This is a genomic window from Planococcus kocurii (assembly GCF_001465835.2).
Lineage (GTDB): Bacteria > Bacillota > Bacilli > Bacillales_A > Planococcaceae > Planococcus > Planococcus kocurii.
Genome location: NZ_CP013661.2, coordinates 1404909 through 1462579, shown reverse-complemented (window position 1 = coordinate 1462579; position 57671 = coordinate 1404909). Strand labels below are relative to the sequence as shown.

54 protein-coding genes and 1 riboswitch (2 of these 55 cut by a window edge) are annotated in these 57671 nt (G+C 40.6%); of the genes, 38 read left to right on the top strand and 16 right to left on the bottom strand.

Translation table 11 applies throughout. The annotated features are described in order from the left end of the window. A protein-coding gene (gene katA / locus AUO94_RS07160) for a catalase KatA (RefSeq protein ID WP_058386576.1) crosses the window boundary here: on the bottom strand, window positions 1-1401 show its 5' portion. 66 nt of this gene lie to the left of the window's left edge; the window shows 1401 of its 1467 coding nt (coding positions 1-1401); it begins with the start codon at window positions 1399-1401; its stop codon lies beyond the left edge, outside the window. A 175-nt stretch (window positions 1402-1576) separates the two neighbouring features. Beyond that, on the bottom strand, window positions 1577-2590 hold the full coding sequence (locus tag AUO94_RS07155) for a C40 family peptidase (RefSeq protein WP_058386575.1): 1014 nt from the start codon (window positions 2588-2590) through the stop codon (window positions 1577-1579). A gap of 432 nt (window positions 2591-3022) precedes the next feature. On the opposite strand from AUO94_RS07155, the gene AUO94_RS07150 reads away from it, so the two are divergent. From AUO94_RS07150 to AUO94_RS07110, 9 genes are all read left to right on the top strand, one after another. After that, window positions 3023-4579: a fatty acid--CoA ligase gene (locus AUO94_RS07150; RefSeq protein ID WP_058386574.1), complete on the top strand. Its 1557-nt coding sequence runs from the start codon at window positions 3023-3025 to the stop codon at window positions 4577-4579. 50 nt (window positions 4580-4629) lie between these two features. Beyond that, window positions 4630-5019: a hotdog fold thioesterase gene (locus tag AUO94_RS07145; protein WP_418054999.1), complete on the top strand. Its 390-nt coding sequence runs from the start codon at window positions 4630-4632 to the stop codon at window positions 5017-5019. A 132-nt stretch (window positions 5020-5151) separates the two neighbouring features. Beyond that, complete coding sequence (locus AUO94_RS07140; RefSeq protein ID WP_058386572.1) at window positions 5152-6114, top strand: hypothetical protein; 963 nt, start codon at window positions 5152-5154, stop codon at window positions 6112-6114. Window positions 6115-6300: 186 nt separating this feature from the next. Beyond that, window positions 6301-7965 carry a formate--tetrahydrofolate ligase gene (locus tag AUO94_RS07135; protein ID WP_058386571.1) on the top strand — a complete coding sequence of 555 codons (1665 nt, stop codon included), beginning with the start codon at window positions 6301-6303 and terminating at the stop codon, window positions 7963-7965. A 134-nt stretch (window positions 7966-8099) separates the two neighbouring features. Further along, window positions 8100-8321: a hypothetical protein gene (locus tag AUO94_RS07130; RefSeq protein ID WP_058386570.1), complete on the top strand. Its 222-nt coding sequence runs from the start codon at window positions 8100-8102 to the stop codon at window positions 8319-8321. Between the two features lie 29 nt (window positions 8322-8350). Further along, window positions 8351-9652, top strand: coding sequence for a DUF4139 domain-containing protein (locus AUO94_RS07125; RefSeq protein WP_058386569.1), 1302 nt, complete (start codon window positions 8351-8353; stop codon window positions 9650-9652). Between the two features lie 222 nt (window positions 9653-9874). Continuing rightward, a complete protein-coding gene (locus AUO94_RS07120; RefSeq protein ID WP_058386568.1) occupies window positions 9875-10489 on the top strand; it encodes a PH domain-containing protein in 615 nt (204 codons plus the stop codon). A 197-nt stretch (window positions 10490-10686) separates the two neighbouring features. After that, window positions 10687-10788, top strand: a riboswitch (purine riboswitch). A gap of 147 nt (window positions 10789-10935) precedes the next feature. Next, window positions 10936-11523, top strand: coding sequence for a xanthine phosphoribosyltransferase (locus AUO94_RS07115; RefSeq protein ID WP_058386567.1), 588 nt, complete (start codon window positions 10936-10938; stop codon window positions 11521-11523). Beyond that, window positions 11520-12836 (top strand): nucleobase:cation symporter-2 family protein, encoded by a 1317-nt coding sequence (locus tag AUO94_RS07110; protein ID WP_156423934.1) that lies wholly within the window; start codon window positions 11520-11522, stop codon window positions 12834-12836. Before AUO94_RS07115 ends, AUO94_RS07110 begins: the two co-directional genes overlap by 4 nt. A gap of 44 nt (window positions 12837-12880) precedes the next feature. On the opposite strand, the gene AUO94_RS07105 is transcribed toward AUO94_RS07110, so the two are convergent. Beyond that, window positions 12881-13876: an alpha/beta hydrolase gene (locus AUO94_RS07105; protein WP_156423933.1), complete on the bottom strand. Its 996-nt coding sequence runs from the start codon at window positions 13874-13876 to the stop codon at window positions 12881-12883. A 267-nt stretch (window positions 13877-14143) separates the two neighbouring features. Here AUO94_RS07105 and AUO94_RS07100 point away from each other — a divergent pair, with 267 nt between their 5' ends. After that, window positions 14144-14905 carry a hypothetical protein gene (locus AUO94_RS07100; RefSeq protein ID WP_058386566.1) on the top strand — a complete coding sequence of 254 codons (762 nt, stop codon included), beginning with the start codon at window positions 14144-14146 and terminating at the stop codon, window positions 14903-14905. An 86-nt stretch (window positions 14906-14991) separates the two neighbouring features. Further along, window positions 14992-15939, top strand: a complete 948-nt coding sequence (locus AUO94_RS07095) for a ring-cleaving dioxygenase (RefSeq protein WP_058386565.1) — start codon at window positions 14992-14994, stop codon at window positions 15937-15939. A 75-nt stretch (window positions 15940-16014) separates the two neighbouring features. On the opposite strand, the gene AUO94_RS07090 is transcribed toward AUO94_RS07095, so the two are convergent. Beyond that, window positions 16015-16923 (bottom strand): proline dehydrogenase family protein, encoded by a 909-nt coding sequence (locus AUO94_RS07090; protein ID WP_058386564.1) that lies wholly within the window; start codon window positions 16921-16923, stop codon window positions 16015-16017. A 382-nt stretch (window positions 16924-17305) separates the two neighbouring features. Between AUO94_RS07090 and AUO94_RS07085 the strand changes: the two genes are divergently transcribed. Then, complete coding sequence (locus tag AUO94_RS07085; protein ID WP_058386563.1) at window positions 17306-18718, top strand: hypothetical protein; 1413 nt, start codon at window positions 17306-17308, stop codon at window positions 18716-18718. A 132-nt stretch (window positions 18719-18850) separates the two neighbouring features. Then, window positions 18851-20170 carry an acetamidase/formamidase family protein gene (locus tag AUO94_RS07080; RefSeq protein ID WP_058386562.1) on the top strand — a complete coding sequence of 440 codons (1320 nt, stop codon included), beginning with the start codon at window positions 18851-18853 and terminating at the stop codon, window positions 20168-20170. Between the two features lie 226 nt (window positions 20171-20396). Here AUO94_RS07080 and AUO94_RS07075 read toward each other — a convergent pair whose 3' ends face one another. After that, window positions 20397-20957 (bottom strand): shikimate kinase, encoded by a 561-nt coding sequence (locus AUO94_RS07075; protein WP_058386561.1) that lies wholly within the window; start codon window positions 20955-20957, stop codon window positions 20397-20399. A gap of 152 nt (window positions 20958-21109) precedes the next feature. Between AUO94_RS07075 and AUO94_RS07070 the strand changes: the two genes are divergently transcribed. Beyond that, entirely contained in the window at window positions 21110-22150 is a 1041-nt protein-coding gene (locus AUO94_RS07070; protein ID WP_058386560.1) for a lactonase family protein, read from the top strand. A gap of 35 nt (window positions 22151-22185) precedes the next feature. Here AUO94_RS07070 and AUO94_RS07065 read toward each other — a convergent pair whose 3' ends face one another. Beyond that, window positions 22186-22515: a hypothetical protein gene (locus tag AUO94_RS07065; protein ID WP_058386559.1), complete on the bottom strand. Its 330-nt coding sequence runs from the start codon at window positions 22513-22515 to the stop codon at window positions 22186-22188. Between the two features lie 3 nt (window positions 22516-22518). Continuing rightward, window positions 22519-23097, bottom strand: a complete 579-nt coding sequence (locus AUO94_RS07060; RefSeq protein ID WP_058386980.1) for an SCO family protein — start codon at window positions 23095-23097, stop codon at window positions 22519-22521. Between the two features lie 231 nt (window positions 23098-23328). Here AUO94_RS07060 and glgB point away from each other — a divergent pair, with 231 nt between their 5' ends. The 8 genes from glgB to AUO94_RS07020 all read left to right on the top strand — a co-directional run bounded on the left by glgB (window position 23329) and on the right by AUO94_RS07020 (window position 33498). Then, window positions 23329-25197 carry a 1,4-alpha-glucan branching protein GlgB gene (gene glgB / locus AUO94_RS07055; protein ID WP_058386558.1) on the top strand — a complete coding sequence of 623 codons (1869 nt, stop codon included), beginning with the start codon at window positions 23329-23331 and terminating at the stop codon, window positions 25195-25197. Then, on the top strand, window positions 25187-26335 hold the full coding sequence (locus AUO94_RS07050; protein ID WP_058386557.1) for a glucose-1-phosphate adenylyltransferase: 1149 nt from the start codon (window positions 25187-25189) through the stop codon (window positions 26333-26335). The genes glgB and AUO94_RS07050 overlap by 11 nt, the downstream gene beginning before the upstream one ends. Further along, the gene (locus AUO94_RS07045) at window positions 26332-27351 is read left to right on the top strand and encodes a GlgC family sugar phosphate nucleotidyltransferase (RefSeq protein ID WP_058386556.1); all 1020 of its coding nucleotides are present in this window, start codon (window positions 26332-26334) and stop codon (window positions 27349-27351) included. Before AUO94_RS07050 ends, AUO94_RS07045 begins: the two co-directional genes overlap by 4 nt. After that, on the top strand, window positions 27351-28778 hold the full coding sequence (gene glgA / locus AUO94_RS07040; protein WP_058386555.1) for a glycogen synthase GlgA: 1428 nt from the start codon (window positions 27351-27353) through the stop codon (window positions 28776-28778). Before AUO94_RS07045 ends, glgA begins: the two co-directional genes overlap by 1 nt. A gap of 15 nt (window positions 28779-28793) precedes the next feature. Next, complete coding sequence (locus AUO94_RS07035; protein WP_058386979.1) at window positions 28794-31181, top strand: glycogen/starch/alpha-glucan phosphorylase; 2388 nt, start codon at window positions 28794-28796, stop codon at window positions 31179-31181. A 19-nt stretch (window positions 31182-31200) separates the two neighbouring features. Then, complete coding sequence (locus AUO94_RS07030) at window positions 31201-32010, top strand: SDR family oxidoreductase (RefSeq protein ID WP_058386554.1); 810 nt, start codon at window positions 31201-31203, stop codon at window positions 32008-32010. Between the two features lie 92 nt (window positions 32011-32102). Further along, on the top strand, window positions 32103-33233 hold the full coding sequence (locus tag AUO94_RS07025) for an MBL fold metallo-hydrolase (protein WP_058386553.1): 1131 nt from the start codon (window positions 32103-32105) through the stop codon (window positions 33231-33233). A 4-nt stretch (window positions 33234-33237) separates the two neighbouring features. After that, window positions 33238-33498 (top strand): DUF3006 domain-containing protein, encoded by a 261-nt coding sequence (locus AUO94_RS07020; protein WP_058386552.1) that lies wholly within the window; start codon window positions 33238-33240, stop codon window positions 33496-33498. Window positions 33499-33998: 500 nt separating this feature from the next. Here the strand turns inward: AUO94_RS07020 and AUO94_RS07015 are convergent, their stop codons facing one another. From AUO94_RS07015 to AUO94_RS07005, 3 genes are all read right to left on the bottom strand, one after another. Further along, window positions 33999-34298, bottom strand: coding sequence for a DUF3219 family protein (locus tag AUO94_RS07015; RefSeq protein ID WP_058386551.1), 300 nt, complete (start codon window positions 34296-34298; stop codon window positions 33999-34001). An 18-nt stretch (window positions 34299-34316) separates the two neighbouring features. Continuing rightward, window positions 34317-35372, bottom strand: coding sequence for a YkvI family membrane protein (locus AUO94_RS07010; RefSeq protein WP_058386550.1), 1056 nt, complete (start codon window positions 35370-35372; stop codon window positions 34317-34319). Window positions 35373-35599: 227 nt separating this feature from the next. Then, window positions 35600-35929 carry a YflT domain-containing protein gene (locus AUO94_RS07005; protein ID WP_058386549.1) on the bottom strand — a complete coding sequence of 110 codons (330 nt, stop codon included), beginning with the start codon at window positions 35927-35929 and terminating at the stop codon, window positions 35600-35602. A 122-nt stretch (window positions 35930-36051) separates the two neighbouring features. On the opposite strand from AUO94_RS07005, the gene AUO94_RS07000 reads away from it, so the two are divergent. From AUO94_RS07000 to AUO94_RS06980, 5 genes are all read left to right on the top strand, one after another. Then, window positions 36052-36786, top strand: a complete 735-nt coding sequence (locus AUO94_RS07000) for an MBL fold metallo-hydrolase (protein ID WP_058386548.1) — start codon at window positions 36052-36054, stop codon at window positions 36784-36786. Window positions 36787-36884: 98 nt separating this feature from the next. After that, complete coding sequence (locus AUO94_RS06995) at window positions 36885-37907, top strand: LLM class flavin-dependent oxidoreductase (protein ID WP_058386547.1); 1023 nt, start codon at window positions 36885-36887, stop codon at window positions 37905-37907. A 114-nt stretch (window positions 37908-38021) separates the two neighbouring features. Further along, entirely contained in the window at window positions 38022-38663 is a 642-nt protein-coding gene (locus tag AUO94_RS06990) for an NAD(P)-dependent oxidoreductase (RefSeq protein WP_058386546.1), read from the top strand. 166 nt (window positions 38664-38829) lie between these two features. Next, the gene (locus AUO94_RS06985) at window positions 38830-39099 is read left to right on the top strand and encodes a hypothetical protein (protein WP_058386545.1); all 270 of its coding nucleotides are present in this window, start codon (window positions 38830-38832) and stop codon (window positions 39097-39099) included. Window positions 39100-39136: 37 nt separating this feature from the next. Further along, window positions 39137-40465: a purine/pyrimidine permease gene (locus tag AUO94_RS06980; RefSeq protein ID WP_237150189.1), complete on the top strand. Its 1329-nt coding sequence runs from the start codon at window positions 39137-39139 to the stop codon at window positions 40463-40465. A gap of 439 nt (window positions 40466-40904) precedes the next feature. Here AUO94_RS06980 and pepF read toward each other — a convergent pair whose 3' ends face one another. After that, a complete protein-coding gene (gene pepF / locus AUO94_RS06970; protein WP_058386542.1) occupies window positions 40905-42716 on the bottom strand; it encodes an oligoendopeptidase F in 1812 nt (603 codons plus the stop codon). Between the two features lie 709 nt (window positions 42717-43425). Here pepF and AUO94_RS06965 point away from each other — a divergent pair. Both AUO94_RS06965 and AUO94_RS06960 read left to right on the top strand, forming a co-directional pair. Further along, complete coding sequence (locus tag AUO94_RS06965; RefSeq protein WP_058386978.1) at window positions 43426-43887, top strand: PaaI family thioesterase; 462 nt, start codon at window positions 43426-43428, stop codon at window positions 43885-43887. A 33-nt stretch (window positions 43888-43920) separates the two neighbouring features. Continuing rightward, window positions 43921-44124 carry a hypothetical protein gene (locus AUO94_RS06960; protein ID WP_058386541.1) on the top strand — a complete coding sequence of 68 codons (204 nt, stop codon included), beginning with the start codon at window positions 43921-43923 and terminating at the stop codon, window positions 44122-44124. Window positions 44125-44152: 28 nt separating this feature from the next. Here AUO94_RS06960 and AUO94_RS06955 read toward each other — a convergent pair whose 3' ends face one another. Beyond that, entirely contained in the window at window positions 44153-44449 is a 297-nt protein-coding gene (locus tag AUO94_RS06955; RefSeq protein ID WP_058386540.1) for a hypothetical protein, read from the bottom strand. Between the two features lie 129 nt (window positions 44450-44578). Here AUO94_RS06955 and AUO94_RS06950 point away from each other — a divergent pair, with 129 nt between their 5' ends. Further along, window positions 44579-45256, top strand: a complete 678-nt coding sequence (locus tag AUO94_RS06950) for a hypothetical protein (RefSeq protein WP_058386539.1) — start codon at window positions 44579-44581, stop codon at window positions 45254-45256. 117 nt (window positions 45257-45373) lie between these two features. Here the strand turns inward: AUO94_RS06950 and AUO94_RS06945 are convergent, their stop codons facing one another. Beyond that, window positions 45374-45646, bottom strand: coding sequence for a GNAT family N-acetyltransferase (locus AUO94_RS06945; RefSeq protein ID WP_058386538.1), 273 nt, complete (start codon window positions 45644-45646; stop codon window positions 45374-45376). Window positions 45647-45788: 142 nt separating this feature from the next. Here AUO94_RS06945 and AUO94_RS06940 point away from each other — a divergent pair, with 142 nt between their 5' ends. Beyond that, window positions 45789-46697, top strand: a complete 909-nt coding sequence (locus AUO94_RS06940) for a catalase family peroxidase (RefSeq protein ID WP_058386537.1) — start codon at window positions 45789-45791, stop codon at window positions 46695-46697. Window positions 46698-46737: 40 nt separating this feature from the next. Here AUO94_RS06940 and AUO94_RS06935 read toward each other — a convergent pair whose 3' ends face one another. The 3 genes from AUO94_RS06935 to AUO94_RS06925 all read right to left on the bottom strand — a co-directional run bounded on the left by AUO94_RS06935 (window position 46738) and on the right by AUO94_RS06925 (window position 50354). Continuing rightward, window positions 46738-48111 carry a Glu/Leu/Phe/Val family dehydrogenase gene (locus AUO94_RS06935; protein WP_058386536.1) on the bottom strand — a complete coding sequence of 458 codons (1374 nt, stop codon included), beginning with the start codon at window positions 48109-48111 and terminating at the stop codon, window positions 46738-46740. 106 nt (window positions 48112-48217) lie between these two features. Next, window positions 48218-49708, bottom strand: a complete 1491-nt coding sequence (locus AUO94_RS06930; RefSeq protein ID WP_058386535.1) for a glycine betaine uptake BCCT transporter — start codon at window positions 49706-49708, stop codon at window positions 48218-48220. Window positions 49709-49793: 85 nt separating this feature from the next. Then, window positions 49794-50354 carry an SLOG family protein gene (locus AUO94_RS06925; RefSeq protein ID WP_058386534.1) on the bottom strand — a complete coding sequence of 187 codons (561 nt, stop codon included), beginning with the start codon at window positions 50352-50354 and terminating at the stop codon, window positions 49794-49796. Window positions 50355-50555: 201 nt separating this feature from the next. Between AUO94_RS06925 and AUO94_RS06920 the strand changes: the two genes are divergently transcribed. The 7 genes from AUO94_RS06920 to AUO94_RS06890 form a co-directional block, all read left to right on the top strand. Next, entirely contained in the window at window positions 50556-51506 is a 951-nt protein-coding gene (locus AUO94_RS06920) for a threonine ammonia-lyase (protein ID WP_058386533.1), read from the top strand. A gap of 459 nt (window positions 51507-51965) precedes the next feature. After that, on the top strand, window positions 51966-52739 hold the full coding sequence (locus AUO94_RS06915; RefSeq protein WP_058386532.1) for an SDR family oxidoreductase: 774 nt from the start codon (window positions 51966-51968) through the stop codon (window positions 52737-52739). 31 nt (window positions 52740-52770) lie between these two features. Further along, window positions 52771-53328 (top strand): TetR/AcrR family transcriptional regulator, encoded by a 558-nt coding sequence (locus AUO94_RS06910; RefSeq protein WP_058386531.1) that lies wholly within the window; start codon window positions 52771-52773, stop codon window positions 53326-53328. Window positions 53329-53349: 21 nt separating this feature from the next. Next, complete coding sequence (locus AUO94_RS06905; RefSeq protein WP_058386530.1) at window positions 53350-53772, top strand: acyl-CoA thioesterase; 423 nt, start codon at window positions 53350-53352, stop codon at window positions 53770-53772. Further along, on the top strand, window positions 53762-55528 hold the full coding sequence (locus AUO94_RS06900; RefSeq protein ID WP_058386529.1) for an acyl-CoA dehydrogenase family protein: 1767 nt from the start codon (window positions 53762-53764) through the stop codon (window positions 55526-55528). The genes AUO94_RS06905 and AUO94_RS06900 overlap by 11 nt, the downstream gene beginning before the upstream one ends. A gap of 12 nt (window positions 55529-55540) precedes the next feature. Continuing rightward, complete coding sequence (locus tag AUO94_RS06895) at window positions 55541-56515, top strand: quinone oxidoreductase family protein (RefSeq protein WP_058386528.1); 975 nt, start codon at window positions 55541-55543, stop codon at window positions 56513-56515. A gap of 361 nt (window positions 56516-56876) precedes the next feature. Next, window positions 56877-57671, top strand: partial view of a ketopantoate reductase family protein gene (locus AUO94_RS06890; protein ID WP_058386527.1) — the 5' portion only. It continues 129 nt past the right edge of the window; only the first 795 of its 924 coding nucleotides appear in the window; the start codon lies at window positions 56877-56879; its stop codon lies off the right edge, out of view.

Genomic DNA, 57671 nt, shown 5'->3' with positions numbered 1-57671 from the left:
AGCATCTGCTTTATACAAATGGCTGATTTGACGAAGTTTAATGTCTTCTTTGTCAACAGCATTTAAGCCGCCGACGAAAGTTGCAACAAGACGTTGTTGTTCTTCAGCACTTTGCAAGCGGTAAAGATCGCCTGGCTGTGTGTAATAATCCTCTTTGTAATAAGGCACCGAATCAGTTACCCCAGATACTTCAAGTGGAGCTGGTTTAGCAGCTGCAGTTTCAGTAGGACCCCCATAACTATTCGGCTCATAGTAGACAGAACCACCACCGTTGTTGCCAAAGTTCATTTGGCCGTCGCGTTGGTAATTATTCACTTGGTTTTTCGCTGCATTAATTGGCAGCATTTGGTGATTAGCGCCTACACGGTAGCGATGTGCATCGTGGTATGCGAACAAACGGCCTTGAAGCATTTTGTCTGGAGATACGTCGATACCCGGAACCAAAGTGCCTGGAGAGAAAGTAGCTTGCTCAACTTCAGCAAAATAATTTTCGGGGTTGCGGTTAAGTACCATGCGGCCAACTTCCATTAGTGGATAGTCTTTATGAGACCATGTTTTAGTCACATCGAATGGATCAAAGCGGTATGTGTTGGCATCTTCTAAAGGCATAACTTGTACATACATTTTCCAAGCAGGGAAGTCGCCTTCTTCAATTGAATTGAAAAGGTCTTCTGTATGGAAATCAGGATTTTCGCCAGCGATTTTGTCAGCAACTTCTTGTGTGATGTTTTGAATGCCTTGTTCAGTTAACATATGGTATTTGACCCAAACCGACTCACCTTCAGCGTTGGTCCATTTGAATGTATGGCTTCCAAAACCGTGCATATGACGAAGTGTAGCGGGAATTCCGCGGTCACCCATCAAATAAGTTACTTGGTGCAATGATTCTGGTGACAATGACCAAAAGTCCCACACTGCGTTAGGGTTTTTCAAGTGAGTACGTGGATCGCGCTTTTGTGTGTGGATAAAGTCTGGAAATTTAATCGCGTCTTGGATAAAGAAGATTGGCGTATTATTACCGACTAAATCATAGTTTCCTTCTTCTGTGTAGAACTTTAAAGAAAAGCCGCGTGGGTCGCGAACTGTATCCGCTGAGCCTAGTTCACCAGCAACAGTTGAAAAGCGTGCAAACATCTCTGTTTTCTTACCAACTTCCGATAAAAAAGCCGCTTTCGTATATGTTGAAACGTCTTGAGTTACTTCGAAATAACCGTGTGCGCCTGTTCCTTTTGCATGAACTACACGCTCAGGAATACGTTCTCTGTTGAAATGTGCAAGCTTTTCAAGAAGATGAACGTCCTGCAAAAGAATGGGACCGCGTTGTCCGGCGGTTTGAGAATTTTGGTTGTCTCCTACTGGAGCCCCCCAGCTAGTTGTTAAACCTGTTTTGTTCGTAGTCATAAATCGAACACCTCATTTTCTATTTTAATATAAACACTATACTTCTAATCATATCACCCTTTAAATTAAAATCAATACTAAATGATAATAACTATAATTAAGGAGTTTCTATTCTAATGAGCCGTTGAATGTGTGCAAAAAAACAGTACCGGTTGGACCGGTACTGTTTCTATTTTTATTTCGTAACATTTAGGCGTTGGAAGCTATCGAAGTGTGAACCCCAGTAGCTGTCATTGAGACTTGTCACTTGAACACGATCGCCACCTGCGTGAATAAAGCTATTGTTCCCAATAAAAATACCCATATGTGAAATTCCGGCCCGATACGTATTTTTAAAGAAGACTAAATCGCCAATTTGTGGAGAACTCACAGGAGAAGAAATTGCGTCAAAGCCTGTTGTACTAGTTCTCGGAACGTTGAATCCTGCCTGATTGTATGCGTAATAAATAAAGCCGCTACAATCAAATCCACCTGGTGCAGCTCCTCCCCATTTATAAGGGGTACCTAATGAAGAGTTGGCTATAGCAATAACTGTAGAAATGGCTCCAGAACTAGGTGCAGTAGTAGTTGGTTTCGAAACAGTGACCAGTTGACCAGTGGCTGAACTGCCATCAATTATCAAAACTTGGCCCAGACGAATCGAACTTGTTTTTAAGCTGTTAGAACTCATTAATTGCGAAACGGAAACACCGTGCCGCTTTGCAATAGTTGTTAATGTGTCTCCACTCGTTACGCGGTATGTATTGGGTTTAGTAACTGTTGGTGTATTAGCTTGTGCCTTGCCGCTGACTGTTAGCTTTTGGCCGGGACGTATATTGCTATCAGGTAGCTGATTCAATTTTTGAATAGAGCTCACGTTGGTACTGTGAATTCGAGCTATCTGTGACAAAGTGTCCCCGGCTTTGACTGTATATATACTAGTAGAGATTACTGGTGCTTTAGTTCCGGTATTTTTTGGTGGAGCGGTAGCCGAAGTAGCTGCGACTTTGATGGTCTGATTTGGATGAATCGAAGTAGATGGTAGCTTATTCCACGATAACAGCTGATCAACTGAAACCTTATTACTAGAAGCGATCTTCCATAATGTGTCTCCTGGTTTAACGGTATATGTGCTTGCTTCTGTGTTGGAAGCCCCAATCGCCATCGATAATGCAGTAGCAGCAACTAAAGTAAAAATAACTCTTCTCATTCTCAAGCCCCTTTTTCTAATCTTATTTATTTAGTCTATTGTTTTTGTAATTTTCTTAATTCTATATAATTAATTCAATATAGGCAATAAGAATCAATATTACATTTGTGTTACAAAAATAAAAGTAATGATAATTTGACTTTAAATCTTTAAATAAGGAATGTTTAGTTGAAGAATTACAGGCAGACGGAGGTCCTACACAAAATAATATCGGTCAGTTTTAATAAAAGTTAATAGCTCTTGTTAAATGATTGTTTATTGCAAAAAAACATATTAAATTAATCGTTTGCAATAGCGACAGGTGATATAAACATCGTCCAGTTAATGCCTTGATTTAAGATAGATTTAGAGTTGTTGCAATATTGGTTTTTTTCTGACATCATATAGTTAATTTGATAGAACAAATGGTTTCATCAAAAGGAGGAGCACAAAATGTATGCAACACTTGGCAGAGTATTCGATCAGACAGTAAGCATGTATCCAAATAAAGAAGCGCTGGTAGATATGAGAAGAGAGAAAAGATGGACCTATTCACAGTGGAGTGATGAAGTTCATCGTTTAGCAAATGCGCTAATTGCTGCAGGTGTCTGTAAAGGGGATCGTGTTTCAAGTTTTCTTTTCAATAATAGTGAATTGCCTACTGCTTTATTTGCTTGTGCAAAAATAGGAGCCGTTTTCAACCCCATTAATTTTCGTTTGAAGCCCGAAGAGTTAGCCTATATTCTAAATGACGCGACACCAGAAATTGTTCTTTTTGAAGAAGCTTTAAAAGATACAGTTGAGAAAATAGCTTCCCAGTTTCCGAGTATTCAATTTTGGTTTATAGACGATACGGTTCCTACTTACGCAATAAGTTATCGGGAACAAGTCAATGCGGCGTCTGCAACAGATCCGCTTGTAGAAGTAGATGAAATGGATATTTACGCGATTATGTATACAAGTGGCACAACAGGACGACCAAAAGGAGTAATTCACTACCACCGCAACATGGCGGAACAAAGTATGACGTGCATTGCAATGTTAAAGTATACGAAGAATGATGTGGGGTTAGTCGTCGCACCCATGTTTCATTGTGCAGAATTACATTGCTGCGTTATTCCACGCGTTCAGGCCGGCGCTTCAAGTATTATCATGCATCAATTTAATCCGCAGACGGCAATCGAGACCATTGAAAACGAAAGAGTTACGGTTATGTTTGCTGTGCCGACAATGTGGAGCATGATGACCGAATTAGAAGGAGCCGCATCTAAAGTGAAAACTTTGCAGCGCGGGCTGTATGGAGCAGCTCCGATGGCGCCTGTACTCGTAAAGCGAGTTAAAGAAGTACTGGGAATTGCATTGATCCAAGCTTATGGTCAAACGGAAATGGGACCAGCGATTACCTTTCTTGCTGAAGATGAACAGTTGACAAAAGCAGGCTCAGCTGGAAAACCGGCTTTTAACCACGAAATTCGAATCGTTCGGACACAAGAACAAGGTTCTTCTGAACCCGATGACAAATTAGCAGCATTTGAGGTGGGAGAGATTATTGTTCGTGGACCGAGCATGATGGGTGGTTATTTCCATCGTCCGCAGGCAACGGCCCGTGTGCTATATAAAGGGTGGTACCATACGAGTGATTTAGGGTATATGGATGAAGATGGCTATTTGTTTGTGTCCGATCGAGTTGACGACATGATTATTAGCGGTGGAGAAAATATTTATCCGCGTGAAGTGGAAGATGCTCTTCATGAACACGACATGGTTCAAGATGTTGCGGTTTTAGGGATTCCCGATGAAAAATGGGGCGAAGCAGTGATGGCATTTATTGTTGCAAAAGACACATCACTCACTGAAGAGAAATTGGAAGAGTATTGCCTCGATAACAACAACCTTGCACGCTTTAAGCGGCCCAGATCTTACCAGTTTGTCGATGAACTGCCACGAAATGCCAGCGGTAAAATACAGAAATTTCTGTTGCGTGAACTTTATGCCAAAGACGATAAATAGGGATAACAATAACTAGGGGATATACAGACAAGGAGAATGTTAACGTGCAAATGAAATCAATGAAAGAAACTATTTTAGGTGCATTAGGAATTGAAGTAACCGAGGTTACTCCAGAAAAAGTCATAGCGACGATGCCTGTCCATGCAGCGACTCATCAACCTTTTGGGCTATTGCATGGAGGTGCATCCGTAGTATTGGCTGAAACGGTTGCGAGTATGGGAACGTGGAATTTAATCGATCAGGAAACGGAAATCGCTGTAGGGTTAGAAATCAATGCCAACCATCTGCGCGGTAAGCAGGACGGAATAGTAACCGCCATCGGTACGCCACTCCATAAAGGACGCACAACTATGGTTTGGGATATTAAAATCGTTGATGAAGATGAAAAATTGATTTGTATTTCGAGATGTACTGTAGCAATTGCTAAAATGAAAAAGTAGTGAATAAGGACGTATAGCAAAACTCTTGCCTCTATTTCTAGAGGCAAGGGTTTTGCTATGTCTATTGTGAGTTTTTCGCGGAAAGGCATGTTAGTATGGACAGTAACAAACTGTAAAGAGAGAGTGGTTACTATGTTTAATTCTTTAGTAGAACTAATGGAAGCAAAAAACTTGAAAGATAAACGCTCGATTCCATGGAGTCAAATTTGCCAAGAAGAATCCTTGTCAGAGAACTTTATTAAAGAAAATTTAGATCAAGTTAACTGGCAGCTGATTTCACGCTATCAAGAATTATCCGAGAGTTTCATACAGAAGTATAGAAGTCGCTTGTTTTGGGAAGATATTATTAAAGCGCAAAAACTGTCGGAACGTTTTATCGAAAATTATGGGACTAAAAAGAAATGGCAGCCGATTAATGTAGAACAACTCAGCAAAAAACAGCAAAAGCTAGTTGAAAAAGAAGGGAAACCGTTTGATGCTGGAGACTACTGGAAGTTTGTCTCCATGAAGCAACAATTGGCGAATTCCAAGGGCTTGTCGCCGGCGTTTATGGAGAGGCATCAGAACAAATTAGCGTGGCATGAACTGAGCCGCTATCAGTACTTGCCGATGCCGTTAATTCATCGACATGCAAATCAAGTAGATTGGCTACTCGTTACACGTCACCAAGTCTTATCGGAACGTTTTATTGAAAAGTACAGCAACGATGTGGAATGGGAAACCATTTCGTTCCACCAACGCTTGTCGGAACGCTTTATCAACCGGCATTACGCAAAGATGAGTTTTATCTCAGCCGAAGAAAAACGTTCTGAAGCTTTTCTTTATAGTCATTTCGATAAATTAGACGCGGCATCAATCGTGGAACATCAAGATGTGGGTGAAGTGAAAAAATACAAGCCGTTTGATGTCTATGTATTGACTAAAGACGATCAGAGAAAATACATTCTGAAATTTCATGATCTAACAGAAGGCTTGGAAACAATCCAAAAAGCTGATGAAGAAGAGCTATATGATCAGCTAGAGGAAAATAGTTTATTGGCAATAATGGAGGAAGACTTTCCGGAACTGGCCATTATCGGAGATTTGCGATTTTGATGCAAGATTTACTTTTTAAAAAAAGTCAACATTTTAACTGTCTGTAAATCTTAGAGACTAAAGGATTCTTCTCTGTTTACCGGTACATATCAACCGCTTTTCTGAAAGATAGAAAAGCGGTTATTTTTTGTTTTATTGAAAAACAGGTTATACTAAATAAAAAAATTGAAAGTTGGGATTTTATTCATGGCGTTTACTGATTTATCGATTGCGAGCAAAGCGACTATACTGCCGATTTTGGAAATTGCCGAACAAGCGGGCATTTCTAAAGAAGCCTTGGAATTATACGGGAATTTTAAAGCGAAAATCAATGTAGATCAGTTGCCACCTGTTGAAAAATTAGGGAAAGTCGTACTAGTAACGGCAATTAGTCCGACACCTGCTGGAGAAGGGAAGTCTACTGTAACGGTAGGTTTGGCGGATGCTTTTAAACAATTGGATGAATCAGTGGCAGTAGCTCTCCGTGAACCATCTTTAGGTCCGGTCATGGGTGTAAAAGGTGGTGCAACGGGTGGTGGCTTTGCACAAGTGCTACCGATGGAAGATATAAACTTGCATTTTACGGGAGATATCCATGCCATCACGTCAGCCAATAATTCATTAGCTGCGTTTCTTGATAATCACTTACACCAAGGCAATACCCTCAATATTGATCCGCGTCGCATTACGTGGAAGAGAGCATTGGACATCAATGACCGCGCGCTACGCCAAGTAACGATTGGTCTTGGTGGACCTGGACAAGGCGTGCCACGTCAAGATGGCTTTGACATCACTGTAGCCTCAGAAATTATGGCGGTTTTGTGTTTAGCGACTTCGCTAGAGAATTTGAAAGAGCGACTCGCACAAATGGTGATTGGGTATACTTACGATAGAGAGCCGGTAACTGTCAGAGACCTTGAAGTTGAAGGAGCGTTAACTTTATTGTTGAAAGATGCCTTTAAACCCAACTTGGTTCAGACAATTGAAGGGACGCCCGCTATTATACATGGCGGACCATTCGCCAATATTGCACATGGCTGCAACTCGCTCATTGCAACGAACACAGCTAGAAGAATAGCGGACATCGTAGTGACAGAAGCAGGGTTTGGTGCAGATTTAGGTGCTGAGAAATTCATGCACATTAAATCCAGAAAAGGTGGATTTCATCCGGATGCGGTTGTAATTGTAGCAACTGTTCGTGCGCTTAAAATGCACGGTGGTGTGACAAAGGATCTGTTGTCAGAAGAAAATGCAGATGCCGTCAAGCGCGGTATGGTCAATTTGGCGAAGCATGTAGACACAATCCGTCAATTCGGAATTGAACCCGTCGTAGCACTCAATCGCTTTGCTGGAGATGGCGAATCAGAGTTAGCTGTCGTGTTAGACTGGGCAAAAATCGAAGGCGTTGCCATTGCACTGACGGAAGTATGGGAAAAGGGCGGGCAAGGTGGAATTACTTTAGCCAGGCTAGTCAAACAAGAATTGCAGCGTCCAACAGACTTTCATTATCTTTATAAAGAAGAAGATCTATTTGAAGACAAACTTCGTGCGATTGTTCAAAAGGTTTACGGAGGCGCAGGCATTCAGTTGTCTGATGTTGCGCAAAAGCAGTTAGTTGAATTGAAAAAATTCGGCTGGGATTCATTGCCGATTTGTATGGCAAAAACGCAATACTCATTATCAGATCAACCTAAATTATTAGGTCGTCCTGAAGGCTTTACGATTACTATACGAGAAATTATGCCGAAACTGGGCGCAGGATTTTTAGTGTGCCTAACAGGCGACATTATGACAATGCCAGGTTTACCAAAAAAACCTGCTGCTTTGAAGATGGATGTAACAAATGATGGCAAAGCGACTGGTTTATTTTAAGAACAAAGACTCGAGTGAAAGCTCTGAGTCTTTTTTGATGGAGAAAAATTCAATCATTAAAAATGAAAAGCCAATCATCGAGAGAGGTGGTAGAATACAAGGAAAGTGAAGAGTAAAAAACGGGAGGAACCAACATGGACTGCCAAATTACTGTTACCGATTTTGTGGAACGAGAAACAGCGATTTATGTCAAAATAGATGTCTATGATCACCAAAAAAACCAGTGGTACCAAGAAGAGTTGAGATTTTTAGGAGAATTGCTGTATGGAGAACTCGTGCATCCGAAAAAATCTCCTCTGACAGAACAATGTCGATTGGGAACCATTGCTTATGTAAGAGCGTATTTTAACCGCTAGACAAGTTGGATTTGGAAGGGGAGATTTGGATGAAATTTCAATCAACACGCCAACAAGTGACGTCTTCAGGTTTGACTGTTTATAACGATGGATTTGGAATGGTCAAAGAAAAGCGGATGGTTCCAGAAAACAAAGCAGTGACTGACATTCAATTTTTGGATGTCGCTTCAGAGATTGAAGCAGATTCCGTATTGATCGAAGGGCTCCAAGTACTAGAAAAAACGTATAGTACCAACTTCATTAGCAAAGAAAAACTCTTAGACTGGTATATCGGTCAGGTTATTACTGTAAACAATGCAGAATTGGGTGAAGCGATAAAAGTTCGTTTATTGAGCACGTCAGGTAACATTATTGTGGAACAACTCGATACCGGAGAAATCACTATTGATCCGATTGGACAGTTGATCCTACCTTCGCTGCCGGAGGGGCTTTTGATGAGACCGACGTTAGTATGTAAGATCGTGGCAGTTGAAACGGCTACTGAAGTGGGGATTTCTTATTTAACAAAAGGATTAAAATGGCAAGCAAACTACGTCGCGGAAATCCGTGGATCTTATTTAAATCTCACGAGTTGGATTCAACTTTCTAATGATAGTGGGATCGATTTTTTCGAAAGCCGACTCAAGTTGACTTCAGGAAACGTAAATCGATACAAAGAGGCACACCCGTTGCATGCACAAGCGCGGCTATTTGCAGCTACAGAGGAACAGGAGTCTTTTTTTGAAGAGCACACTTTCGAGGATTACCACATGTATAGTATGGCCCGCCCCGTGACCATTTTACAGGATCAAACAAAGCAAATCAGATTGATGAAAATACAAGGAGTAGATTTCCGAAAGGTCTATAAAGTTGAATCGGGTAGTCAGCAGGCAGAAGTTCGTGTGGAGTTTTACAATAACGTGGACAACAAGCTAGGTGTTCCGCTACCTAAAGGAATAGTTAAAGTATATGAGCAAGACAGTAATGACGAAATGGAGTTCATCGGAGAAGATGCCATGACCCACAAAACGAATCAGCAAAAAGTATCGTTAGCTATCGGAAAAGCTTTTGATATCAGTAGTGAAAGCCGGGAGAAAAAACGCAGCAGAAGTGGACATTTTGACTACGTGACTTATGTGTACGAGTTGCAAAATAAAAAATCGGAATCTGTACGAATCGAAGTGACTCATCAGGTTTTCGAACAGATCTGGCAGATGGAATCGTCTAGTCATGATTACGAATTAAAGCAGTCCAATAAACTGGAATTTCGTGTACATCTAGCTGCAGGTAAAAAAGTAGAGGTAGAGTTCACTTATAAAGTGGACAGAAGAACTGAAGAACAAATTCAATAAATGTGAACGATAGTAAATAGAACCAGTGATTCCATTGTGCTCTATAGTTTGATGATTTCTTACGCAATGTGGTAAAACTATTCCTTTAGTTCGACCGATATAGAACCTTTTTTTCAAGAAACCAGCTAAAAGAAGAGCTGGATAATTATGTCGCTCTGCTCGTTTTTTTGATAAAATCAACTCGAACGACTATTACTTTACAGGCAAAGGGGAACGAGTAAAATGTTTAAAAAAATGGCTTCAGAAGCACTTGGCTTATCGGACATAGGAAAAATAATTGACCCGCAAGATTTCGATAAAACGGATTCTGACGACTACGTGATGCACGAAGACGGAGAGAAAATCTATTTTCTAATTAAGACCAAGGCGGATGAATATTGCTTTACAAATCTCGCAATCATTCACGTTGATGGTGAAAGTGCAATGTCGTCTAAACGAACATTAAGACGTTTCCCTTATTCTCAGCACACCATTTCAAATGTTGTTCTCGAAACTGCTGGGAAAATCGACTTGGATATTGAACTTGCCTTTGCTGTAGGAACGCTGCCTTTTAAAATTGATGTTCAAAAACAACAGGCAAATCGGTTAACGGACCTTTACAAATCGTTATTGAGAATTGCTGAAAGCACACACGAAAACGAAATTATTATCAATATGGCAAATGACAGCTTGAACAAGGCCGTTACCATTTTACAAAACTCGCGAGTGGGTGAAGTTGCGTTAGGAGACGAATATTCGAAGCTTACTGATTTTGGTTTTACGTGGATGACTTCCGTTCGCAACCAATACCACGTGAAAGATTTCGGAGATGTGTTTGAGAAGTATATTAATAATTAATAGAGAAAAGATGGCTGCTAACTCAACAGCCATCTTTTTCTAGTTATAAAAGTGAAGTATCCCAAAAAATCCAGAAATGATTTACTAGGAACTAGATAACTATTTATCAACACTAGATACTGTTTTTATCTGAAAAAATGGAATACTTTTTTAAATCGAGGCTCGCTTGAAAAGCTACAGTAGCGTGCTATAATAAGACCATTCAAATACGATTCACTCATATAACAGCGAGAATATGGCTCGCAAGTTTCTACCAGTTTACCTTAAATAAACTGACTATGAGAAGCAACGAAACAGAAGGATTGGGCCTTTTTAGGTGTCTATTCTTGTTGTTTCCTTTCGAATTCAAGCTCGAAGGACATTGCTCCACTCATGATATGGATGGATGCACGTTCTGAGGGCTTTTTTTCATGCCTTCAGCCGTGACAGAAAGGGAGCTGACGGTTATGAAAAAATTGCAGGACAAAATCTTATCGGACGGCAAAGTCTTGTCGGAATCGGTATTAAAAGTAGATTCATTTTTAAATCATCAAATTGATCCACCATTAATGCAAGCAATTGGAGAAGAATTTGCATTGCGTTTTAAAAATGATGGCATCACAAAAATTTTAACGTTGGAGTCTTCGGGTATTGCACCTGCGATGATGACGGGGTTAGTTTTAGGCGTACCTGCCGTATTTGCAAGAAAGCGTAAATCGCTAACATTGGTTGATCATATGTACACAGCTAGTGTCCACTCATTCACTAAAAATGAAACTAACGATATTTCTGTATCAAAAGATTTTATTCAACAAGATGATGTAGTCCTAGTAATGGATGATTTTCTTGCTAATGGTCAAGCAGCTCTTGGATTATTAGATATCGTTGAACAATCAGGTGCTAAACTTGCAGGCATCGGTATCGTTATTGAAAAAGGGTTCCAGCCCGGAGGCAAATTGCTTCGTGAACGTGGCATCCGCGTGGAAACATTGGCGAATATTGAGTCTTTGGAGAATGGGACAGTGTCATTTTTCGGGGAGGCTAACACGCAATGAAGAAGATGCTGGGCGAAACGGCTTTAGGATTTCAGCATGTATTAGCGATGTATGCAGGAGCGGTATTAGTTCCGCTAATCGTTGGAGAAGCACTTGGACTGACGCCAGAACAGCTAACGTATTTGGTTGCCATTGATATTTTACTTTGTGGGGTAGCGACGATTCTTCAAATTGTCAGCAACCGTTTCTTCGGTATCGGACTTCCGGTAGTGCTCGGCTGTACGTTTACAGCAGTTGGACCAATGATTGCTATTGGGGGACAATATGGCATATCCGCTATTTATGGTGCTATTCTTGTTTCTGGATTATTTGTCGTTTTGATCAGTGGATTTTTTGGAAGTCTTGTTCGTTTCTTCCCACCAGTCGTTACGGGTACGGTCGTTACCATAATCGGAATTACGTTAATTCCGGTTGCAATCAACAATATGGGCGGCGGACAAGGTGCCAGTGATTTCGGTTCACTAACCAATATTGCTTTGTCTTTTGGAACGCTGTTGTTTATCGTTTTTCTATTTAGATTCTCTAGCGGTTTTATGAAAGCTATCGCGATTCTTTTAGGATTGGTCGTTGGGACAATTGCTGCTACCTTGCTTGGGAAAGTGGATTTCTCCCCTATTGCCAATGCCTCGTACTTCCATATGGTCGAGCCTTTTTACTTTGGAATGCCGACATTTGAATTACCTGCTATTTTAACAATGATTTTAGTGGCGATGGTGTCACTAGTCGAATCGACAGGCGTTTACTTTGCGCTTGGAGACATTACAAAAAAGAACATTAAAGAAAAAGATTTAGCAAAAGGGTATCGTGCAGAGGGATTAGCCATTGTTCTTGGTGGTATTTTTAACTCGTTCCCGTACACTGCTTTTTCACAAAATGTCGGTCTGATTCAAATGTCTGGTGTTAAATCACGAAAAATTATCTTCATTGCAGCTATTATGTTGGTGACGCTTGGATTTGTTCCGAAAATTGCTGCTGTGACAACGATCATTCCTCCATCAGTTCTCGGAGGAGCGATGATTGCGATGTTTGGTATGGTTATTGCACAAGGTATTAAAATGTTGAGCACTGTTGTTACGGATTCTCAAGATAATTCTATGATTATAGCCTGTTCTGTTGGAATTGGTCTTGGCGTGACAGTAGTTCCTGAATTATTCATACAACTGCCTTCAAGCGTTCAAATTTTGACTAGCAATGGCATCGTTGCCGGCAGTGTTACCGCTATTGTCTTAAATATTCTTTTCAATATGCTGCCTTCTAAAAATCGTCAACGTGCAGCAGCAACTGTGAAAGATAATGCAATAAACCAAGGGTGAATTTAAAAAATGAGCAAGTCGCGAGTTCGCGACTTGCTCATTTTTTATTCACCCTGAACAGAAAGAAATTGAATCGTTTTTTGCAGTGTTTCTTGAGCATCTTCCATACTTAAATCGTATTGATATTCATGCTTCAGGTTTTTTTGAGTACCTTCGAAAAAGACAGAGTTTACTGGAATATCATGAGATTGCAAAACGTCAACGAGTTCGGTTGACTGAGATACAAAAGGATCTGCATCGCCAACTGTAATGAACACAGGCGGGAAATTAGAACTGACATGTTGAACGGTGGAAAGTTCATCAATTTTTGAGAACGATTCAAAAGGCTCCACACCTGTATAAGCTGCTAAATACTTATCAATGTTTGGAAAAGCGGTCGCTCTCACTGTATCTAAGTTGTACAAGCCGCATAGCAACACGGCTCCTTGAAGCTGGCTATTAGAAATAGCCGGCTGAATGGTCATCTTTTCAGCCAATTCAGTATTGGAAATAAGCGCAGCAACTTGGCTAGCAATCTGAGCCCCTGCTGAGTCACCCCCGATAAAGACTCGGTTCATATTACCACCGTATTCAGCAGCATGAAGTTGCATATAAGCAAGCGCTTGATTTGCTTGCACTACAGGCCCGGGATAAAGCGATTCAGGAGCTAGCGCATAATCAATGTTCGCCACGACGTAGCCCGCATCTGCAAGAGCCATGGCATAATCCTGGCGACTGTCTTTAGAGCCACCAATGTACCCTCCGCCATGTATCCATAAAATGACTGGCATTGATGCAGGTGCATTTTCGGGATAATAAATATCCAACAAGCTATTTTCAGAAGAATTATAGGATAAGTTTTTAACACGAGTGACTCGTTCGGTGATTTCATGAATAGTAGGTGGAGAGCTAAATGCAGCAGAACCTGTAATTTGTATGGACGCTAAAGCATCAGGTGGAGCAGTGACTTCTTCAAAAATGACCATAACAAATAAAAGAGTAATAAATAAAGTAGAAACAATCCATTTTTTTAGCGTTAAGCGTTCCATTTTTACTCTCACGATAGCTCTCCTTTAAACTGAATTTTCACTGAATGGCCTATATTGAATAGCTATCTATTTGGGTATAGATTAAATAAGTCCTATGCGTCAATTCCAATTATGTCCAACTTCTCTATATAATAGCTATGCTAACAGAAAAAAGATAGCGACCAAAGAATTAAGTTCATCAAAATGAAATGTATTTGTCATCATGTTTATGCCAGAACGCAACATAAGGCGGGTAGATTAAGAGGTGAGGCTTTTAAAGCTTCCGAAAGGAGTGGGCGAATGTTTGGATTAGCTGATTTAATTGCATTAATTATTTCTGCATTTATTATATTGCCCGTCGTTGTCTTTTTGAGAGAATCAGGTTATTTGCTGATGAGCTTGATTTTGGGAGTGAAAAACCCGAGGATGACAATTGGTTCAGGACCAAGAATTTTCAAAATAGGGATGTTCGACGTACGAAAATATTATCATTTGTATAGTTGGTATTCGTACGATTCACTAAAACGTGAAGGCAAGTTTGCCTATATAGCACTTTATACAGGTCCTATTTTAGTCAATGTAATAGTAGCGGTGTCATTAAACGCCATGATAGCGAATGGCCTGTTTGAAGAGCAAGCAACGTTTTGGAATCGGTTTGTCTTTTATGCGTTTTACTACGTATTATTTGATGCCGTACCAATGAAAACGGCTAATGGTATGCCGAACAACGGTCTGATTATTTATGAAATGCTGCGTTATGGTAAAAGAACGGATTACAATGACGAACCTTTTCTGCCTTCTACTTCAGAAGTAGAAGAGCAATACAAAGAGGATTCAGAGAAAATTGAAGAAGTTAAAGAACACTTAAAAGATCAAGTAGAAGAAGAACAGGAAAATTCGAATATTACCAAATCTGAAGAAAAAGAAATGAAACAAGAAATCGAAGAAGACAAACAAGAAGACAAAGAAGCGTTGAAGAAAGTCAAAAAGCAAAAGAAAGAACAAATAAAAGAATTTAAAGACAACATGCCGGAGCAAGATACTGAAAAAGAAACCGAATAAGTGACAGGTCACTAGCTATCTTTAATTCGAGATAGTGAAATGGTAAGATGAGTAGATAGAGTTACTAACTAAAGGAGTGCTACGGAATGACAAAAAAATCAATGGGAATTCATCACATTACCGCTATTGTGGGAGATCCTCAGGAAAATGTGGATTTTTATGCGGGTGTATTAGGCTTGCGTTTAGTAAAAAAAACAGTGAATTTTGATGATCCTGATACGTACCATCTGTATTTCGGTGATAAAACCGCCAAACCAGGTACCATCATCACCTTTTTTCCATGGGGCAATGCGTACAAAGGGAAAATCGGAGATGGACAAGTCGGCGTTACTACTTACGCAGTACCGACTGGAGCTTTAGCTTTCTGGGAAAAAAGACTGCAAAAATTCGAGATTCCATTTTCAAAAACAACACGCTTTGAAGAGCGTTATTTAGCATTTGATGATCCACATGGCCTTCATTTAGAACTGGTGGAAAGACAATCCGGGCAACTGAATAATTGGGAAACTCAAGAAGTGACAGAAGATGTGGCTATTAAAGGTTTTGGAGGTGCAACTTTATATACAGCTAATGCTGAAAAAACAGCTGAATTGTTAGAAACCGTTTTAGGACTCGAAAAAATAGGAGAAGAACACGATTTATTGCGTTTCCGTGCAGCAAATGATCTCGGTAATATCATTGATGTGAAATTATCTCCAGTAGGTACAGGACAAATGGGCGTTGGAACTGTCCACCACATTGCTTGGCGTGCAAAAGACGATGCAGATCAACTAGACTGGAAAGAGCAGATAGAAACTTATGGGCTGGGCGTAACACCTGTTCAAGATCGACAGTATTTTAACGCGATCTATTTCCGCGAATACGGGGACATTTTGTTTGAAATCGCTACGGACCCACCAGGATTTGCGATAGACGAACCCCAAGAATCCCTTGGCGAAGCGTTAATGCTGCCCGAGCAGTACGAAACACATCGAAAAAATATTCAGCGTAATCTGCCGCCTATTAGAGTAAGAAATCTAAAATCAAAAAAGTAAAAACATGTGAGCACCTAAAAGTAGAAGCTAGATAACAAGAAGCACCTTCGGAAAATTCGAAGGTGCTTCTTGTTGTTATTTAGAAATCATACTTTTTAAGGCCAAATTAATGTTTTGAGGTCTTTCGGCTAACCTTCTCATATAGTACGCATACCAGTCTTTACCAAAAGGAACGTAAGTGGTGAAAGAAAATCCTTCTTTTGCCAAATCTTTTTGCATTTCTGAGCGGAATCCGTATAACATCTGGAACTCAAAGCGGTCTAGAGAAATATTTTTTTCTTTTACAAATGCTTTTACCTGTTCAATGATATGGTGGTCATGAGTCGCAATGGACGTATATCCAGGAGCTTGAAGATGGATTTTGATAAGTTTTAAATAATTTTCATCAATCTCTTTCTTTTCTTGGTAGGAAACTTCTGCGCTTTCTTTGTAAGCACCTTTTACGAGACGAAGTCGTACATTTTGCAAGTTTTCCACATCTTTTTCGGAACGGAACAGATAGGCTTGAATAACGGTACCTACATTTTCGTATTCCTGGAGCAGCGTTTTGAGAATATCAAGCGTTTGTTGCAAGTGATCATAATCTTCCATATCTAAGTTGATAAAAATATCATAACTAGCTGCAGCTGCTACAATTTCCTGAATATTTTTTAGGCAAAAGGCCGTGTCAATGTCCAAACCGATTTGTGTTAATTTAACAGACATATGTGCATTAACGCCATAAATCTGTATGGCTTCAAGTGTTTTTAATATGGCTTCTTTCGCTTTTGTGGCTTCTTCTTCTGTGTGGACAAATTCACCTAAGCTATCGATTGTGGCACTAATTCCATTGGCATTCAGTTCCTTTACAGACTGCATCATGCTCTTGATATCAGTCCCAGCGACGACTTTTCCTGCGCCTAATTTCAATCCCCATTTTTTAGCGGCACTATTTAACGCTTGGTTTTTGGACAACCCGATAAAGAAATTTTTTGTTACACCCACTTTAATTCCTCCTATACTGTTAAAACACTTCGTCGATAGCCAAGCTTTAGAACAGGAAATCCCCTGCTCAATGAAATACAGTCTAATTTCCGGAGGAAGTTGCTGTATAATCCATTATTACCTCAGAGCATATCACATATTAACTGAAAACAAAAAATCTTAGCGTAGATAGATGCTGTAGACAGTCACGCTTTTGTTTAGTTGGTTGATTAAAAAAATTAGCATGTCAATGCTCCCATGATGAGTAGAGAATACATCCGTCTGCCGCAGGGACGTGCATTAAGGAATAGGCAGGCTTAACAATGCACTAGGTTTTAACTGTGAAGCTGTAAAATAAGTGTAGAATGGAAAAAGTAGTTGTTAAAAGTGAGGAGGATTTATCATGAATCGAAAAGCAGCTGTGAGTTTTATGATTTCAAGTTCAGTATATGCCTTGCTGCATTTTATCACTTACTTTTACGAAAGTGCCTGGTTAACGTTAATACTTTCTGTTTTAGGAGTATTCATGTTATTGTCAGCTGCGTTCTTATTACCTCTCAAGAAAATTCAGTTGCAACTGTTTCTAGTGATTGCAGCTTTAGCTGTACTGTTTTTCACGAGTGATTCTTTCTTAGACGATTTAATTTTGGGATTGCAGCAAATGAGAAATTTGATTGGGTTGTTGCTGATCGTGCCAATGATTAGCTGGGTTTTGAAGGAAGAGCCTTACATAGAAGAAATTATGAGTTATGCTCACAACTTTTTAAATAAGAGCCAGAAGTTCTATTTTGGATTAATGGCAATGACTCAAGTGATTTCGCATTTTCTGTTATTTGGTGTCGTACCGATGATGTACCACTTTATTGATCGTTTTTTAAAAGATCATAAAGGAGAGGCATGGGAAAATTTCAAAGGAACAGCTATTTTACGTGGCTTTGGACTTTCTACAATGTGGGTTATCAGTATTCCAAGTTTCATTTTTGCGGTAGAAGCATTAGAAGCAACTCTTTGGAAATCGATGGTGCTCGGCTTTATTTTTGCTTTGGCCGGGACCGTCTTATCAGTAATTTTTTCGTATTATCAAGAACAGAAATACGGGATGGATTTTTCTTTTGTTTTGAAACAAGAAATTGAAAAAGCCATGCGAAATTCACGCAATCAAGGAAAATGGAATAAAGACGTAGCGGAGTTTGTCTTTTTATTTGTGTCTCTTTTTGGAACGATTTTCTTTGTACACGAAACGACGGGATTGGAATTTTTGCTGACCATACCACTGGTCATTTTAGTGTGGACTTTCCTTTATTTTGGATGTAAAAAGAGATTGTCTAACTTTGTTGTGGAAATTCGGTATTATTTTTCCGTAGGTATTGCGAAACAAGCCCAGCAATTTAGCATTTTAGTAGCTGCTGGATTATTGATTTATGCGCTAAATCAATCGAATGTTGGTGACTACGTTATTAACGGGATGAATTTTTTAACAGGAATCATTCCACTGTTAAATATATTGTTCTTAATTCCATTCATTGTGATCCTGCTAGGTTTTATTGGATTGGGGCCGTTGCCAGTAATCGTTTTGGTGACAGGGGTTCTGGAGGCTGTGCAATTTCCGTACCCACCTGAATTGGTTGTATTAGCCGTTACTTCTGGAAGTGTCATTTCTATCATTTTGTCACCTTTTGTTATGCCTGTAATTATATTAAGTAGCGTAAATGGCTTAAGTGGAATTCGCAATGGCTTGCAATTTAATTTGAAATTTGCAATTGCTTTTTACATGATGGTCCAATTGTTTATCCAAACAGCTATCTATCTATACTGAAATTTTCAATACACATAGGAGTCTCTAAAGACTTTTATGTGTATTTTTTATTCAGAAGACCTAAAATTGTAAGGCAGAGGAACATGGCGTATAATTTGAAATAACTGAATATTAAAACTTGGGGGTAGGGAAATGAATAAAAAAATACTTGCTAAAAAAACAGCGGTCGAGACTTTACTAGTTAACCGGTATATTGATGGCGTGTTAGATCCCGGAAAAGAAATGTTGGGTCCTATAAAAGATGGAGGTCATATTATTGCCCACACAGCTCCAGGTTGTTGGGGGCCGATGATTACGCCTTGTATTCGAGGGGGGCATGAAGTGACGCTGCCCGTCTATGTCGAAGGTGCAGAACCGGGAGATGGCATCGTTATTAAAATTAAATCAGTCGAAGTAACATCCCATGCCACTTCCTCAGGAAATGACAGTCCTGTTGAAGGTCGTTTTCTTGGAGACCCTTTTATCGCGGTAAAATGCCCAGGCTGTGGAACGATGTATCCAGATACCATTATTAGAGGTGTTGGACAAGAAGCTATTCGCTGCGCTAAGTGCGATGCGGATGTGACACCATTTGTTTTTACTAACGGCTATACGATGTTTTTTGGAGAAAAGGGCGACGTAGGAATCACGCTATCCAAAGAAGCAGCCGAAACAATTGCGGAAAATGGCCGGGGTTACATGAAAACGCCTGAGAACTCTGTACAAAATCCAATTGTCACTTTTGCACCGCACGATTTAGTTGGAACCATTGCACGCATGCGGCCGTTTTTAGGTCAACTCGGAACAACGCCTTCTCGTCCGACACCGGACTCACATAATGCAGGAGATTTTGGTTCTTTTCTTGTCGGAGCTCCGCACGAATACGCAAGTACACAGGAAGAATTGGAAACTCATCGGACAGATGGTCATATGGACATCAGCCGTGTTCGGGCTGGAGCCGTATTGATTTGTCCAGTGAAAGTACCAGGTGGTGGGATTTATCTAGGGGATATGCATGCCATGCAAGGGGACGGAGAAATTGCTGGACATACATCGGACGTTGCCGGTATTGTTCATCTTGAAGTTCATGTCGTTAAAGGATTAAATAATGCGGGACCTATTCTCTTGCCGAATGTCGAAGACCTACCTTATACGGCTAAACCTTTTACAGAACAAGAAAGACAGACGGCTCAACAGCTTGCAAAAAAATGGAATATTGACAAGCTAGAAGAGTCGCTGCCGGTTTCTTTTGTCGGTACAGGACCAACTTTGAATGATGCTACAGAAAATGGACTGCAACGCGCAGCCGATCTGTTTAACGTTACAGTTCCAGAAATCATGAACCGAGCTACCATAACGGGGTCAATTGAAATTGGTCGACACCCAGGAGTCGTAACAATCACGTTCCTCGCACCCGAACATTATTTAGAAAAAGCAGGGTTGTTAAACACAGTAAAAGCACAGTACTCCTAGAAAAGCGGAAGTGCCTGTAGAGCTCTGACAGGTATAAGACGGTCTGACGAAGCGGCGCTTTTTGCCGCACAGTCAGAAAGGCTTATATCCCGAAGAGCTAGGCACTGGAGTCTGGACAAAGAAAAGCGGAAGTGCCTGTAGAGCTCTGACAGGTATAAGACGGTCTGACGAAGCGGCGCTTTTTGCCATATGAAAAACCGCCAAGTCTATATGGCGGCTTCTGGTATTATTTCGGTTGGGGCGCATTAATTTCCCATGATAACTTCAAAGCATCTGCCAAGTAATCAGCGGCTTCTTCTGCCTCAAAATGATCTACTTGAAATTTAGAATGATTTAATGAGTAAATACGTTGCCGTTCTAGAAATAGCATTTCGATATCTTCAAGAGAACGTCCCTGTAACAAAGGACGGTTGTCAGCGAGAATATGAATACGTTCTTTCCATGATTCCCAGGAAATATCGAGAAATAGAACGATGCAATTGGCCATACAAATATCCTGAATCTCCTTTTGCAAAAAGGCACCGCCACCAACGGAAATGATATTGAGAGGGCGCTGGCTATACTTTACAATCAACTCTTTCTCTTTAGCCCGGAAGGCCTGTTCGCCATGGATTTCGAATATTTTCGGAATTGGCATTGTATAAAACTTCTCGATTTCCTCATCGATATCAACAAAGCTACGATAGAGTTTTTGAGCTAACAGTTTGCCAACAGTGGTTTTTCCCACTCCCATAAATCCGATGCAGACAATACTTTTTTCGCGAATGGACAAACCGAAATTTCTCATGAGCAACCTTCTTTCTCTTTTAATAGCTTAGTCGGGTTCATAGCTTACTTTACCTTATCTGTATAGAAAATTCATAAGAATTGTCAATTAACTAATTTGAATCAGAAAATCAATTTCGAGTTTTATGACATCTAGCTTCAAGGAGGAATTTCATGACATCTACCTATTTGCTGACAGGTTCGTATGCATCAGAAAAAGAACAGGGCATTAAGCTCTGGGAACTTGAAGGCATGACCGGCGAATTGACGGAACTGATGGGTATAGGAGGGATTGAACGCCCTTCTTTTATTGCTGTTCATCCAACGGGTACAAGTTTTGTCGCTACGAGTGAAGTCGGGGACGGCCAACTAGTTAGTTACTGGGTCCATCCAACTACAAAAAAAATAGTCGAAATCAATCGCCAATCTTCGAATGGTGATCATCCAGCTCACGTGACAATTGATGAAACGGGTCAATGGCTATTATCCGTTACTTATTCAGGAGCTACAGTTAATGTCCATCCGCTTTATGCAGACGGAGCAATTGGAGATTTGGCAGCTTCTGTAAAGCATGAAGGAGGAGGGCCTAACAAAAATCGGCAAGACGCCGCTCATCCTCATTCAATTATTCAAATCCCAGGAAAAAATCTGTTCTTGGTATCGGACTTGGGCACCGACACAATCTCTACTTATAAACTAGATGCCGGAACCGGTGCCTTAACGTTTAAATATGCTGTACAAACAGAGGCGGGAGCAGGACCTCGTCATTTAAGTTTCCATCCCTCAAAAGCTTTTGTCTATTCAGTAAACGAAATAAATTCCACGTTGATGGTCTACAAAGTCAGTCAAGAAGGCAAACTGGATTTTTTACAGCTATTGCCTTTAGTGCCAGATAGCTATGAGGGAGAAAATACCAGTGCAGAAATTGCAGTTTCAAGCGATGGCTGTTTTGTCTATGCGTCAAACCGTGGTTACGATAGTATTGCCTCTTTTGCTATCCAGGAAAATGGAACGTTAGAAACGCTCGGATTGACAGAGTCCGGAGGAGAAGGACCGAGACATTTTGCTTTGATTCCAGGAAATGAGTGGCTAGTAGTAGCGAATGAAAACTCCCACACACTTGCTACGCTGAAAATGAGTTGTTCAGGCATGCCTTGTATCGTTGAGAATATTGTCCAAACGACAGCGCCTGTATGTGTAAAAGTGATCAAATAAGAAAAAAAGACGGAGAGTGTCTCCGTCTTTTTTTCTTACCAATCTTTTGATTTTTTTTCGACAATGTCCAGTTCTTTCAAAAGTCGTATAAAACCACTGTCTCGATTGCCTTCAAATGCTTTTTCTGTACACGAAGAGTGCGGAGGATAATTTAGTTCAAGAGCCTTCTCCAGAGTTTCTTCTTCTAAAAAGTTGGTGGCGTCCGCCTCTTCAAAGCAAGAAGGTGCAATATATGTTCTAAACGAATGTTCCAAGATCACACGAGTTTCTGGCGCTGGCACGTTTTCTCTCGGGATAAAGAAAAGCAGTAGCAATAGCAGGGCAACGAGAAACAACACGCTCATCCATATTTTTTTCTGCTGCATTTATTATTCCTCCGTTAATAGAATTTTTGCATCCGCTAAAATATCCTCTACCGGTGGATTCAACCCATCATACGCCTTCATAATGATTCCTTCTTTATTGACTAAGTAAAAAGAAGTGCCATGAAGAACTTGATCATCATTTTCAGGTTTTCTGGCTAAAGTTCGGAAATTATCCATAGCAAAGTCATCAATTTCTTGGGAGGTATAACCGGTCAGCAGATTCCAACTAGCTAAATCAGCTCCGTAATTTTCTGCATAAGATTTCAAGACTTCAGGCTTGTCAAACGAAGGGTCTACACTGAAAGAAACCGTTTCAACAGCCAATCCTTCTTCTTTTAACTGTTCTTGCAAGTCTGTCATGTTGGCCATCATTGGCAGGCAAACGGTTGTGCAGTTAGTAAAAACAAAATCAGCAAGCCAGACGTCACCTTCTAAGTCAGCTAAGCCGAAATCTTCGTTGTTGTGATTAGTAAAAGTAAAATCTTCTATTTCCCACTCAAGTGGATCTTCAACGCCTTGGTTGCAGGCAGCCAGAAAAATGCTGAAGAAAACTGCTAGTAATAGTCCTCTATATTTTCTCAAAAATGTCAGCCTCTCTTTCAATAACAGATATCCTCCTAAGCGTAGTGGAAATTATGCTGTCAAACAAGGGCACAAAGGAAAAGAAATGTGTAGACATTTCGAACAGATATCCTTCTGAATTCCTATATTTATCTAAATTTTTGAATAATTTTGTATCTTGACAAGGTATTTACGAGTCTTACGTAGAATTAAAAAGAGACATGGAACCATTGAACTATTGGAGGTGCAAAAATGAATGATCTTCAAAGCCATCTTACTCCAGACAAGTTGGAAGCTTTCCATGCAGGTCTGATGAAAGACGCTTATCTTTATTTTGGAGCGCATACCGCTACAAATGAAACAACATTTACTCTATGGGTTCCAGGTGTGACTAAAGTAGTGGTAGCCTGTACACATCCTGAAAGTCTCGTGGAAGAATTTTTTCAAATGGAACAGCACGTTCTTGATGAAACCATTTGGCAAGTGAGAATTCCCCGGAGATTAACTGGATACGCTTATGAGTATATCTTTGAAACACTAACTGGAGAAGTAGTAAGGAAATCTGATCCGTACGCTCAAATGAGCGAAATGAGACCAGAAACCAAATCTATAGTAGCAGCTTCTTCTAAACACACTTGGTCAAAAACTGTATTGCATCAAAAGAAAGTTTTAAATAATAAGCACGGTGAAAAACCGATAGCAATTTACGAATTGCATATTGGGACATGGAAACGTAATGCACAAGGGGGTTTTTTAAATTATCGTGAATTGGCAGATGAGTTGATTCCATATGTTTTGGAGATGGGTTTTACGCATATAGAAATTCTGCCCATCACAGAACATCCGTTAGATGAATCTTGGGGTTATCAGACGACTGGTTATTTTGCGCCAACGAGCCGATACGGAACTGCTGATGATTTGAAGTATTTTATTGCTAAATGCGCAGAAAAAAAAGTTGGCTTAATTTTAGATTGGGTACCGGGTCATTTCTGCGTCGATGAACATGCACTGGCAAACTTTAACGGTGGCTATTTATATGAATACGAGCAGGAGGACCGGCGTGCCAACCCAGACTGGGGAACGTTGAATTTCGATATTCGAAAGGGAGAAGTCGCTAGCTTTTTACTATCGAGCAGTCACTATTGGCTAAGCGAATTTAAGTTTGATGGTTTTCGTATGGACGCTCTAATTTGTTTGCTATTTGTACCAAACCGTGAAGAGGCTATACCTAACGAAGAAGGTGCGGCTTTTCTAAAGAAGTTGACAAACAGTTTAAAAGAGCATCATCCAGAAGTTTTGTTAATTGCAGAAGACGCGTGGAACTATCCAAAAGTGACACACGATACAGCAGAAGGAGGAGTCGGCTTTCATTATAAATGGAATTTTGGCTGGATGCGTGACACGCTGGATTATATGGAAACTCAGCCATCAAAGCGTTCTGAGGTGCATAAAAAAATGAACTTCTCTCTCGTGTATCAGTATGAAGAGCGTTATCTTCTTGCACTTTCCCACGATGAAGTAGTAAATGGCCAAGGTTCTTTGCTGAACAAACTTCCAGGGACCTTGAGTGATCGTTTTGCTCAACTCAGACTACTCCTCAGTTTTTGGATTGCTCACCCAGGGAAAAAATTGCTTTTCATGGGTCAAGAGTTTGGTCATTTTGAAGAATGGAATTTCACATCAGAATTGGATTGGCATTCCTTAGGAACCGAAGAACATGAAGAAATGGCTAATTTTACAAAAGAATTACTGTCTTTTTATAAAACTGAAAAAGCTTTTTTTGAATTAGATGATCATCCGGACGGTTTTACTTGGATCGATGCGGACAACCACCAACAAAGTGTAGCTGCCTTTATTCGTAGGGGCCATTTGCCGCAGGATGAGTGTATTGTGGTGTGTAATTTTTCAGACCAACATTATACGGATTTTGAATTGGAGGTTCCTGAAAACAATACCTATGAAAAAGTTTTTACGTCAGAAAGCAAACCTTCAGAAATAGCGGTTGGTGCGACAAATCATGCAGGTGAGGGCTTGATGTATGCCATTTCAATCGATTTGCCAGCATTTACATTGATTGTCTGGAAACTAAAGAGAATGGGAGGGAATCAACATGAACGATAAAGTCGTTGCAATGTTGTTAGCCGGCGGACAAGGGAGCAGATTAAAATCATTAACGTATACAATAGCAAAACCCGCATTGCCGTTTGGCGGAAAATACCGAATCATCGATTTCCCGTTGTCCAATTGCACCAATTCAGGAATCAATACCGTTGGCGTGCTGACACAATACCAGCCGCATGTCCTTCATGAATATATCGGACTGGGAACTCCGTGGGATTTAGATCGACGTCACGGGGGAGTCACGATGCTACCACCTTATACCGAAATAGAAGGGGTTAAATGGTATGCAGGTACAGCCAGTGCCATTTATCAAAATATCAATTACCTTACATCATGTGATCCCGAGTATGTTTTGATTCTATCAGGAGATCATATTTATAAAATGGATTACGAAGTACTAATCGACTATCACAAAGAACGTGAAGCGGATGTCACCATTTCGGTGCTAGAAGTTCCGTGGGAAGAAGCAAGCAGGTTTGGTGTTATTAACGTCGATGACAGCATGATCATTAAAGAATTTGATGAAAAACCAGAAAATCCAAAAAGTAATTTAGCTTCTATGGGTGTCTATGTATTTAAATGGAAAAAGCTAAAAGAATATTTAGAAATAGACAATTTAAATAAAGAGTCTTCTCATGATTTTGGTATGGATATCCTACCGGCTATGCTAGAAAAAGGCGAAAAAATGATTGCTTATCCATTTAAAGGATACTGGAAAGACGTCGGAACGGTTGAAAGTCTATGGGAAGCCAATATGGACTTGCTTGATTTGAACTCTGGCTTAAATCTTCATGACTCTGCTTGGCGTATTTTTTCTTCAAATCCACAATTACCACCACAGGTGATTAATAAAACAGGTAATGTTCAAAGCTCTATGGTTAACGAAGGCTGCGTAATTTCTGGAGACGTTTCAAAGTCGGTTGTTTTTCAGAAGGTAACGATTGAAGAAGGAGCTGCCGTTTCTGAAAGTGTCATCATGAGTGGCTCCACGATAAAAAAAGGTGCCAAGCTTCATCGGGTAATTGTACCGCCGAATTTAGAGGTGCCGGAAGGATTTGAAATCCATGATCAGCAGGATGAAGTGGTTCTTCTGATTCAAGAGCAATTGGATGAATGGAAGGAGCGTGAGGGAAAATGAACTTACTCGCTGTAGTAGACGCCTCTGTTAATAAAGAAGGATTACAAGATTTGACGATGCAACGAACTGTTTCTTCAGTACCCTTTGCGGGGCGTTACCGATTAATTGATTTTCCATTATCGAATCTCGTCAATTCGGGAGTCAATACGGTTGGCGTATTTCCATCGAATCCCTTTTCTTCTCTGCTAGATCATATTGGTGGAGGGAAAAGTTGGGACTTAGACCGAAGAAAAAACGGCTTGTTTTTTCTGCCGGTTACGCAGCGAAATGGTGGATTATCAACCGTTGGCCCATTTGCAGCATTAGAAGAGCATATGCAATTTTTTACAAAAAGTATTCAACCTTACGTTGTCGTCATTAATAGCTTTGTTGTTACTCAATTAGACTTTAAAGACATGCTGAAGCAGCATATCAAATCAGGTGCTGATCTTACAGAAGCGGTTAGTAGCGGAGTTTCTTTGAAAACCTATATTCTGTCTAAAGAGTTGTTAATTGAACTGATTCAAACGCACCGTGATAAAAAAGTAGTAAGTGTCGAAGATGTCGTCAATTTAAAGAAAAGTCCTTATACGTTTAATGACTATGAATACAGCGGATATTTTGCAATTATTGATTCGATTCAAAGTTATTTCCAAGCGTCGTTGGCTTTGTTAGATGAAGAAAATAGGAAGCAGTTATTCCTACCAGATCGTCCAATTTATACAAAAGTCAAAGATGAGCCTCCAACGCGCTATATCCACGGGGCCCATGTTAAGCGAGCTTTGGTAGCCAATGGCGGCACCATTATGGGGAGTGTGATGGATAGTATCATTAGTCGGGGAGTTTGCATTAAGAAAAATACACAATTAGAAAAATGCGTGATTATGCAGAAATGTGTAATCGAAGAAAATTGTGATTTGTCGTATGTAATTGCAGACAAAGAAGTTCATATCGGTGAAGGAGTCGTTTTACGTGGAACTGCAGAACAGCCGATTGTTTTACGTAAAGGAGCAATCGTCACGAAGGAGGATTTATGATGAAAGTCATTATGGCAGCAGCAGAATGTGCACCTTTTGCAAAAGCTGGAGGATTAGCAGATGTAATCGGAGCCTTACCGAAAGAACTTAGCAGATTAGGCCATGATATTACGGTCATTATACCAAAATATAGCTTGATCTCAGAACAGTACGCATCGAAATTTATCTTGAAAGAATCTATCGAAGTGCATTTTAAAGGACGGCAACTTCCTTTTAGACTTTTTGAATACAAACAAGCCGGAGTAACCTACTTGTTTGTAGAAAATGATGATTATTTTAAAAGAGAACAAATTTACGGACAAAAAGATGACTCTGAACGATACGCTTTTTTCAACCGATCCGTGCTAGAAATTGTCCAACTTCAAGAGCAGCAAGCAGATGTAATTCATGTGCACGACTGGCATACGGCTATGATCCCGTTCCTCCTAAAGGAGGATCAGCGATATGCTTCGATTCAAGCAATTAAGACCGTTTTGACCATTCACAACCTGCAATTTCAAGGTAAATTTTCAAAAGAAAAGTTTCTGGAGAATTTTGAAATGAATGAGCGTTACTATGACGAGGGAATTGTAGAATGGCGCGGTAGCTTCAACTCTTTAAAAACAGGCATTTCCTACGTGGATAAAATAACGACTGTGAGTCCGACTTATCGAGACGAAATTTTGACAGATTTCTATGGAGAGAAACTAAATAGTCTTCTACAAGAAAAGCAACAAGATTTAGTCGGTATTTTAAATGGCATTGATACAGAAGTCTATAATCCAGCGACGGATCTTGCCATCGTACGGGAATTTGATGCAATGAGCATGGAAGGAAAGCAAGTCAATAAGCGTGAAATCCAATCAAAGGCAGGTCTTCCTGAACGTGGAGATGTTCCGTTACTAACAATGATTTCGAGGCTAGCAGGACAAAAGGGAGTTGACGTCTTGCAAGAAGTATTGCCTAATTTGTTGGAAAAAGAAGATGTTCAGTTTGCTTTATTGGGTTCAGGAGAGGAAAAGTACGAGCAGTTTTTCCAGAAGTTAGCAGCTGATTTTCCAGATAAGGTTTATATTCATATTGGCTTTGATGAGGCCTTTGCACATCTACTATACGCAGGAGCGGATATTTTCCTCATGCCTTCTCATTTCGAGCCTTGTGGTTTGAGTCAATTGATCTCAATGCAATACGGAACAGTCCCTGTAGCCAATAGAACAGGCGGATTGAAAGACACAGTCATTGAATACGATGAAAATTTAAAGACCGGTAATGGATTCTTGAGCGATTTTTCACAGGACAAGCCCTTTGATCTTGCCCTCCAACGATGTTTAGATTTTTACCAACAGCCTAAGCATTGGGAAACAATCAAGAAAAATGGCATGGAAGGCAATTATTCATGGTCGCGTTCTGCGACAGAATACGCCAAACTTTATGAAAAGCTAATCTAAAGGGGCGTGCCAATGATGTTTTCTTCTAAAGAAGAGTTCAAAAAAAGCTTTATCACACGAATCGAATCTAAAGATATGAGAAAAACGACGGAGCTAGCTTATGAGATACTGTGGGAAATGACTTGTGAGTGGATCAAAGAGAGTTGGGATCGAACAAACGGGCTGTATAAAGAAAATGATGAAAAACAATTGTACTATTTCTCTATCGAATTTCTGATTGGTCGTGTTTTAGGACAAAACCTTATGAATATAAATGCTTACCACATCGTTAAAGAAGGTCTTGATGAACTGGGCTTTCAACTTTCTGAAGTAGAAGAACTTGAAGTAGAGCCGGGTCTTGGTAATGGCGGGTTAGGAAGATTGGCAGCTTGTTTTATGGATTCGCTGGCTTCTCTTCAATTACCGGGACATGGCTATGGGCTGCGCTATAAAGGGGGGCTATTCACTCAGCATTTCGTCAATGGCTATCAGACAGAACAACCTACGGAATGGATACAAGAAGAGCACAACGCAGATGCTCGTCGTGAAGACCTAGCAATAGACATTCCTTATTATGGAGACGTTCAATTAGTCATGGGGATAGACGGACTAAAGATGAAGGTAGAAAATTCGGAATGGGTCAAAGCAGTACCTTATGATATGCCGATTGTCGGAGCAAATGGGGGGACAGTTAATACACTTCGGTTGTGGCAGGCAGAAGTTTCAAATCTCCCGTTTCCCGGAGATAAAGATTACTTGGTTTATGAACAAGAAACCGCCAAGATCACCGACCGACTTTATCCTGATGATTCTCTAGAATCTGGCAAAATCCTCCGTTTGAAGCAACAATACTTTCTCTGTAGTGCATCACTCCAAGATATCTTGAACAATCGCAGCTTTTCTATGGAGAAACTTCCAGAAAATGTCGCCATTCAAATCAATGATACACATCCAGCTTTGGCCGTTCCAGAATTGATGCGCTTATTGATTGATGATCATCACCTCACTTGGGAACAAGCTTGGGATATTACGACGCGCACTATTTCCTATACAAATCATACGATTTTGGAAGAAGCGATGGAAAAATGGGACAGTCGGCTGATTCAATCTTTACTGCCAAGAGTCTATACGATTATCGAAGAAATCGACAAGCGTTTCAAAGAAAGTCTAGAGACACAAACTATAGACGAAGAAACATTTCGAAAGCTGTCAATTATTGAAAATGGTGTGATTAAAATGGCCGTATTAGCAGTAGTAGGAAGCTATAAAGTAAATGGTGTGGCCAAACTGCACACAGAAATTTTGAAAAAACGAGAAATGAAAGAACTGAACGAACAGTTTCCGAACAAGTTTCACAATAAAACCAATGGCATCGCACATCGAAGGTGGCTCGTTAAAGCCAACCAAGAGTTATCTGGACTAATTACTGAAACAATTGGACCTCGGTGGATTGAAGAGCCTGAACGTTTAAACGAATTGCATTATTTTGCTCAAAATCATTCCTTTCTTCAAGATTTTCAAGCGATTAAAACCTTGAAAAAAGAACAATTACTTTATCATCTTCAACGAAATGAAAATATAATTGTAGATTCAGCTTCTATTTTTGATATCCACATTAAACGTGTTCATGGCTATAAGCGACAGCTAATGAACATCATGCATATTCAAATGCTTTGCGATCGAATTAAACAAGATTCAACGTACCGGCCACATCCACGAACTTTCTTTTTTGGAGGAAAGGCGGCGCCGAGTTATCATTTTGCCAAACAAGTAATTAAAATGATTAATACGGTGGCAGTGAAAGTGAATAATGATCCACTGCTAAGAAAACACCTGTACATTGTCTTTGTCGAAAATTACAATGTCACGCAAGCTGAATACTTAATTCCAGCAGCTGATGTGAGCGAGCAAATATCTACCGCTTCTAAAGAAGCTTCCGGTACGGGCAATATGAAGTTGATGATGAATGGGGCATTGACGATTGGTACCTTGGACGGTGCGAACGTCGAAATATTCGAGCAAGCTGGTCAAGAAAATGCGTTTGTCTTCGGGATGCGTGCTGAAGAGGTTATGCAGTATGAAAAAGAACAATCCTATGATCCGAAAGAAATAATCAATTCAGATCCTGAAATTAAAAAAATGATGAAGCAGTTGGTTGATGGAGAATGGACAGAAGGAAAAGAGAATGTTGATTTTATTGTGGGGCAGCTGTTAGAAGATAGGGACCCTTATTTTGTTTTGAAAGACATTCACAGCTACTCAAATGCACATGAACGAATTTTGGCAGCTTATGCGAATCCAGTAAAATGGGCTGAAATGTGCGTCAAAAATATCGCTGCTTCCGGTATTTTCTCAAGCGACCGTACCATTCAGCAATATTCGAATGATGTTTGGCATTTAACAAAAATTCCTAGCGTATATTAGTCGGTGAAAGGGTGGAAATATGGCAGATCATCATTTTGATAACACTGATTTAAAAGACTATAAGGCCAGTGGAGCACTCGTTGGAAAAGTTGCAATTGTTACAGGTGGCAGTAGTGGTATCGGTCAAGCAGTAGCAATCGCTTACGCCAAGGAAGGCGCTAAGGTGGTTATCGGTTATCTAGGAGACGATGAAGGTGCTCAAAAAACCATCACATTAATTGAAAGTTATGGGGGCAAAGTGAAAGCGTTAAGCGGTGATTTAGGGAAATCAGCGAATTGTGATGAGTTGGTCCAGTTTACTTTAGCGGAATTTGGCCAAGTGGATATAGTGGTCAATAACGCAGGTTACCAATATCCTCAAACTTCACCACTTGATATTACAGATGAACAACTACTTAAAACTTTTGAAATCAAAGCCTTTGCTATGTTTTATTTGACGAGAGCGGCGCTTCCGCATTTAAAAAGAGGTTCACGAATTATCAATACCGCATCCATCAACGCTTACCGGGGACATTCGGATTTGATTGATTATGCAGGAGCAAATGGCGCGATGGTTGCGATGACGCGGTCGCTGGCAAGACGGTTAGTGCGCGAAGAAATTGCAGTGAATGGCATCGCACCAGGGCCCATCTGGACACCGCTAATTACAAAAACTTTCGGTGATTTAAATCCAAATGTCGCTGATGATTTTGGTGAAGATGTTCCAGCTGGACGTCCAGGGCAGCCGTACGAATTGGTGAAGGCCTATGTTTTTTTGGCAGATCCGCAAAATTCATATATGACAGGTCAATTTTTGCATATGAATGGTGGCGACTATATGTCTACGTAAATAGAAGAAAGCAGGGCAAGAGACGTTTCTTGTCCTGCTTTTTCATTTCTGTTTTCATATGCTAAAATTTAGTGGAGAACAGGAGTGAGTTTTTGAAAAAAACAGTAGTGTCCTTCCTAGTAATTTTAATGTTACTGTTGCTGTCAGCTTGCAACAAAGCAGCTGAGCAACCAAAAGACGAAGCAGTGAATAATGAGGAGCAGCAAGAGAACGATAAAGATAAAGTAGAACAGCCTGTCCTAAACGAAGATGTTGCAGAAACCTTGAGTGTACATTATATAGATGTTGGCCAAGGCGATGCCACACTAGTAGAATTTGAAGGGTTTTTGATGTTGATTGACGCGGGCCATTGGAAATCAACCCAAGTAGTAGATTACTTGAAGCAGCAAGGCATCAAAGAAATTGATATTGTGGTGGGTACTCATCCGGATGCCGATCATATTGGTCAACTGGCACAAGTAATCGGAGAATTTGAGGTTGGAGAAGTGTGGATGTCCGGTAATACGAGTAGCTCTAATACATTTACAAATGCGCTGCAAGCTATTGAAGCAAGTGATACAGCGTATGATGAGCCGAAAACAGGTGACATTTTTGATGTGGGCTCTTTGCAAATTGAAGTGCTACATCCAAAAGAACTTACCGGTGCAGCAAACGAGGAATCCATTTCATTAAGAATCACCTATGGGGATGTCGATTTTGTTTTTACAGGAGATGCGGGCATTACAGAAGAACAACAAATGATTGACAGTGGTATCGAGTTAAATGCGGAAATTTTGCGTTTAGGACACCACGGTTCCAATACATCAACCAGTGCGGCTTTTTTGAAGGCAGTTAATCCTGACGTTGCAATTTATAGTGCAGGAGCCGATAACTCTTATGGACATCCGCATGCAGAAGTAATTGCAGCTGTAGAAAATGCGGGAGCAGAAGTCTACGGGACAGATGTCAACGGCACGATTGTGGTGGAAACAGACGGTAAATCCTATCGTGTGAAAACGCAGAAGAAAGGCGTTCCCACTGAAGGAGAAAATCGGTGTATCGATTTGAATATTGCTTCTTCAGCGGAATTGCAGGAGATATCGGGAATTGGCGATGCTTATGCAAAGGCAATTATCGAGCAACGACCGTTTGAAAGCGTGGAAGAATTAATTGATATTAAAGGAATTGGGCAAGGGACGCTGGAGGTTATTCAGGAACAGGGCCTGGCTTGCATAGGAGGGTAATGCGATGAAAGGAATTTTGGACCGTATTGAAGACGGTAGATATGCGGTCATCTTAGTAGAAGCAGAAAAACTTGAATTGATCTTGCCTTTCGATTGTTTGCCCGCAGGAAGCCATATTAATTCTTGGTTCACGATTGATGCAGAAAACAGACAACTTTCTATCATTCTGGATGAAGAAACCTCTCTTATCAAAAATCAACAAACAGAAGAGCTGATGGATCGATTGAGAATGAGAAAAAAAGGAAGCCGTTTCAAAAGAAAGTAAAAAGAAGGGGATGTCTTAAAAGGTCGTAAACAATGGCTTTTTCGGTGCAGCCCCTTTTGTCTGCTAAAGAACAAGCTGATGTCCATTGCGACGAAGCTAGCAAATCTTACAGAAGCATATCTTTGCCTTTCGTCGTCCTTCATTACCATCAGCCATTTTGACTCTAGAAAAAGAGACGAAAACCACTCATTTCTGTAAGAAGACGCAAAATTGATGGAAAAAATGTGCTTGGTCGTGTCAAGCGCAATCGGTCCTTCCTAAAATTATACTTTCAGGAACTCGAAAAAGTACACACCGATTTTAGGATTGTCGCACGGGCTCACAATTTTTTGGAAGTAGCTGGTATCCATCAGCTACTATCTGCATTTTCGGCGGCAATTCAAAAAAACAGACGGAGAAAAAGAAACGCTTTTTCTCCGTCTGTTTTATGTTAGAGGCTTATCGGACAAGCTCCTCTTTGTACTTGTATATAAGTTATAACGGTTTTCTACTTAAGCTATCTAATCTTGTTCCAGCAGTTCTAAATGGTAATCGGCTACTTGATTGGGTTTGTACAAATCGGTAATCGATGTTGAGTAATCGATAATCGATGCATTGAAATCCAATTCTTGAGCTGGAATACGGATTCGCAAATTCAGTTGATATAACAATATTGCAATGTCATGATAGTCTTCACTTGTTACCTTGAAGTCAAAAGAAATTTTTCGTTTGTTTGAGTGAACATTCGAATCCTCCATTAATTCTGCTTTGAAATGAAGAGCTTCTAGTTTAGTATCGTTGATCCAAATAATCGTTTTCATTACTCGCTTCACCTCTAGTTATTGAAGTTTTGTTTTATGCGGTTGTCGAATGTCTGCAACAATCAAAGCGATAACAAGGAACAAACCGAGAAAACCGATGGTCGGATAAAACAGACTAACAAGTTTCGTGAAACCAACAAAGCTCAATACATAAGCGACAAGCCCGACAGCAATGATGAACATGCGAGATTTCATCGTACCCATTTCAACAAAGCGCGCTGAGAATGAAAACAGCATGCTGACAGCGGTGTTGTAGATCATGCCAAAAAGAATGAATGACATGAAGACTCCAAGAATTGGTGATAAATCATCAGCTATTTGCAGTAAAGGCATTTCTGCGCTACCGACAACATCCACTTTGGAGAAAATCGCCAAATGGCTCAAAATAATTAGACCACCTAAAATAAGTCCGCCGATGAGTCCCCCACGTGCTGCGACTTTTTCGTCTTTTTCAGTACCACCCATGACAATGGCCATTGAAGCACCGACAGCTATATTAAATGATACGTAATTTATAGCGGACAGGAACCAGTTGGGTAGAACAGAAGCTTGATCATTAGCGATGGGGTTTAATGATGCAAATGTGGCATCCATCGTCAGTAAACTATAGACCGCTAAAACTACAACGGCAATAATTAAAAATGGTGTAATACTACCAATGATAGCAATGACTTTTTTAACATTCAGCATGATGGTCAAGACGACTAGAATCGCCATGACTGTACTACCAAGTGGAGCTGGCAAATTGAATTGCTGAGAGAAAATAGAGCCTGCTCCGGCAATCATCACGACACCCACTCCAAAAAGAGTCAGAATGATGATGTAATCAACAATCGTACCAATTATTTTTCCGCTAATCCCAAAAATAGCTTCTTTATGTGATGTTGTTTTCATACGACTTCCCAGTCGAGTTAAACTCATTCCTAAATATGCAAATAAAGCAGTTGCTAAGATTGCTGCAATAGTTCCCATATAGCCAAAGCTAGTAAAATACTGAAGAATTTCTTGGCCAGAAGCGAATCCGGCACCGACAATAATGCCGACAAAGGCACTTCCCATTTTTAAACTTTTCATGTTGTTCCCCCTTGATGCTGATTGCTACGGATGTAAGTTTTTTAAAAATTAGAAAATCCTTATCTAAATATAGCAAAAAAATAAAGCCGATACAATAAAAAAGAGAGGTAAAGCGCTGGCTAACTCTATATTAGTAACACTTAAATAGGAGGGAAAAATCAGTGGACATGTTGAATTGGTACATAAAAAAGCATTGCCGATTCGACCGGCAATGCTTTACTAGTGAATTACTTTACGTCTTTATTTGCAATAATAACCAATTTCCCTTTATCAAGCTCTTCTTCATACTGTTCTGCTTCTTGATCAGATAATCCAGCAGCAGCCATCTTCGCGCGAAGCTCGTCGCCTCGTGAAATTGTCATGTTTTTCATGCTGTCGAGGAAGCCTTGTTCTTTCATGCCGACTTCTTCAGTGTCTAGTGCTTTCGAGATGTCCTTGCCACGCTTTTTATCATGCGCAAAGATGTAAATATCTTCATGTGTGTATCCCTGTGCTTCTAGTTTTTCGATTTCTGATTTGGCTTGAAGTGCGTTTTCGACTGTCATTTTTACTGTCAATGTAATCCCTCCAAATAATTTCTAACTTAGTAGTATATATACCACGATGCAAGAGGGGTTAAACAAAAGGATGTGTGACAAATCAGTTATACTGAAAGAAATTGAAGCTAGGGAGTGATTTTTTGAAGATCATACCGATTGGAATTTGGGGAGGCTACCCCAATAAAAATGAAGCGACTTCGGCATTTTTGATTGAACAAGAGGGGTTTCGCTGTTTGGTTGATTGCGGCAGTGGAGTAATAGCAGCCGTACAGAATTACACAGAGTTACGTGAGTTGAATGCTGTAATTATTAGCCATTATCACCCAGATCACATTGCCGATATTGGTGTACTTCAACATGCGGCTATGGTAGGTATGCAGTTAAAGGAATGGCAAACGCCTTTGTTAATTTATGCACATGACAAAGATTCAGAAGAATTTAGCAAGCTTTCCTATAAAGGGGTGACAGAAGGGCGTGCGATACAAGCTTCGGAAACAATGGAACTCGGACCGTGGCAAGTGTCATTTTGTGAAACAGTTCACCCTGTTTATTGCCTAGCTATAAAATTCACTGCAAACGGTCGGACAGCTGTATTTACTGCAGATACCGGCTGGAAGCATGAGTTACTGGATTTTGCTCGAGAAGCTGATCTGTTAGTTGCTGAATCGAATCTCTATGAGAAATACGTCGGTATCATTCAAGGACATTTGAGTGGCAAACAAGCAGGAGAGTTGGCGGAACAGGCAGGGGTTAAGCAACTGCTACTAACACACTTACCTCAATACGGAGACTTAGCCGAGATTTTGCAAGCGGCTAAGTCTAGCTATACTGGCGAAGTTGAGTTTGCAAAGATCGGCAAAAAATATATGATTTGACTCTCAGCTGACATAAGCTAGCAGCAGGCAGATAGTTTGTGTGCTAGCTAGTTTACTTCTATCCTTAAAGCATACGAAAGCTGAAAGGAAGTTTGACGATGACACAACCTATAGATTCGGTTCCAATTTCCGTTCTGGATTTAGTTCCAGTTCGTGAAGGCGGAACGACAAAAGATGCATTAGATGAAATGGTCACGATTGCCCAGTACGTAGAAAAACTAGGATACAGTAGATTCTGGCTTTCTGAGCACCACAATACAGCTACACTAGCAAGTTCTGCTACAGCAATATTGATTTCTAAAGTGCTTGAAAACACCGAATCTATTCAAGTAGGTTCGGGTGGCATTATGCTACCTAACCATACGCCATTGGTTGTCGCAGAGCAATTTGGAACTTTAGAAACGATGCATCCAGGCCGTTTAAACCTCGGTCTTGGCAGAGCACCAGGTACAGACATGCAGACGGCGCATGCGCTCCGCAGAACGACGCAAGAAACGGCATTTGCTTTTCCGCAAGATGTTGTCGAATTGCAAAGCTATTTAAACTCTCTTGAAGAACAAGATCCTGTCCGGGCGCATCCAGGCGTAGGAACGGGAGTACCGATTTACATCTTAGGTTCTAGTACTTCTAGTGCACAGCTTGCAGCACGTCTTGGTCTGCCATACGTATTTGCAGCTCATTTTGCACCGCAACAACTAGAACAAGCCTTACAAATTTACCGCAACGGCTTCCAACCTTCTGAATACTTGGCTGAACCGTATGTGATGGTTTGCGTCAACGTTATCGGAGCTGACTCCAATCAGGAAGCTGAAATTTTATCAACGTCTGCTGATCAATTTTATTTGAATGTCGTAAGAGGTAGTAAGAATTTATTGAAGCCGCCACTTGATACGATGGACGGACAATGGAGTTACCGCGAGGAAATGATGGTGCGGGGAATGTCGCAATACACGTTCAAAGGTGATGAAGAAACGATAAGCGAGCGTTTGGGAACGTTTGTAGCCGACTTGCAGATCGATGAAGTAATTGCGGTTTCTTATATCTACGATCAGGAGAAAAGAAAACGCTCGTTTGAAATTCTCAAACAAGCCGCAAATCGCTTTACTGTTGCTACTGTATAAATTTCCAGTGAACCACTCAATAGCTCGTTGAAGAGTCTGACAAAAATCTGCTAAAGCAGTGCAAACGGATTCTATTGTTTTCTATATAGGGAATAGAGACTGGAGGAGAGGTAAATGAAAATAGGAATTATCGGAGCTACAGGAAAAGCGGGCAATCTGATTTTAAAAGAAACGTTAAAAAGACGTCACGAAGTAACAGCCATCGTCAGAAATTCACAGAAAGTCGAAAACCCAGACGTGTCAGTGATTGAAAAGGACGTCTTCAGTTTAACGGCAGCAGATTTGTCGCCATTCGATGTTGTAGTTAATGCATTTGGTGTTCCACCCGAAAAGGCTAAGCAGCACATTGAAGCTGGAAGAATTTTAATAGAAGCATTGAAAAAAACTCAAGGAACTCGTTTGATCGTAGTGGGAGGCGCCGGTAGTTTGTTCGTTGATGAAGCGCGGACAACTCGCTTGGTTGAAACCCCTGAGTTTCCTGAAGCTTTTAAATCAATCGCGAGAGGACAAGCGCAGAATCTAGCCGATTTAGAAGCGTCAGAGGGAGTTCGGTGGACATTTTTAAGTCCCGCGGCATTTTTCGATCCCGATGGACGCCGTACAGGTCGTTACCAAAAAGGCGACGATGGGTTTATTGTTAACCGTAAAGGCAAAAGCTATATTAGCTATGCTGACTATGCAATTGCCGTAGTTGATGAAATCGAAAGCGGTGAACATGAAAACAAGCGATTTACTGTGGTTTCTGAAAATCATTAATAGCCTGAAAAAGTCGATTTCACGTGAAGTCGGCTTTTTCATTAGTATGAAACTCTTGGAGGATCAAAAGAACTTGCCATGAAATGTTCACGTTCCGTAAAAGAATAGCCTTATGAATCATGTATAATAAGATGAAACTTGAGGTTTAAAGGTGGGAATCAATACAATGGATTTTTTATATTTTCCTGAAGACAAATCGGAATACATCCCTGGGATTATTTCTGTCGTTATTATATTTATTTTGTCCGTGCTGATTGTTCGGTTATTAGTTAAAGCTTCTCGTAAACAAGTGAAACAACTGGAAGAACAAGGTTATCCGGCAGTATATAAAGATGGTTTTGACGCTGGAAAATCAGATCAAGATGTCGTAGATCCACAAGAAGCGGTACGCATAGCGAACGAAAAAAAAGCAGCACATAAAAAAACGAAGTCCTGACAACTGTCAGGACTTCGTTTTTTTTATGTTTCAATAGGTGTATACTGTAATCATTGATAACAGCCAAGAAGTGGAGAAATTGATTATGAAAAATATTTTTGGTGGAGTGCAATGGGCGGTTTTCCTGATCGCCTCTTCCATTGCAGCACCAGTCGCAATTACCGGCATCTTCGGTATGGACACGACAGATGCGGCATTATTTGTGCAACGAACTATATTCGTACTCGGAATTGCTTGTTTAGTACAAGCGTTTATCGGGCACCGAGTGCCAATTAATGAAGGACCGGCCGGGTTATGGTGGGGAGTTTTCATTGTTTATGCGAGTTTGGTTGGAATACTATATTCAACTATGGAAGCATCTCTCCAAGCGTTGCAAAGCGGCTTATTATACAGTGGTGTTTTGTTTATTGTGTTTGCTTATACAGGCTTAGTTGATAAGCTGAAAGTCCTCTTTACACCAACCATTACTTTTGTTTACTTATTATTGTTGGTGCTTCAAATTAGTGAGTCGATTTTGACTGGCCTATTTGGAATCGTTTCAGAAGGCGACCCAGTGGATGGGGTCGTACTAATAGGCAGTATTGTGATCATCGTATTGACTTTCTTTTTTATGAATCACAAAGCAGCTTGGGTTAGCCGTTATTCTGTTTTGTTTGCAATTGCTGCAGGTTGGTTGATTTTCTGGGTGATTGGCAAATTGCCAGAAGCTGAAAACACCACTAGTGACTTAATTTCCATGCCGGAAATGTTAGTTTTTGGACCGTTGATTTGGGATAGTGGGATGTTCGTCACAGCCTTGTTTTTGACGATTTTGCTGATTGCCAATATGATGGCATCAATTCGTGTGATGGAGAGTGTTTTGAAGAATTCTTTTTCAATTGAGGTACCCGATCGTATTAAGCAAGCATCCGTAGCATCAGGAATCAATCATATTATTGCTGGATTATTTTCTTCAATTGGACCTGTACCTATTTCTGGAGCGGCTGGGTTTGTTAGTGCCACGAAAACACCAGCGCTAAAGCCTTTTATCTTTGGCGGTGTGATTGTTGTGTTGATTAGTTTTTTTCCGGATATCATGGCAATTCTTGCTTCGCTGCCAGCGCCGGTAGCGTACGCTGTCATTTTTGCAGTATTCACCAAAATGGTGGAAATGGCCTTTATTGAACTAGAATATGAAACAAATAAACAGCGTGCTTATAAAGTAGTAGCTTTTGGTCTGATGAGCGGTGTTGGCATCATGTTTGTACCGACTGAAAGCATGGCGAACTTGCCTTCTGTTGTGGCAGCTACGTTATCAAATGGTTTAATCACCGGTACCATTATCGCCATTGCTGTAGAGCAGCTATTATTGTGGCAGAAAAAATGAAAATGGAAAGAGCCTTACGCAGCTACTTTGCGTAAGGCTCTTTTTTAGACTTTGGGGCGCTTGCGCTTTTTTGTGTCCAGACTCCAGCGCCCAGATTCTAGGGTCATAAGCCAACCCAGCTGTGCGGCAAAGTGCGCCGCTTCGCCGGTTTGTCTTATGCCCGTCGAACCTACACGGGCGCTTGCGCTTTTCTTATTGTCCAGACTCCAGCGCCCAGCCCCTCGAGTCGCTTCAGCTTGGCCACTAATGGCTGAAAAACGCCATGACTGCCCAAGCTTCCAGCGCTTGTCGAACCTACACGGGCGCTTGCGCTTTTCTATGTCCAGACTCCAGCGCCCAGATTCTAGGGACATAAGCCAACCCAGCTGTGCGGCAAAGTGCGCCGCTTCGCCGGTTTGTCTTATGCCCGTCGAATCTACACGGGCGCTTACGCTTTTCGTTATTCCGCTTCGATTTCGTTAGTAAGACGGACGAGTTCGTCAACCAATTCTCCGATATAGGAAATCGTGTCGCGTAATGGTTGTTCTGTCGTGATATCGACTCCAGCCATCTGTGCAAGTTCTACTGGTGATTTAGTGCCGCCGGCTTTTAAAACTTCCAACCATTCATCTACGGCTGGTTGTCCTTCATTTAGAATTCGCTTGGATACTTGAGTGGAAATGGTCAATCCCGCGCTGTAAGTGTACGGATATAAGCCGAGGTAGTAGTGAGGCTGACGCATCCACGTCAATTCAGCGCCATCTGTAATGTCGACAGCATCTCCCCAGAATTCTTCCAGAACACTGCGTTTAATCGTATTCAGAATTCCCGCATTGACGCTTTGCCCCGCATCAATCCGTTCATACACTTTGCGCTGATAAGCAGCTTCAAGTAAGTGTGTAACGAAGTTATGATAATAGGTTCTAGCGACGATTGATGAAATTACCCAGCGTTTAAATTTCAGGTCTCCCGAATTTTTCAATAAATGATTAGCGACAAGCATTTCATTCATTGTAGAAGGTGCTTCGATAAAATAAAGAGACGGCCGGGCATTAAGAATGTTCTGCTCTCGGTTGGCATTATAGAAGTGACCCGCGTGGCCAAGTTCGTGAGCCAGCACAAAGACTTCGTTCATGCGACCAGTCCAAGAAATTAAAATATAGGGATGATTTCCGTAAGGGCTCGAACAGAAAGCGCCGGTAGATTTCCCTTTGTTTTGGGCAAAGTCGATCCATCTTTCAGAATAAGAGCGATCGACCATTTCAATATAATCCGGACCCATAATGGCAAGAGCATCATCGATATATTGTTTGGATTCTTCAACCGTAATTTCGGGTTCGTAGCTCGGATCTAACGAAATTTTCAAATCGGCGAAAGTCATCCGATCCAGTCCATGGACTTTCTGCAATAGTTTGGCGTATTTTTGCATATGAGGTGCAAGTTCCTTTGTGATTAAATCAATTTGGCGATCATAAAGAGAGCGATTTACTTCTTGGTTAAAAAGAAGGTAGTCAAAAATACTGTCATAACCACGTAAATCTGCTGTTGTTTTTTCCGTCTGCAATTGTATATCGTAAGTTTTAGCCGTCGTATGCTGATAGTCTTTTAGTTTTTTTGAAAAAGCGTCAAATGCTGCACGACGAATTTCTGTATCCGGTTCTGCTTCCCAATCCCCTTCGAAAGAGACATAGCTAAGTGGATACTGTTGACCGTTTACTTCAAAATCCTCAAAGTTCATATCGACCATTTTTGTTGTATTGTAAAGGCCATAAGGTGCGTTAAATGTCGATGAGTAAGCGGCCAAGCTTTTTTCTGCTTCTGGATGCAGTTGATAAGGTTTTTTTCGGAGAAGTTTTTTAAGAAATACGTTAAATTCTGCTGATTCTTCTATTGCTTGCTCTACTGTTTCTTTCGGCAAAGTGAGAAGTTCGCTAGTAATAAAAGAAAGTGTGCTGCCAATTTTAGCGGCAGCTGCGCCAAACTTACTAGATTGCAGCTGAGCCTTATCGTCTGTTTGATCTGTGCTGGCTGACAAATTTGCATGAGTGCTTAACAATACTAACTTTTCTAGAAAAGCCATGTAGTCTGTTAACACTAAAATGATAGTAGACGCATTGACAATTTGCCCTTGGAATTTTTGGTTTAGATCTTCGGCTTCTTGCTCGAGACTTTCTAAGGCCAGATTGAAATTGTCAGAGCTGTTGTATAAACTGGATAAATCCCATGTCTCTTCGACGGGTATAGTTGAACGCGGGGGTAAACTTGTAACCATATAATCTCTCCTCTATGTATTACGGATTTCGAACTAATTACTAGTATAATCGGCAAATATAAAAATGTAAAAATAAATTTCAGAATTTATTAAAAAATTTTAAAAAGTAGGTTTATTTATAGATTAATGGTGGTACTATATAAATACAAGGCGGAATCACCGTCAGAAGAATACGACTGGATTCGATCCAGAATCGCCTTCGGACGAGAAATTGCACAGCCTTGGCGGGAAATTTGCTTTACTGACGATATTTACTCTTGTCAGGGACCATCGTTATTCAGGTTTCTATCCGGTAAGTGTTTCAAACAGTAAGCCGTAAGTTTTTTGTGGAAGTGCATTTGAAAGCCTGACTGCAGTACCGAAAAATTCACTGAGATATTGATGTGAATGCAATTGCCTTATTGGCGAATGACAGTCAGCGTAACTAAACTGCAATGACGAGAGTTTCGTATTCGTCAGAGATGTACAGTTTGTAGAAAGAATTTAATAGGATTTTCCGCGTGCAAAACTCCCTCAGGGTTTTCGAGGGATGGAAAAAGGAAAAAGCATGATCTGATGAAAAGGATCATGCTTTTTCCTTTGGATTTTGAAATATCAGTTTTTTAGTGTAGGCTATTTGTATAGACTTTTGAAAAGTTAAAGTTTATGTAAGGTATGTTCAATGCTAAAAAAGGAATAGGGGGAATTAGTCGTGGAGAATCATTCAATAATGGCAATACAGGACGAATATGCAGAAGACTTTGCCTGGTGTTATGGTTGCGGTAGACTCAACACAGAAGGTCATCAATTCCGTACAGCCTGGAACGGCGAAGAAACTGTTACTTTATATAGACCCAAACAAGTACATACAGCAATTCCTGGATTTGTTTACGGAGGATTGATTGCTTCGTTGGTTGATTGTCATGGAACGGGTTCGGCGTCGTTAGCACTGCACCGAAAAAACGGTTTTGAGCCAGGAAGTGGGGAAGCACCGCCACGTTTTGTTACAGCTTCTTTACAGGTTGATTATTTAAAACCGACACCTCAAGGAATTGTTTTAAAAGCAGTTGGCAAAATCGAAGAAATTCATCCAAAGAAATTTAAGGTGAAGATAGAGGTCTTCGCAGGTGAAACGCTATGTGCAACAGGCGAGGTCAAGGCAGTAGTAATGCCGGCTTCTTTTGCTAAATAAATTGAAGTGGATTAGAAAAAGGAGTGCTTGACGATGATGGAGGATAAAAAAGAAAAAGAACTAGAAGAACGTTCACAACCTATAGAACCGGAAGAAATTGAAGCAGAAATTGAACCGGCCGAAAAGGATTCGAAGTTTGATAAAATCTATAGCAATGTTGCATCTAACCGGTACGAAAATCTGCAGACGAGTTACATTGAAATGAAAGCTAAAGAACTGCGGAAACGCAAAAAATAAAAGATTGAGTGCGTAGGCACTCGATCTTTTATTTTTTTGAAAGTTTTTCAATTTCTTCTGAAACTACAAAAGCCAAATCATCGTTTCCAAACATTTGGAGAACATCCAATAAGGTTTCGTGGCTAAGGTCCAGTTCTTCGCCATCTGCCTGATCGATTGCAACAGTCAGGACAGAACTTTGTAATTGTTGTGGGTATGCACGCTGATAAAGTTCAGCGGGGTTTAGTTGATAGTTTATACACCATTGAACAAAAAGTTGTACCATGATTTGTTCATCTTGTTGGTATTTTTTAATGATGTATTCATCTCGATTTTCATAGTCCATGTATAGGCACCTCCACCATAAATAGATTAGTGATAGTAGCATACCAAACTATTCAAGTACCTGCATGGACTTCTGCCCATTTTTCCTCTAGAATGGAGGCATAGCAACAATAGTATCGGAGGATGAATTATGAAGTTATTGCAAGTACGAAAAGGACAATTCGTTTATTACCAAAATGAATTGCACAAAGTTTATTCTGTAAAACCGCTGGCTAAAAGGTCAGTACTGATGTTCCGTGTTAAAGATATGGAGCAAGTCTCAAGCAAAGCTGACGAAGTCACATTCTACAAACCAAAGCACATGGATTCTTTCTTATTCTTTGGTTCTAGATTTACTTTGCGTGAAAATCAGCCGGCAGAAGAAGGCGGCTATATCTTAATCACTAAACCAGATCCGGATTACATGGATCATTACTCGCTCAATGAATTTGAAAGAGTTGAGTCGGTTGAAGGGAAAAACGTTATTACGACGCGTCAAAATACGGTGAAATCAAAAGAATTTCTCGTGATGACACCTGGCGAAGAAGCGAGTAGCAACGATATCGTTTACTTTGATAAATCTAAGGTGTCGGCTGAACAGCTCGAGCAAGACGCTCAATTAGAAGAAGTACTGCGTGAGAAAAACGCAATTCGCCCTTCTATTGGAGATGTCTACTTGAACTTGGATAATACAGGAACGGCAATGGTAGTGGCGATAGTTGAAGAAGAAGTGATTCTGGGTACAGGAGAGCGACTTACTTTTCACCAATTGTACAAAGCAGATAACTGGAGTTATTTGTATAACATCACGGATGGCGAATTTAGATAGAGAGTATAAAAGGCGACCCCATTGCGGGTCGCCTTTTAGTTCGGTTATTTTTCCAGCACTTGGCTGGATATCTAAAAATTACTTTGCTTAAAGCAAGTTCTTGCTCTAGGCGGGTGATTATTTATTTTCCAGTACATCCTGGAATTCGGGTGTTTTTTCGATAACGCTATTGGCAAATGGGCATTGGGGGTCTATTTTTTTGTTTTCACTGCGGGCGTATTCCACAATTTGTGCAACTAGTTTTTGACCGATTCCCTGCCCTTCTAACTGTGGAGACACTTCAGTATGATCGATAGTTAGTACCTCGTTTTTTGTTGTATAGCTTAAAAATGCTATTTCTTCGGAATTTTCAATTGCTGAGATTTTTTTATTTTCCTGTATGAAATCCACTAACGTTCCCTCCTCCGATTACTAGTTATCCGACTGTCTTTTACTGTATTCCCTTTAGGAAAAAGAATATTCATTTATGTTCATCTAAATGAAGAAGTTAAAAGCAGAAAAAAGGGTATGCAACGATATAAGAGGTGATGAAATGAAAAAACTGGCAAAGACCACTATTGATCAAATTGAAAAGGTGTTTGATGTCCCAACAGGTTACCGGAGAGCTCATGCAAGAGGAAAAAGCTATAAGGCTCGTTTTATAGCAAACGGTTCCGCTAGTCATTTAACTGTAGCGCCCCATTTCCAAAAAGGAGAAACCGCAGCATTTGTCCGATTTTCACATTTTTCTCCAGATCCAACATGGGCTGATGCGATGTCTCCAGTCAAAGGAATGGCCGTTCAATTCCTTTTGCCGGATGGTGAAATGACGAATATCGTAGGTGTCACCTCTCCTGTTTTTTTTGCTAAAACACCTGAAATCTTTTCTGAAATGCTTGGCGTGGTAAAGTCGTTTAAAAAAGGAAAGCCTAGTTTAAAAGAGCTGGTAAGCTTATTAGCTGATTATCCTGAAAGTGGGGCGATGCTCAATAATATTCGAAAAATGCAGGCGCCTTCTAGTTTTTCTACAGGTCAGTACCATTCCATTCATGCGTTTTATTTGATTAGCCAACAAAGTCAAAAGCAGCCGATTAAATATCTTTGGGAACCGGAAAATGGAGTAGAAACTTTGTCTCCGCTTGACGCAATCGCTTTACCGGTCGGATTTTTCGAAGCAGACATGGAAGACCGGATTGCAAAAGGTCCTGTAAAATTCCAGCTTGATGTCATAATAGGTCAATCGGAAGACCCCACGGATGATCCGACGAAAGAATGGCCAAAAACTCGGGAAAGACTAACGGTTGGTTATTTGGAAATAACGGAAAAAGCACCAGAGGCAGAAGGTATTTTGTTCGACCCGACTGTTATGACAGCAGGGCTCGAATGTTCAGAAGATCGAATTCTAAACTTCCGGCATCATGCATATGAAATTTCTCATCAACGCAGAATGTCAGAAACGTAAACAACGCACAGCCCTTGATAAGGCTGTGCGTTGTTTACGTTTAATAAAGCTTACCCTGTCGATAAATGACAGTCGATAATCGCATAACCGCGTGAATAAAGCAGTTTTGACGAAGAGCAAATGGATCTCCATAGTACTGCGGGAGAATCATGTCCATCGTTTCTTTCATTTTGTCTATCAATAGCCGATAGACTTCGGCTTCGTCATAAAATTGAGTTTCACGTCCTTGTAGCCACTCAAAATAAGAGACAATGACCCCCCCGGCATTTGCCAGAATATCAGGAATGATAACGACTCCATGCTCACTCAAGTATTGATCAGCTTCTGGTGCAGTCGGAGCGTTCGCGCCTTCAATGATGATTCGTGCTTGAACGTCTGCCATATTGTCTTTTCGAATTTGGTTTTCTAACGCTGCGAGAAGCAAGATATCCACGGGTAACGTAACTAGGCAGTCACGATCTTTGATTTCAGCCTTAATAGCAGCGTTTTGCAGCTGCTCTTCTGTGGATGGTAAATCACCACGATTCGTTTTGGCGAATTCAATTAATGTAGGTATATCCAATCCGTCTTCATTGTATAAAGTAACGTTGCGGTCACTAACAGCGACAATTTTATGTTTGATTAAATGGCAGTGATAGGCTTCGAGGGCGGCTACAGAGCCCACGTTTCCGAATCCTTGAACCGCCATTTTTAATGGCCGGTCGTATAACTCTAATGTCGTTTTGGCAAAAAGGTTGTCGCTTTGGGCAAGCATTTGCTCATTGGCTTTCACGTAATCATGAAGTAAATAACGGAATGTAAAGTATACTCCTTTGCCAGTTGCTTCACGTCTGCCAAGTGAACCACCATTTACAACACTTTTACCAGTAAAACTTCCTAGGTAAGGGGTGCCGTCATGGATTTCCTTATATTCTGCCATCATCCAGTCCATTTCTCGTTCGCCCGAACCCATGTCTGGTGCAGGAATATCTTTGTCAGGACCGATAACATCTGTGAAATACCGAACATATTCTTTAGAAATGAGATTGAGTTCTTTTTCTGAGTAGTTCCTCGGATTGATGACGATGCCACCTTTTGCTCCTCCAAAGGGTACTTTGTGAAGAGCATTTTTTAAAGTCATCAAAAAAGCGAGGTTGATGATTTCATCTTCATTGACGCTTTCATGGAAACGGATACCGCCCTTATAAGGACCCATTGCATTATTATGCTGTGCGCGATAAGAAGGAATTCGGACCACACTTCCATCATCTAATGGAATCCTGAGAAAAGATTTATGTAGATTGTCGGGGGTGGAAAGAATTGCACTTAGTGAAGTGAATGCCTGTCTGCGATTTTCTAGGTCGGGTAAAAATGAATCATTTTCTAGCAAGGCATCTAATGATTCCTGTATCACTTTTTGAGTTTCTGTCTGCATGACTAGAACACCTCCAAATGTATAGTATAGTTATCCTTACCCTAACTTTCTTGGTTTAATCAATAAGAAAAGCCGTCTTCAGAAACATTCCCGAAGACGACTTTTTTTATTTTTTATTTTTTATCATGTCCATTTCTGAATTTAATGCTTTGAATAAAGAAATGACCATTAAAATAATGACAAAAGAGAAGGGCAATGCCGCAACGATGATGGTATTTTGTACTGCGGTTAAACCACCTACGGATAATAGAATTGCAGCTACCGTCGATTGAGCAATTCCCCATAAAATTTTGATTTGATTGCTGGGCAGTAGTGAACCGCGTGTTGATTGCATTCCTAGCACAAAAGTGGCTGAATCAGCGGATGTGATAAAGAATGTGCTGACCAGTAAAATAGCGACAATTGACATGATAAACCCAAAAGGCATCTCATTGAACATCGCAAACAAAGTTTGTTCAGCTGGGAAAGAAGCTAAATCTATACCACTCTTTTGGAAATTGATTGCGGTTGTTCCAAAAGTGGCAAACCAGATCGATCCAAAAATCGTTGGCGCAAGTACGACACCTGTCAGAAACTCGCGAATGGTGCGGCCTTTAGAGACGCGCGCGATAAACATACTGACAAATGGTGCCCATGAAATCCACCATGCCCAGTAGAAAATAGTCCAACCGTCCAACCAACTACGGTTTTCCGCATTTAATGGAGCAGATTTAAAACTTGTGCTAATTAGGTTTTGAATATATTCTCCGAAATTTTCTGTGAACATATTCAAGATTAACAGAGTTGGGCCTAATATTAACACCATTACTAAAAGAACGACGGCTAAGACCATATTGGTATTAGACAAATACTTGATGCCTTTGTTAAGTCCTGACCATGCTGAAATGATGAATAGAATGGTGACCACACCTATAATTGCCATCTGTACCCAATAGGTTTGAGGTGCGCCAAATAAATAAGCGAGTCCACCATTAATTTGAGCAGCACCAAAGCCAAGTGAAGTTGCTACGCCAAATACGGTAGCAAAAACAGCAAGCACGTCAACAAGCGTTCCTAACGGACCATTCATTTTATCACCAAAAATTGGCTTTAATGTTGACGAAATTAATGCAGGTTGGCCTTTTCTAAATTGGAAAAAGGCTAAAGATAAAGCAACCATTCCGTACATCGTCCAAACGTGAATCCCCCAATGATAAAAAGTTCGTTGCAAGGATTCCTTAAATGCCTCATCAGTTCCTGGAACAGCAGTTGCAGGTTGAACAGCAAAGTGAGATAAGGGTTCCGAAGCGCCATAAAAGACGAGACCAATCCCCATACCCGCAGAAAACAACATTGAAATCCAGCTGAATGTTGAGAATTCTGGGCGATCGGAATCTTTGCCGAGTCTAATTTTGCCGTAAGGACTCACAATGATAATGATGACAAAAATCATGAGAATTGCCATGATCAATAAATAATACCAACCGAATGTTGTATTGATAAAATTGCGGATACTTCCAGTGGCGGACTCAAAGGCTTGCGGCGCGATAACGCCAAAAGCAACAGTTAAAATTACTAGTGCAAATGTGATATAAAAGACTTTCGAAGCTTTTTTCATAGAACCCTCCTGAGGAAATTTTTAACATAGCCTTTAAGGGTACCTAAAAGCAGGTCTATAGTCAACCGCTGTGGCACACTCGTCTTTAATCATGCCACTCCTCCATTTGTTCTTCTTCTGCAACAACGCGGAGGTCATCGCCAGTTATCGTTAGTACTTCATAATCTGCTGTCTCTGCGTAACGTTCGGCTTCTTTTTTTATGAATTTTGGAGAACCATCAGTTTCTTCATCATAGACGATTAAAATGCCATCAGAATTGCGCAGAAAAAATTTGTTTTTCTCGATAAATTGCCAAGGCGCCTCGTAAGGCTTACTAGTTAAGCTGCGATGGAAGTCGGCGCTGTCGATGATCATTCGGTAGTTTTCTTGCTTAGTTTCGTTCCATCTTTTTTCTTGATCGATAAACGGTGTTAACAACGCATATTTTAATTGAGGAAATTCTTCTTTCAACTCAAGAACGACTTCTGCAGCCCAAGTTTCGATACCAAGCTGGCCACTTAAAATAACCCATTCGAGCCCTTCGTCAAGTAACACACGGAATCTGTTTTCTAGCGCTTTTTTAATAAAGCGAATACCGGGATTCTTTTCGTCAAATATTCCTAGTTCGTGCTGTTTGTAACCAGTGACGACTAATCGCTTCAACAATTTTTTCACTCCCTTTAAAAGATTTGAAATTTTAGTCTACATGAAAGAAGAAGGATTGAATACTCAAGCCGTTTGTAAGTGACAACGGCAAGTACTTACTGATGATCTGAATTACTGTAATAGTTAATTTACTTGAGTGTGAGTATGATAAAATACAGTCCATATAGAAAAATTCAATCATTAAGAGAGGAAGTGAACAAGGTGGTTAGCTTAAATGACGTAAAAAAAGCACATGAGGAGATAAACGATATTATCCATAAAACTCCGATTTTAACATCATCACTTTTAAACGTCCGTTGTGACAGAGAAGTTTATTTAAAAGCAGAGCATCTCCAAAAAACGGGTTCTTTCAAAATAAGAGGAGCTGCCAATGCAGTCAAGCAAGCAATGGCAGAAGGAGCGTGCTTTATCACAGCAGCGTCGTCAGGGAATCATGGGCAAGCAGTTGCCTATATTGCCAATCAGCTGGGCATACCCGCAGTGATTGTCGTACCAGAAGATGCGAATCGTGCCAAAGTCTCAGCTATTAAAGCATACGGTGCAGAAGTTGAATATTGCGGGTTAACATCCGCTGATCGAATACCAAGAGCTAAGCAACGTGCAAAAGAAAATAATGGAGTATATATACCCCCGTATGATCATCCTGCTGTTATCGCTGGGCAAGGCACTGTTGCACTTGAAATTTTACAACAAGTAATGGAAGTTGACGTTATTGTTGTGCCAGTAGGAGGAGGTGGCTTGATGGCTGGTGTTCTTTGTGCGGTCAAGAACATGAAGCCGACAGTTCGAGTGGTAGGTGTCGAACCTGAATCAGCAAATGATACATTTTTATCACTTCGACAAGGGGAAATTACCGCAATTTCCGAAACTTCAACTATCGCTGACGGACTGCGTACTTTACAACCGGGTAATTTAACCTTTCCTATTTTGAAAGAGCATTTGGATGATTCCGTTCTGGTTACAGAAGCTGAGATAATAGAAACTCTTCAATTTTTGATGGAACGTACAAAGCAACTTGTCGAACCATCAGGAGCCGCTGCACTCGCTGCTGTCATGTCTGGGAAAGTAGGGGGCAAAAATGACAAGGTTGCGGTCATTTTGTCTGGTGGGAATATCGATCTTCATCAAATTTCGAATATGTTAGAAAGTTGAATGGTTAAATGCGAGTCGAATAACAAACTAAAAGTTACGATGTTCGGTGAATAGATGAAGGCAGCGACAAACACCAGCAAAGAAAAAATAGTGAACATCTAATGAAAATGAAAAGCTGGGTCTGTCCCATAAGCCTCTTACATAAAACAGCCAGAGAAAAAGGATTCTTTTTCTCTGGCTGTTTTTTGACTGCCGCCGAGAATATAGAAAGCAGCTGACGGCAATGAAAACGGCAACTTCCGAGGAAGCGTACGTCGCAATGAACATCAGTTTGTTCTGTAGCATGCAAAAGGAGCTGCACTTAAAAAGTCATTGTTCATGCTCTCTTGGGATAACCTTTCTACTTACTATGAAATCCTTTCTTGCAATACAAAATGAGAAGCGGTAACATAAATTTTAAGTATTCTGAACATACCGACTAGTTAGTATAGGGTCGATCAGCAGTTAGGAGGATGACAAATGAGTGTAATGGCGTTATTTAAGCTAGATGGTAAGACGGCAATTGTGACAGGAGGTGGCCGAGGTCTTGGGGCTATGATGGCAGAAGCTTTTGCTGAGGCAGGAGCTAACGTTGTCTTGTGTTCGCGAAAAGTAGAGGCCTGTCAGGAAAAAGCAGACAAACTAGCAAAGATGGGAGTCGCTACATTAGCATTGGCCTGTGATGTCACCAATGAGTCTGATGTAGAAAACCTTGTGCAACAAACACTAGAAACGTTTGGTTCGATAGATATTTTGGTCAATAATTCGGGAGCCACGTGGGGGGCACCTGTTGTTGACATGCCGATAGATGCCTGGAAAAAAGTGATGGATGTAAATGTTACGGGCACATTCCTGATGAGTCGTGAAGTCGGAAAAGCGATGATCCAACAAAAGAGCGGAAAAATTATCAATATCTCATCAGTTGCCGGATTGGGTGGAATTGATCCAACGTTAATGGATACGATTGGCTACAACACCAGTAAAGGAGCCGTCATTACTTTCACGAAAGATTTGGCTGCAAAGTGGGGACAGCATAATATCAATGTCAATGCGATTGCCCCTGGATTTTTCCCAACCAAAATGTCAAAAGCAGTGATGGATAAAGGTCAGGAAGGGTTATTATCCAGAACGCCTTTAAATCGCTTTGGGACAGAACAAGACTTAAAAGGGACTGCTGTATTTTTAGCATCGAAGGCATCTGATTATATCACCGGAGATGTCGTAATCGTTGACGGAGGTATGCATGTGCTGTGAGCTATAGGAAAACGAATGGTGGTAGATAATCATGAAAAATGACATTAAACAAAAAAGCATTCTTCTGTTTGAAAAAAAAGGTTTTAGTGAGACATCTATACAAGATATTGTCGAAACTCTAGGCGTAACTAAAGGGACCTTCTACTATTATTTCACGAGCAAGGAACAATTGTTGATGGATATTCACGTAAGTTATATTGATGATTTACTAGAACGTCAGGAAACAGTTCGTCTAAATCAGCTCAGCAACCGTAAAAAGCTAGAAGAGCTTATCGCGTTACTAATTATAGATATCGCGAATCATGGACCGAGTGGCAAAGTATTCTTCAGAGAAATGCGCCATCTTTGTGAAGACAATGCACGAGAGGTAAAAAGAAAGCGTGAAAAATTCCGAAAAAACTTGGAAGCCATCATAAGTGAAGGCATTGCTCAAAATGAATTTAAGAAAGAGCTTGAGCCCGGTATAATTGCTTTTGCCATTTTAGGTGTTACTAATTGGAGTTATCAATGGTTTAATCCATCTGGAGAAATTTCAGCAGATCGGCTGGCGCGTGTATACAGTGATTTAATTTTTAATGGCATTGTTTAATAGATGAAGGAGGAAATAGAAATGGCATATGAAATTCCAGTGAAGACACGGTTTTGCGAGACAGATGCATTGGGCCATATTAATAATGTTAGTTATTTCATATACCTAGAAGAAGCGCGGACAGATTTTTTTGCGGAACTTGGCTTTGGACGCGACCTCAATAACTGGAAGATTATTCTTGCCTCAATTTCTTGTGATTTTGTTAGTCAAGGCTATTACAATCAAAAGTTAATCGTTCAAACAGAAGTTAGTAAAATTGGGAATTCAAGCTTCCAGTTAGTACATAAAATCAAAGATGCAGAGAGTGGCGAACTGATTGCAAAAGGGCGAGCAAATGCCGTCCATTTTAACTTTGATACACAAAAAAGCGAAAGCTTACCTGAAGAAAAACGCCAGCAACTTGAAAAGTATTTGATCAAGGAGGAAAGCCACCGTGGAAACTAAAACCTCAACATATAAAGGGGCAGCTTTTCTTTATCAATCCTCTGAACACTTTTTCACACCGGAAGACTTTACTGATGAACATAAATTGATTGCTAAAACGGCTACTCGCTTTCTAGAAAAAGAGGTACGGCCAAATAATGATGAAATCGAAAAACAGAATTTTGGCTTGGTCAAAATTCTGTTTAAAAAAGCTGGCGAACTGGGTTTGCTCGGTCATAGTGTTCCAAAAGCTTACGGGGGGCTAGGTCTAGACAAAATAAGCAAAGGACTAGTTGGTGAATCGCTTGGTTCAGCAGGAGGCTATGGCGTAGCGCATTCTAATCATACATGTATCGCCACTTTGCCAATTACCTATTTTGGAACAGCAGAGCAAAAAGAGCGGTACTTGCCAAAACTCGCTTCTGGTGAATTTATCGGTGCGTATTGTCTGACTGAACCCGGGGCAGGGTCGGATGCTCTTTCTGCGAAAACCACTGCTAAACTCGATGAGGCAAAGACTCATTACCTATTAAATGGAACGAAAATGTTCATCACAAACGCGGATTTTTCAGATACCTTTATCGTTTATGCAAAAGTAGATGGCACAGCGTTTACGGCATTTATCGTTGAAAAAGACTACCCCGGGTTATCTCTTGGACCTGAAGAGCAGAAAATGGGCATCAAAGGTTCTTCTACGCGTGCAGTCATTTTTGAAGATTGTCGAGTACCAGTAGAAAATCTGCTTGGTGAAATCGGCAAAGGCCACATGATCGCTTTGAATGTCTTGAATTTGGGACGCTTCAATTTGGGTTCTGCCTGCATGGGCGCAGCAAAATACGGACTAGAGTTGGCACTGAAATATACCAAAGCACGTCACCAGTTTGGTAAAGCGATTGCTGAATTTACAGCTACGCAAGAAAAAATAGCGGATATGGCATTACGTATTTATGCTTCTGAGTCGTTGCAATATCGGACAGCGGGGTACTTAGAAGACGCGCTTGGTAATCTTTATGAATCACAAGATCATGGCGTAATTGCTAAACAGTTAATGGAATATGCAGTCGAGTGTGCAGTGTGTAAAGTATATGGCTCGGAAACGCTTGACTTTGTTGCGGACGAAGCACTTCAATTGCATGGGGGATATGGCTATATTAAAGAATACAAAATAGAACAATTGTACCGAGATTCACGAATCAACCGAATTTTTGAAGGTACAAATGAAGTGAACCGCTTGTTGATACCTGGAAATTTGTTGAAGTTGGCAGCGAAAGGGGAAGTACCGCTTTCCCAACTGGTGGCTTCAACTATTGAAGAAATGGGGTCGCCTCTAAAAATAGCAGATGGTCCTATTTCCCGGGAAATAGAAAGCGTAGAGGCGATACGCCGCATCTTCTTGTTTTGCATAGGAATTGCGTATCAAGCATATGGCAGTCGACTGAGCGAGGAACAAGAAATTCTGATGATGTTGGCCGATATCGCAATTGCTTTATATGCTTTGGAATCGGCAGTGATTCGAACCGCGAAAGCAATAGCAACAGATAAGGAACAGCTATCTGCACAGAAACTGCCATTGGTGCAGGCGTTGAGTGGGGATGCATTGCTAGAAGTAGAAATGAATGCGCGCAAATTGCTGCAATATGCTTCTCCAGAAGATCAATTGGTTCGTAATACTACCGCTGTGACCAATGAATTGAGTCGGCTACAGCGGGGTGGCTTGAATAAGATTAAACGTCAAATAGCACAAAATGTATTGAGTGCAGATCGTTATATTTGTTAGGGGGGCTTTAAGATGAAAGTTATTAAATTTGAAGAATATGGTGGGCCAGATGTTTTGCAATGGGTTGAGGCTGAAAAACCAGATCCAAGTGTTAGAGAAGTGGTTATTAAAGTAAAAGCGATTGGTGTTAACTATGCAGACACGGCGAGACGTGAAGGAAAGTACGTGGTACCAACAGAATTGCCTTACATTCCTGGATCTGAAGTAGCAGGTGTAATTGTTGAACTTGGAGAAAATGTATCACAGTTTAAGGTAGGTGATCGTGTCGTCGCACTTATCGGCTCCGCAGGGTATGCCGAATACGCTGCAGTTGATGAAAGTGTTTTAACAAGAGTTCCTGAAGGTGTAGGTTTTGAGCAAGCGGTCGCCTTGCCGCTTCAAGGATTAAGTGCTTATCATATATTGAAAACTATGGGGCGTCTTGAAAAAGGAGAAACTGTATTGATCCATGCTGCTGCAGGCGGTGTTGGTGCAATCGCGGTGCAATTAGCAAAGATTTTTGGTGCAGGAAAAATTATTGCGACAGCTAGCACTGAAGAAAAGCTATTTCATGCACAAAAAATGGGAGCAACCCATCTAGTTAACTACACAGAAGAAGGCTGGGTAGATAAAATAAAAGCTATCACGGACGGTAAAGGTGTCGACTTAGCACTCGAAATGGTTGGTGGTGAAGTATTTAATAAAACCGTGAAATGTCTTGCTCCATTTGGTAGGTTAGTCATTTTTGGAGCAGCCAGTGGAGAACAAGCTTCATTTAATCCAGGCCAATTAATGCGTAAAAATCAATCTGTTATCGGCTTTTTCTTACCACAGATTATGCGCAACCCTGAATTGATTCAAAAAAGTTTTAGTGAACTATTAGCTTATATGAAGACTGGTGAATTGATTTTAACGATTGGTGGAACTTATCCACTTGCTGAAGCTGCCAAAGCGCATTATTCGCTGCAAGGACGGAAAACCATTGGGAAATTGGTTCTCAAGCCATGACATAGTAACTGTCTGTAACATGTTTCAATCCCATCCCCATGCTTGAGATGCTCGGAGTTAAACTAATTTAAATTGAATTGTCCTTTTGGTTAAATCGTGTAAATTGCTTTTTAGCGGAACATGGTGAGAGTTGGATAGTTTTCGGCGCAGGTTTAAACAATGACCTAACGTGGAGGTTGTCGGAATCTGAATTAGCGAACAAAAATGTCATCGAGATACTGTTGACTTGCTACCATCCTTATCCTTTTGATTATGCAAGAGGGTTGGCACACTTGGAATATCTACGGTACAAAAGAATGTACGCGCAAAATAATTCATGGGATTTGGCAACATGAAAAAAGTATAGACAAGGAGTGAGAAAATGAAAATATTAATTGTTGGAGCAGGTGCAATTGGTGGATATTTTGGTGGTCGTTTAGTAGAAAAAGGAGAAGACGTTACGTTTCTTGTAAGAGCAAACAAAAAAGAAATATTGCAACAAACAGGTTTAAACATTCGAAGCAAAAATGGAGATTTACAATTTTCACCGAAGTTAATTACTAAAAGTGATAATAGCAAGCCGTTTGATGTTGTGCTCATTTCTACTAAATCCTATCAGCTTACGACTGCAATCGAAGATGTTCAGCCATTCGTCGGTCCAGAAACCATGATTCTGCCTTTGCTAAATGGGATTGCTCACTTACAGATACTAATCCGAGCATTCGGAGAAGAAAAAGTTCTTGGAGGCTTGTGTTTTGTCGAATCGACTTTGGCGGACGACGGCACAATTGTCCAGACCAGTCCTGTCCATCAATTGGTTTACGGGGAACGAACAGGTCAACAGACAGAACGGATTGGCAAATTAGAGTTGGCCTTTAAAGGAACCAAAGCAGAGTTCGTTAAGAGCGATGACATCAATCAAGATATGTGGCATAAATATTTGTTCATCACAGCGATGTCTGGCATTACATCAATGATGGAGACGTCTATCGGACCTATACGAGATCTTGAAACAGGACAACACGTTATCCGTGTGTTTTTGGAAGAACTTGTAGCTATTATGGAAAAAATAGGTGCACCAATCGCACCAGCAATTGCTGAAACACAATTCCAACGGATTAATGATATGTCAGCGGAAATGAAGTCCTCCATGCAACGTGATATTGAGAAAATGCAG

Excerpts from the sequence above, each read along its gene's own strand:
- AUO94_RS07155 (WP_058386575.1), bottom strand. The coding sequence starts at position 2,590 with ATGAGAAGAGTTATTTTTACTTTAGTTGCTGCTACTGCATTATCGATG.
- AUO94_RS07150 (WP_058386574.1), top strand. The coding sequence starts at position 3,023 with ATGTATGCAACACTTGGCAGAGTATTCGATCAGACAGTAAGCATGTAT.
- AUO94_RS07145 (WP_418054999.1), top strand. The coding sequence starts at position 4,630 with ATGAAATCAATGAAAGAAACTATTTTAGGTGCATTAGGAATTGAAGTA.
- AUO94_RS07140 (WP_058386572.1), top strand. The coding sequence starts at position 5,152 with ATGTTTAATTCTTTAGTAGAACTAATGGAAGCAAAAAACTTGAAAGAT.
- AUO94_RS07135 (WP_058386571.1), top strand. The coding sequence starts at position 6,301 with ATGGCGTTTACTGATTTATCGATTGCGAGCAAAGCGACTATACTGCCG.
- AUO94_RS07130 (WP_058386570.1), top strand. The coding sequence starts at position 8,100 with ATGGACTGCCAAATTACTGTTACCGATTTTGTGGAACGAGAAACAGCG.
- AUO94_RS07125 (WP_058386569.1), top strand. The coding sequence starts at position 8,351 with ATGAAATTTCAATCAACACGCCAACAAGTGACGTCTTCAGGTTTGACT.
- AUO94_RS07120 (WP_058386568.1), top strand. The coding sequence starts at position 9,875 with ATGTTTAAAAAAATGGCTTCAGAAGCACTTGGCTTATCGGACATAGGA.
- AUO94_RS07115 (WP_058386567.1), top strand. The coding sequence starts at position 10,936 with ATGAAAAAATTGCAGGACAAAATCTTATCGGACGGCAAAGTCTTGTCG.
- AUO94_RS07110 (WP_156423934.1), top strand. The coding sequence starts at position 11,520 with ATGAAGAAGATGCTGGGCGAAACGGCTTTAGGATTTCAGCATGTATTA.
- AUO94_RS07100 (WP_058386566.1), top strand. The coding sequence starts at position 14,144 with ATGTTTGGATTAGCTGATTTAATTGCATTAATTATTTCTGCATTTATT.
- AUO94_RS07095 (WP_058386565.1), top strand. The coding sequence starts at position 14,992 with ATGACAAAAAAATCAATGGGAATTCATCACATTACCGCTATTGTGGGA.
- AUO94_RS07085 (WP_058386563.1), top strand. The coding sequence starts at position 17,306 with ATGAATCGAAAAGCAGCTGTGAGTTTTATGATTTCAAGTTCAGTATAT.
- AUO94_RS07080 (WP_058386562.1), top strand. The coding sequence starts at position 18,851 with ATGAATAAAAAAATACTTGCTAAAAAAACAGCGGTCGAGACTTTACTA.
- AUO94_RS07075 (WP_058386561.1), bottom strand. The coding sequence starts at position 20,957 with ATGAGAAATTTCGGTTTGTCCATTCGCGAAAAAAGTATTGTCTGCATC.
- AUO94_RS07070 (WP_058386560.1), top strand. The coding sequence starts at position 21,110 with ATGACATCTACCTATTTGCTGACAGGTTCGTATGCATCAGAAAAAGAA.
- AUO94_RS07065 (WP_058386559.1), bottom strand. The coding sequence starts at position 22,515 with ATGCAGCAGAAAAAAATATGGATGAGCGTGTTGTTTCTCGTTGCCCTG.
- glgB (WP_058386558.1), top strand. The coding sequence starts at position 23,329 with ATGAATGATCTTCAAAGCCATCTTACTCCAGACAAGTTGGAAGCTTTC.
- AUO94_RS07050 (WP_058386557.1), top strand. The coding sequence starts at position 25,187 with ATGAACGATAAAGTCGTTGCAATGTTGTTAGCCGGCGGACAAGGGAGC.
- AUO94_RS07045 (WP_058386556.1), top strand. The coding sequence starts at position 26,332 with ATGAACTTACTCGCTGTAGTAGACGCCTCTGTTAATAAAGAAGGATTA.
- glgA (WP_058386555.1), top strand. The coding sequence starts at position 27,351 with ATGAAAGTCATTATGGCAGCAGCAGAATGTGCACCTTTTGCAAAAGCT.
- AUO94_RS07035 (WP_058386979.1), top strand. The coding sequence starts at position 28,794 with ATGTTTTCTTCTAAAGAAGAGTTCAAAAAAAGCTTTATCACACGAATC.
- AUO94_RS07030 (WP_058386554.1), top strand. The coding sequence starts at position 31,201 with ATGGCAGATCATCATTTTGATAACACTGATTTAAAAGACTATAAGGCC.
- AUO94_RS07020 (WP_058386552.1), top strand. The coding sequence starts at position 33,238 with ATGAAAGGAATTTTGGACCGTATTGAAGACGGTAGATATGCGGTCATC.
- AUO94_RS07015 (WP_058386551.1), bottom strand. The coding sequence starts at position 34,298 with ATGAAAACGATTATTTGGATCAACGATACTAAACTAGAAGCTCTTCAT.
- AUO94_RS07010 (WP_058386550.1), bottom strand. The coding sequence starts at position 35,372 with ATGAAAAGTTTAAAAATGGGAAGTGCCTTTGTCGGCATTATTGTCGGT.
- AUO94_RS06995 (WP_058386547.1), top strand. The coding sequence starts at position 36,885 with ATGACACAACCTATAGATTCGGTTCCAATTTCCGTTCTGGATTTAGTT.
- AUO94_RS06990 (WP_058386546.1), top strand. The coding sequence starts at position 38,022 with ATGAAAATAGGAATTATCGGAGCTACAGGAAAAGCGGGCAATCTGATT.
- AUO94_RS06985 (WP_058386545.1), top strand. The coding sequence starts at position 38,830 with ATGGATTTTTTATATTTTCCTGAAGACAAATCGGAATACATCCCTGGG.
- pepF (WP_058386542.1), bottom strand. The coding sequence starts at position 42,716 with ATGGTTACAAGTTTACCCCCGCGTTCAACTATACCCGTCGAAGAGACA.
- AUO94_RS06965 (WP_058386978.1), top strand. The coding sequence starts at position 43,426 with ATGGCAATACAGGACGAATATGCAGAAGACTTTGCCTGGTGTTATGGT.
- AUO94_RS06960 (WP_058386541.1), top strand. The coding sequence starts at position 43,921 with ATGATGGAGGATAAAAAAGAAAAAGAACTAGAAGAACGTTCACAACCT.
- AUO94_RS06955 (WP_058386540.1), bottom strand. The coding sequence starts at position 44,449 with ATGGACTATGAAAATCGAGATGAATACATCATTAAAAAATACCAACAA.
- AUO94_RS06950 (WP_058386539.1), top strand. The coding sequence starts at position 44,579 with ATGAAGTTATTGCAAGTACGAAAAGGACAATTCGTTTATTACCAAAAT.
- AUO94_RS06940 (WP_058386537.1), top strand. The coding sequence starts at position 45,789 with ATGAAAAAACTGGCAAAGACCACTATTGATCAAATTGAAAAGGTGTTT.
- AUO94_RS06935 (WP_058386536.1), bottom strand. The coding sequence starts at position 48,111 with ATGCAGACAGAAACTCAAAAAGTGATACAGGAATCATTAGATGCCTTG.
- AUO94_RS06930 (WP_058386535.1), bottom strand. The coding sequence starts at position 49,708 with ATGAAAAAAGCTTCGAAAGTCTTTTATATCACATTTGCACTAGTAATT.
- AUO94_RS06915 (WP_058386532.1), top strand. The coding sequence starts at position 51,966 with ATGAGTGTAATGGCGTTATTTAAGCTAGATGGTAAGACGGCAATTGTG.
- AUO94_RS06910 (WP_058386531.1), top strand. The coding sequence starts at position 52,771 with ATGAAAAATGACATTAAACAAAAAAGCATTCTTCTGTTTGAAAAAAAA.
- AUO94_RS06905 (WP_058386530.1), top strand. The coding sequence starts at position 53,350 with ATGGCATATGAAATTCCAGTGAAGACACGGTTTTGCGAGACAGATGCA.
- AUO94_RS06895 (WP_058386528.1), top strand. The coding sequence starts at position 55,541 with ATGAAAGTTATTAAATTTGAAGAATATGGTGGGCCAGATGTTTTGCAA.